The organism is Mycobacterium colombiense, assembly GCF_001665835.1.
Classification (GTDB): domain Bacteria; phylum Actinomycetota; class Actinomycetes; order Mycobacteriales; family Mycobacteriaceae; genus Mycobacterium; species Mycobacterium colombiense_A.
On sequence record NZ_LZSX01000032.1, the window covers coordinates 172705 to 230375 of the forward strand.

Sequence of the window (57671 nt, forward strand, 5' to 3'; positions counted from 1 at the left end):
GACGGTTCGCCGGCGCCGCAGTCGGACAGCTCCACCGACGCCCTGGTGCGCCGCTATCGCAGCGAACGCGGGCGAACCAGCTGACTCAGGCGAACATCTTGGTCAGCTGCGGCGGCAGCACCCGCATCAACTGCACCAGCGGGGCCCACGGCCACCACGGCACCACGGCGCGGCCGGGCTCTCGTTCCATCGCGGCGACGAGCGCGTTGACGCCAGTTTCGTTGTCCACCATCAACATTGTGCTGTTGGACTTAGCCGTCATCTCCGACTCGATGTAGCCGGGCTCGATGACCGAAACCTTGACGGGTCCCTTGGCGTATTCGGCGCGCAGCGATTCACCCAGTGAGCTCACCCCGGCCTTGCTCGCCGCATAGGCCGCCTTGACGCCCGGCACGCCCTTGTTGCCGAGCACCGACGAGATCAGCACCAGGTGGCCCGAACCGTTCTCGTTGAACATCTCCAACGCGGTCTCGGTCTGCACCAGCGCCGAGACCAGGTTGGTCTCGATGGTGGCCTTGTTGGCCCACAGCTTGCCGGAGCCCAGTTTCGCGCCCTTGCCGATGCCGGCGTTGACGACGATGCGGTCGATGCCGCCCAGTTCGTCGCTGAGTTCGGCGAACACCTTCGGGACGGCCTCGTGGTCGTTGACATCCAGCGCGGCGACCGCGATCTGAATGTCCGGATACTTCTGCGAGAGCTCGGCTTTCAGCTCATCGAGCCGGTCGGTGCGACGCGCGCACAGCGCAAGGTCGCGGCCCTTGGCGGCGAAGGCGCGCGCCATGCCGGCGCCCAGGCCGGAGCTGGCACCGGTGATGAGGATCTTCTGGCGAGTCATCGGGGCAGCATATCGACAGGTGTCAAGTCTCGGTCCGGCGACTACTTCAGCAAACGCGACATGCGCCGGTCGGCCAGGATCTTGCCGCCGGTCTGACACGTCGGGCAGTACTGGAAAGACTTGTCCGCGAACGACACTTCGCGCACGGTGTCTCCGCATACCGGGCAGGGCAGCCCGGTGCGGGCGTGCACCCGCAATCCGGAGCGCTTCTCGCCCTTGAGCGTGGCCGCCCCCTGCCCGACGGACCGGCTCACCGCGTCGTTGAGCACCGAGATCATCGCGTCGTGCAGCGCGGCGAGCTGCGCGTCGGACAGCTTGCCGGCGGTGGCGAACGGCGAAATGCGTGCGACGTGCAGGATCTCGTCGCTGTAGGCGTTGCCGATCCCGGCGATCACCTTCTGGTCGGTGATGACCGTCTTGATCCGGCCGGTGTTGCCGGCCAACAGATTGCCCAGCGCGTCGAGGTCCAGGTCCAGCGCGTCCGGGCCGAGCGCGGCGATCCCGGGGACCTGGACCGGGTCGTCGACCAGCCACACCGCCAGCCGCTTCTGGGTGCCGGCCTCGGTGAGGTCGAAGCCCGGCGCCTCACCGGGTGTGCCCAGGTGCACCCGCAGGGCGATCGGGCCCTTGCCGGGCCGCAGCGGCGCCGCGGCCAGCCTGTCGGACCAGCGCAACCAGCCCGCACGCGACAGATGGGCGATCAGGAAGAGATTGTCGGTGCGCAGCCCCAGGTACTTGCCCCACCGCTCGGCCCCGACGACGGCCTGGCCGTGCAGCGCGCTGATCGGCGGGTCGAAGGTCTTCAGCACGGACAGGGCGGCGATGTCGACCCGCCCGATCGTCAGGCCGACGGCGTGGCGCCGTAGATGGTCGACCAGAGCTTCGATCTCGGGTAGTTCGGGCACGGTTTCAGTGTGCCGGTCGCAGCAAATAGGTGTCCATGATCCAGCCGTGCCGGGCGCGGGCTTCGGCTCGCAGCGAAACGATGCGGGGACCCACCTCGCCGACCGTGCCCGCGATGAGCAGTTCGTCGTCGGTCCCCAGGTAGGCGCCCCACCAGATTCGCGTGTCGGGCGGGCAGACCTGGAACGAGCAGTCGGCGTCGAGCATCACGACGGCGGATCCCGCGTTCGGTCCGTGGGTGCGCAGCTGCCGCCCGGTGGTGATCAGAACGGGTTCGCCGACCTCGTTGAGGGGGATGCGGTGCCGGGCGGTCAGCGCCTGCACGGCGGTGATGCCCGGGATGACGTCGAACGTGAAGGCGACCCGTTCGGCCACCGCGTCGAGGATGCGCAGGGTGCTGTCGTAGAGCGACGGGTCGCCCCAGGCCAAGAACCCGCCGACGCCGTGCGGACCCAGCTCGGCGGAGATGGCGTCGGCCCAGATCTGCGCGCGGGCGGCGTGCCAATCGGCAACCGCGTCCCGATAACCGGCGTCGTCGGCCCGCTTGGGGTCGGGCAGCTCGACGAAGCGGTAGCCCGGCTCACGGATGAAACGGCCGCAGATCTCGCGTCGCAGCGCCACCAGGTCGCTCTTCTGCTCGCCCTTGTCCATCGCGAAGAACACCTGGGTGTCGTTGAGCGCCTCGATCGCCTGCACGGTCACGTAGGCGGGGTCGCCGGCCCCGATGCCGATGACGTGAATGTGCCGGCCCACTACGCCCGCCTCCTGATGCTCGTTGCCCGTCAGATTGCCGAATCGCAACCTCCAGTATCTAGCCGGGACCGCAAGTACCCAGTACCATGGGTACCGTCTGAACACCGAACGGAGGGACGCCAGCGATGACTACTCCGGTGAAGCCAGGCGGACCGAGTCGTGAAGACTTCTCGGACCGATTGCTGAAGGGCTCGGTCAAAAAGTCCTACGAACCCGTCGTCGACATCGACTGGGACGCCCCGCTGGACCCGGACAAGTTCTATCTGCCGCCGCGGCTGGTGTCGCTCTACGGCACGCCGATGTGGGACGAGATGACCCGCGAGCAACAGATCGAGCTGTCCCGGCAGGAATTGGTCAACACGCTGTCGGCCGGAATCTGGTTCGAGAACATGCTCAACCAGGCGCTGCTGCGCACGATCCTGCACGAGGACCCGACCAGCCGGTCGACCCATTACAAGCTGACCGAACTGGGCGACGAGACCCGCCACATGGTGATGTTCGGCAAGGCGATCGAACGCATCGGCGCCAAACCGGTGCGCCCCAAACTGTTTCACCGGATGATCATCAACTGCCTGCCGCTGGCGTTTCAGCGCGGCTCGATGCTCTGGGTGGCTGCCCTGATCGGTGAGGAAATCTTCGACTCGCTGCAGCGGCAGATGATGGACGACCCCGAGCTGCAACCAATCATCCAGCGGCTCATGCGGATTCACGTCACGGAAGAGGCGCGCCACATCCAGTTCGCGCGCGACGGTGCCCGCAAGCGCGTCGTCGAGATGCCCCGGTTCAACCGCTGGTTCATGGCCAACATCAACGGGCTGGGCGGCTACTTCTTCAACTACCTGTTCAGCAATCCCGTCCCGTATGCGCGAGCGGGTCTCGACCCCAAGCGGGCCCGCAAGGTCGCGCGCACCAGTCCGCATCGTCGCGACGTACAGGTTGCCGGATTCGCGCCACTGGCGGCGTTTTTGACCGAGGTCGGCCTGATGGGCTCGATCGCGCGCCGCGGCTGGAAGCGCAGCAGGTTTCTGTGACGCAGCCGCGGGACCGCGCCGAGCGCCGCTGCCACATCGCCGTCGTCGGGGCGGGCGCCTGCGGCCGGAGCGCCCAAAGCGCCTTGCTGGCAGCCGGTTTCACCGACCTGGTGATGCTCGAGCGGCCCACCCCGGACGCGCGCTTTGACGACGGCTCCGATACCTGGCTGTTGACCACGGCGGAGGGCGACCAAATCAAGGCCGATGTCGTCGTCGCCACCGACCCTCCGGCGCAGCGGCCCTGGCTGCCCCGCGTCCCCGGACGCGACGAGTTCGGCGGAGCGGCGTTTCACGCCGCGGCGTGGGATCCCGGATTCGATCCGTCCGACAAGCAGATCGCGGTAATAGGCACCGACGCCGCCGCCGCCCACCACCTCGGGCGGCTGGCCCAAGCGGCGGCGTCGGTTACCGTGTTCGCCCACGCACCGCGCCGCGTCGTGCCCGACATCCCGGTGTGGTCCACCCGCGCCACACGCTGGCTGCGCCGCCGCACACCGGCCTCGCGATCCCGGGTCGCCATCGCCGGGTCCGCGATCGAGGCGATCACCGCATCGGGCGTGCGCACAGCCGACGGCGCCGTCCACCGCGTCGACGCCATCATCTACGGCACCGGCTACTTCATCCCCGAGGACGCCGCCGACCAGACCCTGGTCGGCTCGGCCGGGCTGACCATCCGGCAGGCCTGGCACGACGGCATGGAGCCGTTCTGCGGGGTGGCGATTCGCGGGTTCCCCAATTACTTCTTCGTCGCCGGTCCCGATCCGGATGCGCAGGCGCGCTACGTCGCCGAATGCCTGAAAGCCATGGGGCGCACGGCCAGTGGCCGCATCGAAGTACGCGCCAGCAGCCAGCGGGTGTTCAACGAGCGCGCCCAGTTGCGACCGGCTGAGCCGCCCTCGGTGGCGTCCGCCTTCGACCTCTCGGCCAGTGCGCCCGCCGGTGAAGACACGTACGACGGCGCCGCCACGCTGGAGATCGCCGGCGCCCACCACCCGGTACGGGTCCGGCTGACCGGTCACCTGGACCCGATCGACGGCCGCTACCACTGGCAGGGAACGGTGTTCGGTTCTCCGTCGGGGCCCTTGGCCGGCGACATCCTCAAGCAATCACGGACCGGCACGCTGACGGTCGGGGAGCGCAGCGCGCCGGCGCGCATCGTCGAACAGACACCGTGGGGGACGCACTCGGTCGCCGGAGTGGGCGCTCCCCCCTACGCGCTGAGCAACCATTGAGCCGATAAGTGCACCGCCGCGTCGGCTGACGCGCGGCGTGATGATTGATGCCTTTTGCGCTGGTTAACCATCTGTTTTTCCGGGCATACCGAAAAGTTTGGCGGTGGTCACCGCGTGGTAACCCCGGGGGAAGCGCTTGCTGGGCATTTGACTCCATAGCGCGTCGGGGCGGATTGGTCGACTCCCCGACGGGTGTGGGAGGGGGGCGCATGGTGCTTTCGTTGCGGGCTTGCGGCATGGACTTACCGGGATCCCAATCGCAGCCTGGGGTTTCCGGCTGTATCGAGGCCGCTGGTTCGCGAAGTACACTTTTGCCGCGGAGAGCGGATACTCAAGCAGTCGGCCCGGCATGATGCGAGGAGCGGGAAATGGAACCGGACGCCAGGACCGAGCTGGGATGAGCCCGGTGGCCATTGGGATGCGGACCGATGACTCGGTTGCCGTTCTGACCGTCGACGGCGAGCTTGATGCCGCCCAATCCAGCGCACTTCGCGAACGCATCCTCAAAGCCACGCTGGACGATGCTGCCGCCGTGATCGTCAACGTCTCCGGCCTCAAGGTGCACACCGAATCGGCATGGGCGACCTTCATGGGCGCGTACTGGCAGGTCGGCAGCGCCCCCCACATTCCGATCGTGCTGGTCTGCACCAACCGGGCGGCCCGCGATGCGATCACCAATAGCGGTGTCACCCACGTCATGCCGGTCTATGCGAGCGAGAAAGCCGCGCTGAAGGCGATCGGCCAGAACAGCCGCCGCCCGGTGCGGCGCGCCGATGTGCAGCTGCCCGCGGACCTGACCAGCCTCCGCGAGTCACGGCGGCTGGTCCGCGAATGGCTCACCACCTGGTCGCAGTCCAAGCTCATTCCGGTGGCGCTGGTGGTGGTCAACGTGTTCGTGGAGAACGTGCTGGAACACACCGCCAGCGTTCCGGGGGTGCGCATCGAAGCGCAGGGCACCACGGCGACCATCGCGGTGTCGGATGCGAGCAACACACCCGCGGTGCGACTGCCGTCGCCGAAGAAGGGTATCGACGTGTCCGGGCTGGCGATCGTCGACGCGCTGTCCCGAGCGTGGGGCAGCACGCCCACCTCGTCCGGGAAGACGGTGTGGGCGGTCATCGGCCCCGAGAACCAGCTCTAGCCCAAACCCTGTTCTAGTCGGAGGCCGGGGCGCCGCCGCGCCGATCTGCCGGTTGTGCTGAAACTAGAACACGTTCTAGTGTCGACTGACGACCCCTTCAGGAAGGCAGATGACGTGCGGTTTACCTACGCAGAGGCGATGACGGACTTTAGGTACTACATCCCGCTGGCCAAGGCAGCCGAGGCGGCCGGCTACGACGCCATGACGATCGCCGACAGCATCGCCTACCCCTTCGAATCCGACTCGAAGTACCCCTACACCCCGGACGGCAACCGCGAATTCCTGGACGGCAAGGAGTTCATCGAAACCTTCGTGCTCACTTCGGCATTGGGCGCGGTGACCACGAAGCTGCGGTTCAACTTCTTCGTGCTCAAGCTGCCCATCCGGCCACCGGCGTTGGTGGCCAAGCAGATCGGGTCGCTGGCCGCGATGACCGACAACCGGGTGGGCTTCGGCGTCGGCACCAGCCCGTGGCCCGAGGACTACGAGTTGTTGGGTGTCCCGTTCGCAAGGCGCGGCAAGCGGATGGACGAATGTATCGAGATCATCCAGGGCCTCACCACCGGCGACTACTTCGAATTCCACGGCGAGTTCTACGACATCCCGAAGACCAAGATGACCCCGGCCCCCACCAAGCCCGTCCCGATTCTGATCGGCGGCCACGCCGACGCGGCGCTGCGGCGCGCGGCGCGCCTGGACGGCTGGATGCACGGCGGCGGCGACCCCGAGGAACTCGACCACCTGCTGGCCAAGCTCAAGAAGTTCCGCGAAGAAGCCGGCAAGAGCGGGCCGTTCGAGATCCACGTGATCTCGGCCGACGCCTACACCGCGGACGGCATCAAACGGCTCGAGGACAAGGGCGTCACCGACGTCATCGTCGGCTTCCGCATCCCCTACATCAAGGGCAAGGACACCGAGCCGCTGGACAGCAAGATCCGCAACCTGGAGATGTTCGCCGAGAACGTGATCGCGAAGCTTTAGCGGCGGTCGCAAGCGCGGCGGTAAAGCGTTACAGCACATCCCATTTCGGAGCACGCTTTTCCCGGTGCGCCATCGCGGCCTCGACCGGGTTGTTCGTGAAGCCGCTGAGGATCTGGGTACGGTTCTCGATCTCTATGGCATGGCGCAGGCTGGGCGCGTCCAGCGCGGCGTTGAGGCCAATCTTGGTCTGCCACACGCCGTATGCGTTGTTCTCGGCGATCGAGCGGGCCAGCTTGAGCGCGGCCGGCATCAGCTCATCGGGGGCGACGACCTCGTGCACCAGCTTGATGCGATAGGCCTCGGCCGCGTCGATGATGCGACCGGTGAGCATGAGTTCGCGGGCCACCCCGGCGCCGACGATCTTGGGCAGCAGGTAGCTGGTGCCCATGTCCATCGACGAGAACCCCGCCTTGATGAACACCGAACCGAACCGCGCCTGCTCGGAGGCGACCCGGATATCGCAGACCAACGAGAACGCCAGCCCACCCCCGACGGCAACACCGTTCACCGCGCCGATCACCGGAATGTCCATCTCGTAGATCCGGGTGTACAGGGTGGCCAGCCGGACCTGGGCGTCGTAGTTGACCTTGAACGCCGGGGTGGTCGGCTTGTTCTGCGTCCAGGGCCGGCCGGTGCCGCTCAGGTCGGCGCCGGCGCAGAATCCGCGTCCGGCACCGGTCAGGATCGCCACCCGGTACTCACCGTTGTCCAGCACGTCCAGGGCCTCGTGGACGCCGTCGATCAACGACCCATCGATGGCGTTGAGGCGCTCCGGCCGGTTCAGGGTGATGCACGCGATGTTGTCTTCGAGACGTTCCAGTGTCACTGCAGCCATAGGGGAACCGTAAGCGACGTCGCTCTTTACCGAGGAGGCATACCGTGGTTTTGCCACCACATCGAAGGAGCAGCCATGGCACGAACCGAAGGTGACACCTGGGACCTGGCCAACAGTGTGGGCGCCACCGCCACCATGGTGGCCGCGGCCCGGGCGGCCGCGACCAAACGCCCGCAACCGGTCATCACGGACGAGTTCGCCGAGCCACTGGTGCGCGCCGTCGGGCTGGACGTATTCACCAGGCTGGCGGCCGGCGAACTCGATTCAATGGACCTGGAGAAGGGTGTCGGATTCTCGCGGATGGTGGACACATTCGCCGCCCGGGCCCGGTTTTACGACGACTATTTCGCCGCGGCAGGGCAGGCCGGGCTGCGCCAGGTGGTGATCGTGGCATCGGGCCTGGACTCGCGGGCCTACCGGCTGCGGTGGCCGTCCGGGACGACGGTGTACGAGATCGACCAGCCGGAGGTGATCGCGTTCAAGACGGCGACCCTGGCCGAGATCGGCGCGGCCCCGACCGCCGAACTCCGCACCGTGGGTATCGATTTGCGTGAAGACTGGCCGGCGGCATTGCAGGCTGCGGGCTTTGACCCGGATCAAGCGACGGTGTGGCTCGCCGAGGGCGTGCTGATCGGGTTCCTTCCGCCTGAGGCCGAAGTTCGGTTGCTGGACGCCATCATTCCGTTGTCCAGCGAGGGGAGCCGGTTCGCCGCGGACTTCGGGACCGTCGCCCCGACGACGCCGGAGGGGCAGGAACAGGCCCGGCTGATGACCGAGGGGTGGCGACGGCAAGGGCTCGATCTGGACATCGCCGGCTTGGCCTACCCCGGTGAGCACACCGACGTCGCCGCGCATCTGGCCGCAAACGGCTGGGATACCACCACATTTCGGCTCACCGACCTGTTCTCCGCCGCGGGCCTACCGGAACTGGAGCCCGCCGAGCATCAGGTTCCCGCCAGCACGATCAGCTTCGTCAGGGCGGTGCGGCTCTAGCCGACGCGCAGGCGCACACTCGCTCGCGCGGGTGGCCGCCCGTCACGCGGACCGCTTGGCCAGCCACTCGGCCTGCATCACCAGCAGCGCCATGACCTCCAATTGCGGGGTCTGCGAATCGAGTTCGCGGTATCGCTGATAGACGTTGACGACGACGCGCTCGGCGTCCAGCCAGGTGGCGTACTCGCCGAGGTCGATGGTGTCGGCGGCCTCGGCCCACGACAAGCCCCGGCGATAGGCGGCCTCGGCCTGTTCGGCGACGTGCACGAGATAGCCACGCACCGCGCGGATTCCGTCCGGATCGGTGACGGGGCCGTGTCCGGGCACCACCGTGGGCGCGTCCAGCGCGATCATCGTGTCGCACGCCGCGACCCAGTTGGCGATCGGGCCGGCCCAAACGATAGGTGTGCAACCGATGAACAGCAGGTCGCCGCCGAACAGCACCCCCGCGTCGGGCACGTGCACCACCGAGTCGGCCGCGGTGTGCGCGGGACCCAGATTCAGGATGTCGATCCGCCGCCCGCCCACCTCAACGGACAGGTTGCGCTCGAAGGTCTGGTCGGCGTTGCGCAGCGTGATGTTGCTGAAGTCGAAGTGCCCGAAGCGTTCTCGCGTGTACGGGGTCGCCACCGGCCCGAGGTTGGCGGTTTGCGCCATCGCCAGCATATCGGGCGCCGTCCCGTGCTGGATCTCCTCGGCGGTGCCGCGCGCGGCGATGATTCGCACCGACGCGTCGAGCAGTTGGTTGCCGTGGGTGTGGTCGCCGTTGGAGTGGGTGATCAACGCGTCGGTGATGGGTGCCGGCCCGGTGATGGGCCGCATGGCGGTGAGCATCTCGCGGGTCAGCGCCAGGTCGAACAGGGTGTCCACCAACAGGGACGCGCCCTCGCCGGCGATCAGCCCGGCGTTGCTCCACCCGTAGCCCCCGTCCGGCAGCGTCCATGCCCACACCCGGTCGGCGACCTGATGCAGCCCGCGGGTGTAGGGCACCCGGGCCGGTGCCCGATTGACCCGCGGCACGGCGGGCGCGGCGTCCGGGTTGGGCCTCGCCGCCAACACGTGTGGCGCGCTGCTCGCGCGGACGGTCTGCCGGGTCTCTCCCAAGCCCTGGACTTGGAGCGTGACGACGTCGCCGTCGTGCAGCCAGCCGGGAAACGATTCCAGCGCACCGGGATTGAGGTGCTCGACCAGTGTGCAGGTAGGCACCGTCCCAGAGCCGATGACGTCGCCGGGGTTGAGGGTGACGCCGCGCGACGCGTAGGAGATAACTTCGCCGAAGGTCCAGTCCATCTGGGCGGTCGACCCCGTACCGATGACGGCGTCGTTGAGCAAGGCCGTGACCTGCAGGTCCAGCTTGCCTGGATGGGAGGGGTGGCGGTACGGCTCGAGTTCGTCGGGGGTCACCAGGTAGGGACCCAGCGTGACACCGCTGTCCTTGCCCTTGCCCTGTCCGATACCCAATTGGCTTTCCATCTGCTGCAAGTCGCGCGCGGACCAGTCGTTGAAGATGGTGTAGCCGATGATCGACTGCTCGGCCTGTTCGACGGTGAGATCCTTGCCGCCCTTCCCGATTACCGCGGCGATCTCCAACTCGAAGTCCTGCCAAGCACTTCCGGGCGCCGTCGGCGCGTCGTCGTAGGGCCCTAAAACGGTTGCCGGACAGGCGAAGTAAAACGCCGGGATGCGGTACCAGCTGTCGGCGAGCAGCCGCCCGGCGCCCAGCGCGGCTTGGCAGTTGCGCATGTGGTCGAGGAAGCACAGGGAATCCCGGATGGACGGCGGGCGCGGGATGGGCGCCAGCAGGCGCACGTCGGCGAGCGGTACCGTCGCCGCCGGGGAGCGCTGCGCCTCCTCTCCCGCTTGCCGCAGTCCGTCAGGGCCTCGCGCGATCAGGTCGAGAAGCGTGACGCCCGCCGGCAGCGCGTGGACTGTGTCGCCGGAGAGGACCCCGACGCGCTGGCCGTCATCACCTTGGTAGGTAACCCATTTCACTCGCGTACCACCTCACCTGCTTCCTTGTCCGGCCGTAGCCCCCGCCAACTCGATTGGCGTAGCCGGTCATCCGGGGTCCACTCGCTGTAGCGCACCTCCCCTACCAGAACCGGCTCGACGTACGTCACGCCCCGCGCTTCGCTGCGGGGCAGCGGTGGGTGGAACGGGGATTCGTCGGTGTGCAGCGGTGCCAGCGTCTTCTTCAGATTGGTCAGGTCGCGTTCGGTGAACCCGGTGCCGACGCGGCCCGCGAAGTGCAGGCCGTCCGCGGTCGGGATGCCCATCAGCAGTGAGCCGATGCCACTGCTGCGTCCGCCTTCCCCGGCCTTCCAGCCGCCGATCACGACTTCCTGGGTGTTCCAATGCTTGTCCTTGATCCAGGACGACGAGCGCCGGCCGGGCTGGTAGGTGGAGTCGCGCCGCTTGGCGATCACGCCCTCCCAGCCGCGCTTGCCGGAGTGCTCCAGCGCCTCCGCACCGTCCCCGGGCAGCAACTCGGGAACGATGAGATCGCTGCCGGCGCCGAGCATTTCCAGCACCTTGCGCCGGTCTGAGTATCTGGCCCGCAGCAGCGAGCGGCCGTCGAGGTACAGCACGTCGAACGCCCAGAATTCGACGCGCGAGCCGCGGCCGCGGTTCTGCATCTCGTGGAAGTTGGGCACGCCCGACGAGTCCAGGACGACGGCCTCACCGTCGAGGATCACGTGGTGCTCCGCGAGATCTTCGGCGAGCGAACGCAGTTCGGGATATTCGCCAGTGACTTCGCGGCCGCGCCGAGACCGTACCCGGATGGTGCCGTGGTCGGCCTCGATCAACAGCCGGTAGCCATCCCATTTGCCTTCGAACGCCCACTGGCCCGCCTTCAGCGCCGTCACCGAACCATGGGTGGCCAGCATGGGGGCGATGGTGTCGAAGTCGAAGACCTTCTGATCTTTCATCCGGTGCGCCAGCCACTGGTCGCCGTTGGTTTGAATCAGCGCATAGCGTCCGGAGATCTTGCTGCCGTGCAGATTGACGATGACCTCCCCTTTTTCGGCGGAGTCATTGAACTTTTCGGCCTCGTAAGTTCCGGCGTCCCAGATGATCACCTTCCCGGCGCCGTACTCCCCCTTGGGGATGCTGCCCTCGAACCCGCCGTATTCCAGCGGATGGTCCTCGGTGTGGACCGCCAGGTGGTTTACCGAGGTCGTTTCGGGCAGGTTCTTCGGCACCGCCCAGGACACCAGCACGCCGTCCCGTTCCAGCCGGAAGTCGTAGTGCAGCCGGCGGGCGTGATGTTCTTGGATGACGAAGCTATTCCCTTGTCCGATAGCCGGTTTCGCAACAGGGACCGGCTCGGGAGTTTTCGACGCGTCGCGCATGCTGCGGTATTTACTCAGGCGATCGGGGACCGGCGCATCCGCGTCCAGCGGTTTCAGCAGATCGCCGTCGCGTGCGACCCGGTCCAGCACTTCGTCATAACGCAGCTGGCGCAGCGACGGGTCGTCGAGTTCCTCCCAGCTGCGCGGTGCAGCAACGGTGGGTTGTTCACGTCCGCGCAGCGAGTAGGGCGCGATGGTGGTCTTGGCGCCGTTGTTCTGACTCCAGTCCAGAAAGATCTTTCCGGCCCGCAGGCTCTTGGTCATGGTCGACGTCACCAGTGTGGGCATCGTCTTTTCAAGTTGCTGTGCAACGCGTTTGGCCAACACGGTCGCGCCCTTACTGCTCACCGGCTCCTGCAGCGGCGTGTAAAGGTGCAGGCCCTTGCTACCGCTGGTGAGCGGATAGGTGGTCAGCCCGATTGCGGTGATCAGTTCGCGGACGGCGCGCGCCACCTCGGCCAGTTGGGCCATCGTGACGCCTTCACCCGGGTCGAGGTCGAACACCAGGCGGGTGGCAGGGCCGGGTTTCAGTTCCTCGGCCCGGCTACGGGTCCACTCGGCAACGAAGCGCCACTGCGGAACGTGGACCTCCAGCGCGGCCTGTTGGGCGATCCAGGCCAGCCCGTCGACACTGTCGATGATCGGATACGTCGTCGTTCCGGATCGATGCGTCACGCTGGCGCGCGGCAGCCAGTCGGGCGCCGACGAGGCCAGTTGTTTCTCGAAAAACGATTCCTGTTCGACGCCGTTGGGCCAGCGCTTGCGCGTGGCCGCGCGCCCGGCGATGTGCGGGATCATCACCTCGGCGATGCGCGTGTAGTAGTCGAAGATGTCGCTCTTGGTGGTTCCGGTGGAGGGGTAAAGCACCTTCTCGGCATTGGTCAGTTTCAGCCGCGGTGCCATGTTGTCAAACTACGCGTTTCGCGCGTGTTAACCGCTTTGACCACGGTTAATCGTCCAATCCCCAATTTGTTTTGTGACATGACCCACGAAAGCGTTGATTGGCGGCCGACTCGGGGCACAGACACTGAATGTTTGACGTGATCCCCTCCCCGTGGCGTCGAAACAGCGGCGTCCCACTAAGCAATGCGACCCTACGACTGCATTCCCGGAGAATCGACGTTCCAACCTACGACCGGTCATCTCTTGGCCGCGGAGTCGTCCACATCGGTGCGGGCAACTTCCACCGGGCGCACCAGGCCGTCTACTTCGACGACCTCGCCCGCTCGGGCATCTCCGACCGTTGGGGGGTTACCGGCGTCAGCCTCCACTCCCCGGACGTCAAAGACTTGCTGTCGGTACAAGACGGGCTGTACACCGTGGTACAGCAAGGACACGATCGCCAAACCGCCCGCGTCGTCGGCTCGATCGGTTCCGTGCACTACGCCCCGAACGACGGGGCGGCCGTCCGCGCCGCCCTCGCAGATCCTGAAACCCGCATTGTCAGCCTGACCATCACCGGCAACGGTTACTTCCTGAATCCCGTCACCGACGAGTTCGACGCCGACGACCCCGACGTGCGCGCCGACCTCGTCGCGTCCGGCAACTACGCCACCGCGTGGGGGTACCTGGCCGAAGCCCTCGACCGGCGTCGCCACGCCGGCATCGCGCCGTTCACCGTGCTCTGCTGCGACAACATCCCCGGCGACACCCAGCCGGCGAGAACCGCGCTGGTGTCGTTCGCCGCTCTGAAGGACCCCGGGCTGGCCCGCTGGATCCACACGCATGTCGCATTCCCGTCGACCATGGTCGATCGCATCACCCCGCAAACGTCGAAGTCGGAGCGCAAATTCGTCGAGGAGACGTTCGGCGTCGCCGACAAATGGCCGGTCGTGACCGAGCCGTATTGCCAATGGGTGATCGAGGATTCCTTCAGCAACGGGCGGCCGCCGCTCGACGAGGTCGGTGCCGAGTTCGTTGCCGACGTCAGCGACCACAAGCTGATCAAGACCCGGCTCCTCAACGGAACCCATATCGCGCTCGCGTGCTTGGCCATCCTGGCCGGTTACCAGCGCACGGACGAAGCGATGCGGGACGGCATCATCTTCGATTTCGTCGAGAAACTGCTGCGCGACGAGATTCAGCCGCTGCTGCCCCCGGTCCCCGGGATGAACACACCCGAATACCGGCGCACCTTGCTCGAGCGGCTCGGCAATCCCCGAATGAGTGACCAGCTGCCTCGGCTGGCTCGCCGGGGAACCAGCAAGATCGCGACGTTCGTGCTGCCCTCCCTGCAGGAGGCGATCGCGCAGGGCAGGCCACACACCCTGTTGATGTTGGCGGTCGCCGGATGGGCCCGCTACATGCGCGGCCACGACCTCCAGGGGCGAAAGCTCCGCCTGGAAGACTCGCAGGCGATACCGGTGGCTAGGTTGGCCAACATGGCAAGCAGCAATCCCGATCCGCTGCTGGGGCACGAAATGTTCGCCGAGGTGCGCGCGGTCCCCGGTTTTGCGGAGCGTCTCGGCGACATGATCGCCGATATCGACGCGCGCGGTGTGTTGCCCACGCTGCGCGACGCGTTGCGCCACGACCAGCGGGAGTTGGTGGCACGATGACCGCGGGCTTGACCTTCGTGCGCGAATTCGACCCGGCGCCGATCACCACCCTGCTCTGCGACGCCGACGACAACCTGTTCGGGTCGGAGAGGCCGGCGTTCGACGCATCGACCGAGGTGACGAATCGTTTCCTGGCCAGGTTCGGCGTGGCCGCCCCGCTCAGCTCCGAGGAGTTGCGTAAGCGCGCCGTCGGGAAGAACTTCCGTACCACGGCGCTCGACCTGGCGGTGCAGTGCGAGGTGCCGCTCGATCAGACGTTGGCCCAGGGCCGCCCCGGCGCGGTGGTCGCGTCAGCCGGCGACGTGGCGAGCGGCAACGCGTTGTGCGCCGACGAACTCGAGCAGTGGGTGCGCGACGAGCGTGAACGGGTCACCGCTCACCTGGCTGTCACCCTGACCCCCGATCCGGAAGTGCTCGAACCGTTGCGCGACCTCGCGGCGCGCTACGCACTCGCGGCTGTGAGCTCCAGCGCCACCAAGCGTCTGCTTGGCTGCTTCACCGCCACCGGCCTCGCTTCGCTCCTACCGGAGGCGGTGACCTTCAGCGCGGAGGATTCTCTTCCGGTGCCGACAAGCAAGCCCGATCCGGCGGTGTATCTGCATTGCGGCCAGGTGCTGGGCGTCGCGGCCGAACAGGGGCTGGCCATTGAAGACTCCGTGGCCGGCGTGAAGTCCGCGGTCGCGGCCGGCTACGCCACCGTCGGCAACCTGATGTTCGTGCTGCCCGACGAACGCGATTGCCGGCGTGCAGAATTGATCGATGCCGGCGCAGTCGCGATAACCGATTCGTGGCGTGCTCTTGCCGATGTCCTGTTGTCGTCGGCCGTGCCGGCCGGACGGTCCCCGCTCCCGTAGGAGATCGACCTCGCAGTAGCGATCCGGGCTGCGACCCGGGGAGGAGGTGGCCAGCGATGGCCAGCGCGATCAATCTGAACAACGCGATCGATCTGAATAATGCGTCGCTCTCCGAGCTGCCGATCGACGCGCCGAAGTATGACCGCGGCAGCGTCAGCGTCGGGATCGCGCACATCGGCGCCGGTCACTTCCACCGGGCGCATCAGGCCGTGTACATCAATCTGCTGCTGCAGCAAGGTTTGGCGCACGAGTGGGGCATTTGCGGGGTCGGTGTGATGCCCGCCGACTGGACCATGCGCGATGTCCTCAATGACCAGGACGGGCTGTACACGCTGATCCTGGAGAACCCCAACGGCATCCGGGATGCCCAGGTGATCGGCTCGATCATCGACTACCGCTACGCCCCGGACGATCCGGATTCGGCGTTGGAGGTGCTGGTCGCCCCGTCCACCCGGATCATTTCGCTGACCATCACCGAAGGTGGGTACCGCGACCCCGATGGGCCCGCCTTCGCCTTGATCACCGAGGCGCTCGCCCGACGGCGCCAACGCGGGATCGCCGCGCCGACGATCGTCTCCTGCGACAACATCGAGAACAACGGCGAGGTCGCCAGGCGTACCGTGCTGGCGAGCGCCGAGCACATGGATCCCGAGTTGGCCGAGTGGGTGGCGGAGCACGCCCGGTTCCCGAGTTCGATGGTCGATCGCATCACCCCGGCAACGACTTTGGAGATGGCCGCCGAAGTGCGACGCGACTTCGGCGTCAACGACCGGTGGCCGGTGGTCGCCGAGCCGTTCACCGCCTGGGTGATCGAGGACGCCTTCGCCGACGGTCGGCCACCGCTGGAGCAAGCGGGCGTGCTGTTGGTCGACGATGTGCGCCCGTACGAGCTGATGAAGCTGCGCCTGCTCAACGCGGGGCATCAGTGCGTGGCGTACTTCGCCCATCTGTGCGGCTTCAAGTTCGTCCACGAGGCCGCGAGCGATCCGTTGTTCGCCGAATTCCTGCTTGCCTACTTCGAATCCGAAGCCATTCCGACGCTCCCGCCGGTGCCGGGAATCGACCTGCATGAGTACGGCCGCACGCTGGTCGAGCGGTTTGCCAACCCGGCCGTGCGGGATACCGTCGCGCGGCTGTGCGCCTACTCGTCGGATCGCATCCCGAAATTCCTGTATCCCGTCATCTGCGACAACCTGGCCAACGGCGGGCCGGTCCGGCTGGCGGCAGCGGTGGTGGCGAGCTGGGCCCGATACGCCGAGGGTGTCGACGAGTGGGGCAACCCGTACGAGGTGTTGGACCAGCTGGCGGACTCGCTCATTCCGATCGCCAGGTCGCAGCACGAGAATCCCACCGTGTTCATCGAGATCACCGCGGTCTTCTGCGATCTGGCCCATCAGCCACGCTTCGTCGAGGCGTACCTCTGGGCGCTGGATTCGTTGCACAGCAAGGGAGCCCGCGCGACGCTGGATGCCTTGGTGCGATGACCCGCGGGCTGGTGATCGGCGAGTCGCTGATCGATATCGTCGGGAGCGACGAGCATGTCGGCGGCAGTCCGCTCAACGTCGCCGTGGGACTCGGGCGGCTGGGTCGCGAGGTCGACTTCCTGACCTCGATCGCCGACGATCCGTATGGGCGGCGCATCGTCGACTACGTCGAAGCCGCAGGGGTGCAACTGGTTTCGGAAAGCCGGACCGCACAGCGCACGCCGACCGCGCGATCAACCATCGCGGAAGACGGGTCGGCCGAATACGTGTTCGATCTGGACTGGCGACTCTCCGGCACACCGCCGGTCGCCCCGCCGCTTTTCGTCCACACCGGATCGATTGCCGCCGTGCAGGATCCCGGCTGCCTGGCGGTCGCTGCGCTGATCGACACCTATCGAGTCTCGGCCACGGTCACCTTCGATCCCAACGTCCGGCCGTCGCTGATCGCCGACCGGGAACTGGCCGTCGAACGCATCGAGCACCTCATCGAGCGCAGCGACATCGTGAAGGTCAGCGAGGAAGACCTGCTTTGGATCGACCCCGCTCACCCGCCCGAGCAGATCGCGCAGACGTGGCTGCGGTTGGGCCCGGCCATCGTTGCGGTGACGATGGCCGACCGGGGCGCGGTGGCCTTCTGTGCGGCGGGCGTCGCCCGGGTGCCGACGCGCGCGGTACACGTGGTCGACACCGTCGGCGCCGGTGACTCGTTCATGGCCGGCCTGCTCGACGCGCTGTGGGAATCGGGATCGCTGGGCGGCGACCGTCGCGCCGACTTGCACGGGATCAAAGTGGACGCGCTGACGACGGCATTGGAGGCGGCGAGCCTGTCCGCGGCGCTGACCGTCGCTCGCGCCGGAGCGGACCTGCCGGATCGGGCCGCGCTGGACGCGGCTTCGCATGAGTAGGCGCATGACCCGATAGTCGAAAGCCCGGGCGGACAATCCCAGGTCGTAGCCCTGTCGTGCTGTTTTGCCACCGGCCCTACGGGCATACTGACTTGCATGCGCTCCATCTGGAAGGGTTCCATCGCGTTCGGGCTGGTGAACGTCCCGGTCAAGGTGTACAGCGCCACCCAGGACCACGACATCAAGTTTCACCAGGTGCACGCCAAGGACAACGGCCGCATCCGCTACCAACGCGTTTGCGAGGTGGACGGCGAGGCAGTCGAATACCGTGACATCGCCCGGGCCTACGAATCCGACGACGGTCAGATGGTCATCATCACCGACGACGACATCGCGACCCTGCCCGAGGAACGCAGCCGCGAGATCGAAGTGCTGGAGTTCGTGCCGGCCAGCGAGGTGGACCCGATGCTGTTCGACCGCAGCTACTTCCTGGAGCCGGACTCGAAATCGTCTAAATCCTATGTGCTGCTTGCCAAGACGCTTGCCGAGACGGATCGGATGGCGATCGTGCACTTCACGCTGCGCAACAAGACCCGGCTGGCGGCCTTGCGCGTCAAGGACTTCGGCAAGCGCGACGTGATGGTGATCCACACCTTGTTGTGGCCCGACGAGATCCGCGATCCGGACTTCCCCGTCCTGGACAAGAAGGTCGAGATCAAGCCCGCCGAACTCAAGATGGCCGGCCAGGTGGTGGACTCGATGGCCGAGGATTTCAATCCCGACCGCTACCACGACACCTACCAGGAACAGCTGCAAGAGCTGGTCGACGCCAAACTCGAAGGCGGAGAAGCGTTTACCACCGAGGAGCAGCCGAAGGAGCTGGACGAGACCGAGGACGTCTCGGATCTGCTCGCCAAGCTGGAGGCCAGCGTGAAGGCGCGTTCCGGCAACGGCAAGGCACCCGCGAAGAAGGCCGCGGCGAAGAAGGCCCCCGCGAAGAAGACGGCCGCCAAGAAGGCTCCGGCCAAGAAGGCGGCCTCGAAGGCGTCGTCGAAGTCCTGACCCGCCGTCGGGTCAGCGTTTGCGGGTGGCCAGGAAGCGGGTCAGCGCCGCGACGATGTTGATGACGGCGACCATGATGATCAGGGTCAGGGCCGCACCCCAGATCCGCAGGAAGCCGGCGTGTTCGGGGTTGGTGAGCTCGGTGTAGATCAGCAGCGGCAGTGACGCCATGTTGCCGTGGAAGATGTCGACGTTGATCGAGCGGCTGTAGCCGACCAGCACCAGCACCGGCGCGGTTTCGCCGATGACCCGCGCGATGGACAACAGAATCCCGGACACGATGCCGGGCATCGCGATCGGGAAGACGATCCGCACGATGGTCTTCCATTTGGACACGCCGAGCGCGTAGCTGGCCTCGCGCAGGTCGTCGGGCACCAGCCGCAGCATCTCCTCACTGGAGCGCACCACCACCGGCAGCATCAGCAGGACCAGGGCCAGCGAGACCGCGAACGAACTCTGCTGGAAACCCAGGGTGGCGATCCAGAGGCTGAAGATGAACAGCGCCGCCACGATCGAGGGCACGCCCGCGAGCACGTCGACCATGAACGTCGTCAGCCGCACCAGGCGCCCGGACCCGTATTCGACCAGGAAGACCGCGGTCATCAGCCCCAGCGGCACTGCCAGGGCGGCGGCCACCCCGGCCTGCACCAGCGTGCCGTACAGCGCGTGGTAGACCCCGCCGGAGAACTGTTCCGGCAGGATGCCGTGCAGCGAGTGGGTCCACCATTCCGACCGCGTGACGGCGTACCAGCCCCGTTCGACGACGATCCACAACACCCAGATCAGCGGCACCAGCGCGACGCAGAACGAGCCGAGAAAGAAAAACGTCGCCGCGTTGTTGGTGATCCGGCGCCGGAAGCTCAGCGGCCTGAACACCTCGACCTTGACCGGCCGGTCCAGCGCTTCAACCGTCATGCGCGCCGCTCGTTCCCATAGCCGGTCATCCGTTGACCTTTCCGCCGGCGATCGCACGGGCGAGCGCGTTGACGATGAACGTCAAGACGAACAGCGCGAATCCCGCCGAGATGTACGCCCCGGTGGGCAGCGGCGAGCTGAACTCCGCGGCCGCCGACGCGATCTTCGATGCGAACGTGTAGCCGCCGTCGAACAGCGACCAGTTGCCCGGGCGGGCGGCCGAACGCAGGATGATCAGCACCGCCACGGTCTCGCCCAGCGCCCTGCCCAATCCCAGCATCGAGGCCGCGATGACGCCGCTGCGGCCGAAGGGCAGCACAGTCATCCGCACCACCTCCCATTTGGTGGCGCCCAGCGCCTGCGCCGCCTCCATCTGGATATGCGGGGTCTGCCGAAAGACTTCGCGCGAGACGGACGTGACGATGGGCAGGATCATCACCGAGAGCACGACGCCGGCGGTGAAGATGGTGCCGCCACCGGCCAGCGAGACATTGCCCTGCTTGAACAGGAACAGCCAGCCCAGGTGGCGGTTGAGAAAAGCGGCCACCGGCTCGATCTGGGGTGCAAGCACGAAGATTCCCCACAGCCCGAAGATGATCGACGGCACCGCGGCCAGCAGATCCACCACCGCGCCGAAGGGGCGCGACAGCCGCTTCGGCGCGTACTGGGTGAGGAACACGGCGATACCGACCGCGACCGGAACGGCCAGCACCAGCGCGCTGAGCGAGCTCAGCACCGTGACCATGAACAGGTCCCGGATGCCGAACGCGAGCTTCGCCGGGTCGCTGGTGCTGAACTGGGCGCTGGTGAAGAAGTTCGCGTGGTTGACGCGCAACGACGGGACAGCCCGCAGCAGCAGGAAGACCGCGATCAACACGATGGCGACCACGATCGTCGAACCGGCGGCGGCCGCCATCAACTTGAACAGTCGATCAGCCCGCCGCCCCACGTGTTGACTCAGCGCAGTTAGTGCCGGCTTCTCCGTGGTCGACGGGCTGATTGCTGTTCCTCGTGTCACGACCACCTCAGGTTATGCGATGGCGTTGATGGAAGCAGACAATCTCGACTTGAACGCGTCAGGGATGGGGATGTAGCCGTTGTCCGCCAGGCCGTTCTGACCGGCGCCGATGGTGCTTTGCAGGAACGCCTTGACCGCCGTACCGACCTGAGGGTCGGGATATTTCGAGCAGACGATCTCGTAGGTGGCCAGCACGATCGGGTAGGAACCGGCCTGGGTCGGCTTGTAGAAGGACAGCGTGTCCAGCACCAGGTCGTTGCCCTGGCCGGCGATCTTGGCCCCGGCAATCGTCTTGCCCACCGAGTCGGCAGTGATCGACACCGCATCCGGGCCGGCCGAGGTGATGATCTTGGCCATGTTCAGTTTCTGCGCCTGAGCAAACGACCATTCGTTGTAGGTCACTGAGCCCTCGGTCGCCTTGATCGCGGCGGAGGTGCCGTCGTTGCCCTTTGCTCCCTCGCCGACGCCGCCCTTGAACGTCTTACCGGCGCCCTTGCCCCACGCGCCGTTGGAGGCGGCATCGAGGTACTTCTGGAAGTTGTCCGTGGTGCCGGATTCGTCGTTGCGGAACACGACGTGAATCGGCTCGGACGGCAGGGCCGCTCCCGGGTTGAGCGCCTGGATCGCGGGGTCGTTCCACGTCGTGATCGCGCCGTTGAAGATCTTGGCGGCCGTGGCGCCGTCCAGGCTCAGTGAATTCAGGCCCGCGACGTTGTAGGTGATGGCGATCGGACCGAAGACCACCGGCAGGTTCAACGCCGGCGACCCGCACCGCTGTTGCGCGGCGGCGTATTCGTTGGCCGCCAGCGGCGAATCCGAACCACCGAAATCCGTTTGCTTACCGTTGAATTCGCTGATTCCCGCGCCCGACCCGTTGGCGGTGTAGTTCAGCGTCTGGCCGGGGCAGGCCTGCTCGTACGCGTTGACGAACCGAGTCATCGCGTTGGCCTGAGCCGTCGAGCCGCTGGCCTTGAGGGCCTTCTTTCCGCCGCAGCTCACCTTGCCCGACGAGGAGCCGCTTGTTGCGCCCGCGCCGGTCGCGTTGTTGTCGCTTCCGCATGCCGACAACGCCAGCGCCCCGGCGCTCACGACACTCAGCACGGCGCCAAATCGGTTGAGTTTCAATTCGCTTCCTTACGGTAGGGATGAAACAGGATCGCCGCCGGTCGGTAGCCGCTGCGCCCGACCAGCCGTCTCGCAGCCACGAAGCTAACAGTAACAAGGTGAACGTTGAGCAAATTGTCCGGCGCTCCCCGCTGAACGCCATGGCTCCGGGCGGCGACGTGCGCGCGAGACGGACTCGACAACGCTTCGGCACGCGACGACAGCAAAGAAAATCGGTCGGCCTTCACGGCGCCCGCGGGCCCGTCTCACATCATGAGATGGCGTTGATGGACTCCGCCAGCCGTGACTTGAATGACGTGGGCACCGGGATATATCCATTGCCGGCCAAGCCGTTTTGTCCATCGCCAATGGTGCTCTGCAGGAACGCCTTTACCGCCGCACCGACCTGGGGGTCGGGATATTTCGAGCACACGATCTCGTAGGTGGCCAACACGATGGGATACGAGCCGGGCCGGGTCGGCTTGTAGAACGAGAAGGTGTCGACGACCAGGTCGTTGCCCCGCCCGGTCAGGGTGGCGCCGGAGATCGTCTTGCCGACCGACTCCGCACCGATCGACACCGGGTCCGGGCCGGCCGAGGTGACGATCCTGGCGATGGTCAGGTTCTGCGCCGACGCGAACGACCATTCGTTGTAGCTGATCGCTCCTTCGGTCGCCTTCACGGCCGCCGACGTGCCGCCATTGCCTTCGGCACCCTCGCCGACCCCGCCATTGAAGGCCTTGCCGATGCCCCTGTCCCACACGCCGTCGGCCGCGGAGTCCAGGTATTTCTGGAAATTGTCCGTGGTGCCGGACTGGTCGCTGCGGAACGTGACGTGGATGGGCTCGGCGGGCAATGCGGTGCCCGGGTTCAGCGCCCGGATGGCGGGATCGTTCCAGGCGGCGATCGCGCCCTTGAAGATTTTGGCGATGGTGAGGCCGTCCAGGATCAGCGAGTTGACGCCCGTGACGTTGTAGGTGATGGCGATCGGGCCGAAAACCACCGGCAGGTTCCACGCCGGCGAACCGCATCGCGCCTGGGCCGCGAAGTATTCGATCGGGGCCAACGGCGAGTCCGAACCCGCGAAATCGGTTTGATTACCCGTGAATTCACCGATGCCCGCACCCGAACCGTTGGGGGTGTAATTCAGCGTCTGGCCGGGGCAGGCCCGCTCGAACGAGCTGACGAAGCGGGTCATCGCGTTGGCCTGCGCGGTCGATCCGCTGGCCTTCAGCGTCTTCTTTCCACCGCAATCGACCCGGCCGGGCGGAGTTGCCCCGCTCCCCCATGCGCGGGTGTCGTTGCCACCGCACCCCGACAACGCCAGCGCACCGGCCGTCAGGACACTCAATGCGGCACCAAATCGGTTGCGCCTCATGCGACTTCCTCACGGTGAAGACCAGACATGATCGTCGCCGTTCAGCTAACAGCACCAAGGTTAACGGCGGGCGAATGGTCGCCCGGCGCCGGTGGGCGCGGGTGCCGCGCGCGTGCCTCCGCTGCGGGGCCGCATCGTCACACCCGTGTGCAAAAGTAGAACCTGTTCCAGAAATGCCCGATCCGAGACGGCGCGGCTTGCTACCGTGTCGGCTGACACCGAAACGAAGAGAGGCCGCCATGATCCTTGACAGGTTCCGTCTCGACGACAAAGTCGCCGTCATCACTGGTGCAGGCCGCGGTCTCGGGGCGGCCATCGCGCTGGCCTTCGCCGAGGCGGGCGCCGATGTCCTCATCGCCTCGCGCACGGAGTCTCAACTAGAAGCCGTCGCAGAACAGGTCCGGGCCGTCGGACGGCGGGCCCACATCGTCACCGCCGACCTGGCCCACCCCGATTCCACCGCGGAGCTGGCCGGGCAGGCCGTCGAGGCATTCGGGAAACTAGACATCGTCGTCAACAACGTCGGCGGCACCATGCCCAACACGCTGCTGACCACCTCGACCAAGGACCTCAAGGACGCCTTCACCTTCAATGTCGCGACAGCTCACGCGCTCACGCTGGCGGCGGTGCCGTTGATGCTCGAGCACTCCGGCGGCGGCAGCATCATCAACATCACCTCGACCATGGGCCGGCTGGCCGGCCGCGGTTTCGCGGCCTACGCCACCGCCAAAGCAGCGCTGTCCCACTACACCCGGTCGGCCGCGCTGGACCTGTGCCCACGCATCCGGGTCAACGCGATCGCTCCGGGATCCATCCTGACCTCCGCCCTGGACGTGGTCGCCTCCAACGACGACCTGCGCGCGCCGATGGAGAAGGCCACACCCATGCGCCGCCTCGGCGATCCCGTCGACATCGCCGCCGCCGCAGTCTATTTGGCCTCTCCCGCCGGTGACTTCCTGACCGGTAAGACCCTCGAGGTCGACGGCGGCCTCACCTTCCCCAACCTCGACATCCCCGTCCCGGACCTGTGACCCCCGACCGCTGAGGAGCACGTCATGCCCATCCCCGTCGTCCAATTGGGCACCGGCAACGTCGGTATCCACGCCCTGCGCGCGCTCATCACCAATCCGGAGTTCGACCTGAAGGGCGTCTGGGTGTCCTCGGACGCCAAGGCCGGCAAGGACGCGGCGGAGCTTGCGGGACTTAGCGAGTCGACCGGTGTGCTCGCCAGTACTGACCTGGATGCCGTGCTGGCCACCGGCCCGCAATGCGCCGTGTACAACGCACTGGCTGACAACCGGTTGCCCGAGGCGCTCGAGGACTACCGGCGCGTCCTGGCGGCGGGAATCAACATCGTCGGCAGCGGCCCGGTCTTCTTGCAGTACCCCTGGCAGGTCATCCCCGAGGAGCTCATCAAGCCGCTGGAAGACGCTGCGCAAGAAGGGAATTCGAGCCTCTACGTCAACGGTATCGATCCCGGCTTCGCCAACGATCTGCTGCCGCTGGCTCTGGCGGGTACCTGCCAGAGCATCCAGCAGATCCGGTGCATGGAGATCGTCGACTACGCCACGTATGACAGCGCCGCGGTCATGTTCGACGTGATGGGCTTCGGCAAGCCGCTAGACGAGCTTCCCATGCTGCTGCAGCCCGGCGTGCTCAGCCTGGCGTGGGGCTCGGTGATCCGCCAAATGGCTGCGGGTCTGGGCATTTCACTCGACGAGGTCACCCAGGACTACGTGCGCATCCCCGCCCCGGAAGATTTCGACATCGCCTCGGGCCATATCGCCAAGGGCACCGCCGCGGCGTTGCGCTTCGAGGTGTCCGGCATGGTCAACGGCGATCCCGTCGTCGTCCTCGAACACGTCACCCGGCTGCGCGAGGATCTGTGTCCGGAGTGGCCGCAGCCCGCGCAGGAGGGTGGCTCCTACCGCATCGAGATCACCGGCGAACCGTCTTATGCCATCGACGTCTGCCTGAGCAGCCGCAGGGGTGATCACAACCACGCCGGCCTGGTGGCCACCGCGATGCGCGTCGTCAACGCGATCCCCGCGGTGGTGGCCGCCCGGCCCGGCATCGTGACGACCTTGGACCTGCCGCTGGTCACCGGCAAGGGGCTCTACCTCCCGCAGTGAGGACTCGAGGGCGGGAAACGCCGTAGCCGCTGCGGGTTGCGCCGAGATGTTCGACTACCCTCACTTTCTTATTCGGTGAAGTGAATCGAGGTCGGCACGTTGGGGCAGCGCACCCAGGGCTCGCTCAAGGGCAACTGGTATTTGCTCGGGCCCGCGTTCGTCGCCGCGATCGCCTACGTCGACCCGGGAAACGTCGCCGCCAACGTCAGCGCCGGCTCGCAGTACGGCTACCTGCTGCTGTGGGTCATCGTCGTGGCCAACGTGCTGGCGGGCCTGGTGCAGTACCTGTCGGCGAAGCTGGGACTGGTCACCGGACGCTCCCTGCCCGCCACGATCGGCAAGCGGATGGGCCGCCCGGCGCGGCTGGTCTACTGGGCTCAGGCCGAACTCGTGGCCATCGCGACCGACGCGGCCGAGGTCGTCGGCGGGGCCATCGCCTTGCACATTCTGTTCAACCTGCCGCTGCTGGTCGGCGGGCTGATCACCGGTCTGGTGGCCCTGCTGCTGCTGGGGATTCAGGACCGGCGCGGGCAGATCATCTTCGAGCGGGTCATCACCGGCTTGCTGCTGGTCATCGCGATCGGGTTCGCGGCGAGCTTCTTCGTCAAGACGGCCCCGCCCGAGGAGATGCTCGGCGGGCTGATCCCCCGGTTCCGCGGCACCGAAAGCGTGCTGCTGGCGGCCGCCATCCTGGGCGCCACCGTGATGCCGCACGCGGTCTACATGCATTCCGGCTTGGTCCTGGACCGGCACGGGCATCCCGACGAGGGCTCACATCGGCGCCTGCTGCTGCGCGTCACCCGCTGGGACGTCGTGCTGGCGATGACGGTGGCCGGCACGGTGAACGCCGTGATGCTGGTGATCGCCGCCGTCAACCTGCAACACCGCGACGTCAGCGCCTCCATCGAGGGCGCCTACTCGGCGATTCACAACACGCTGGGCGCGACCATCGCGGTGCTGTTTGCGGTCGGGTTGCTCGCGTCGGGTCTGGCGTCGTCGTCGGTGGGCGCCTACGCCGGCGCCATGATCATGCAGGGATTGCTGCACCGGTCGATTCCGATGGTGGTGCGGCGGGTGGTCACCCTGGTGCCCGCGCTGGTGATCTTGGCGGTGGGATTCGACCCCACCCGCGCACTGGTGCTGTCGCAGGTGGTGTTGTCGTTCGGAATACCTTTTGCCGTGCTGCCTTTGATCAAGCTGACCAGCGATCGCGGGCTGATGGGCAGCGACACCAATCACCGCATCACGACGATCCTTGGCTGGGCCGTCGGCGTATTGATTAGTCTGCTTAACGTGGTGCTCATCTGGCTGACGGTGACCGGCTGAATGCCGGCCCTCCGGCACCTTTACTTCGCATACGGGTCGAACCTATGCGTCAGGCAGATGGCGCAACGCTGTCCCGACGCCGCGCATCCGCGGCCCGCCGTGCTGGCCGATCACGACTGGCTGATCAATCAGCGCGGCGTGGCCACCGTCGAACCACTCGCCGGTAACCAGGTGTATGGGGTGGTGTGGCGGATCTCCGACGGTGACCTGGCGACGCTGGACAGCGCCGAGGGGGTGCCGGTGCGCTACCGGCGCGACGAGATGACCGTGCACACCGCCGCCGGGCCGGCGCCGGCCTGGGTCTACATCGACCACCGCGTGACGCCGGGCCCGCCCAGACCGGGCTACCTGCCCAAGATCATCGACGGCGCCACGCAGCACGGGCTGCCGCAACGCTGGGTGGACTTCTTGCGCCGCTGGGACCCCGCCGGCTGGCCCCGCCCGAAGTCGTCGGCGTCCGGGCTTGGGCCACAGTCACTTTCGGTGTTGCTGAGCGAGCCCGGGGTTACCGAGATCAGCCAATTGCGTTCGCGTTTCGGCTTTTTGGCGATCCACGGTGGCGGGCTGGAAGAGATGACCGACGTGATCGCCGAGCGTGCCGCCGAGGCAGCCGGCGCCTCGGTGTACGTGATGCGCCATCCCAACGCCTATCCGCATCACCTGCCGTCGGCCCTGTTCGACCCGGCCGAGTCGCCGCGGCTCGCCGAGTTCCTCGACCATGTCGACGTCGCGGTGTCGCTGCACGGCTACGGCCGCGACGGTCGCAGCACCCAGCTGTTGGCGGGCGGGCGTAACCGGGCGCTGGCCGCTCACCTGGCCCGGCACATTCAGCTGGGCGGCTACCAAGTGATCACCGACCTCGATGAGATCCCGCCGGAATTGCGGGGCCTGCATCCGCGCAACCCGGTGAACCGGGTGCGGGACGGCGGAACCCAGCTGGAGCTCTCGGCCCGGGTCAGGGGGATCAGCCCGCGCAGCCCACTGCCGGATGATGACGGTTTGTCGTCGGTCACCAGCGCCCTGATTCACGGGTTGGCGGAGGCCGCCCGTAGTTGGTCAATGTCGGATCGTTGAACGGAGATTGTTGGTGGCCAAGGATTTTCGCTTTGGAATGAGCATGCGGTTCTTCAAGTCGCGCGAGGCACTGCTCGACAAGGCCAAGCGGGCTGAGGACGCAGGCTTCGACATTCTCTGTGTGCCCGACCATTTGGGTGCCGCGGCTCCGTTCCCGACGCTGACCGCGGTCGCGATGGTCACCACGACGCTGCGGCTGAGCATGTACGTGCTCAACTCGGCGTTCTACAAGCCGGCCCTGCTCAGCCGGGACATGCAGGGCCTGGATCTGCTCAGCGACGGCCGCCTCGAGATCGGGCTTGGCACCGGTTACGTCCGGGAAGAGTTCGAGGCCGCGGAGATCCCGTATCCCAGCGCCGGCGCCCGGGTCGACTACCTCGAGCACATGACGAAGTACCTGAAAGAGCACCACCCGTCGACGCCGCTCATCATCGCCGGCAATGGCGACCGGGTGCTGACCATCGCCGCCCGCAATGCCGACATCATCGGGCTGACCGGCTCCAAGGTGCGCGACGTCGAAGACCCGTTCGCCGAACGCGTCGAGTTCGTCCGCAAGGCGGCGGGAGACCGGTTCGACTCACTCGAGCTGAACCTGGCCATCACGGCGATGCCGCGGGACGGCGAGACCGAGCCCGACCTCAAGCTGACCCGCGCTTACTCGCCGGACCTGTCCGACGAACAGATCCTGTCCCAGCCCTCGGTACTGAGCGGTTCGCCCCGCGAGATCGCCGACACGCTGCTCGGATACCGCGAAAAGTACGGCGTGTCGTCCTTCACCGTGCAGGACAACAACATCGACAACTTCTCGAAGGTGATCGCCGAACTGCGCTGACCGCCGCGGCGATTTATCGGCGGGCGTACCGGTAAGCTCAGGCCGGTCCGCCCCCGTAGCTCAGGGGATAGAGCACGGCTCTCCTAAAGCCGGTGTCGCAGGTTCGAATCCTGCCGGGGGCACTTTGCCGTAAGCGCGTCATCGCAGTAAAACTGACTACTTCATAGTAGCTGATGATCCCGGCGTGTGATCCATGTGCTATCAACTTCCGGCAGGCGTAAGCCGAATCTGTTTGCTGCGCAAGCCTACTCGCGGGCCGAAACGCTCTGTTGCCATTTGGTGCCAACACGCATTAAGCTGCACCTATTCGGTTTACCAGAGCGCCGCATAGGGTGCTAATTCAAACCGCTAGAGCGTTGCCGCCAGATAGAACGCAGCTGATGCGTTAGGCACCAGAACGCTAGCCCTGATTCAACTGCGTTCAAAGGTGCCAGCCATGACCAAACAGCCCCGTCTGCTCTCGACTGTCCAAGCTGCCGACTATCTCGGCGTATCGACCAACACCATCCGCAACTACATCGCTCGCGGTTGGCTCACAGCTCAGCGAATCGGCCCAAAACTGCTCAAGTTTGATCCCGCTGACCTAGACCGCGTGGCGCAGCGAGTCAACTGAACCAACCGCCTACGCTGCTGGCGTGGACAAAAACCAGCTCTACTATGGCGACAACCTCGACGTACTGCGCAAGTACATCAAGGATGAATCCGTAGACCTGGTGTACCTTGACCCGCCGTTTAACAGCAACCGCAACTACTCGGTCATCTTCAACCGGAACGCTCAGTACGACAGTGAAGACAGCGCACAGATTGAAGCGTTCGAAGATACTTGGCATTGGACGCCGACCACTGACACTCACTTTGGTCAGTTCATCGAAGACGCACCGAATGAGGCCGCGGACGCTCTGACCGCGATGCATACCCTGCTGGGCGAAAACGACGCAATGGCGTATCTAACGAACATGGCACCGCGATTGCTTGAGCTTCACCGTGTCTTAAAGGCAACGGGATCCCTTTACCTACATTGTGATCCAACTATGAGCCATTATCTGAAGATTTTGTTAGATGCCATCTTTGACCCAAAGAATTTCAAAAGCGAAGTAATTTGGAAACGCACGAACTCGCATAATTCTGCGAAGCGCTGGGGCCCGCAGCACGACGTACTTTTATTTTATACAAAGGGCAGCACTTACACATGGAATCGCGTCTTCCAAGAATACGATCGGCAATACGTTGCGGAGAAGTTTGTTTGGAACGACGCAAGAGGCTTGTATCAAGATGTCGCGCTTACGGGACCTGGTGTCCGGCAGGGTGATTCAGGAAAACCTTGGCGTGGCGTAAACCCGACGAAGGGCGGTCGTCATTGGCAGCCGCCATCTCTCATGTATGACCTCTACGAGAAATTAACAGGCCAATCGCTCGCATCGCTGCCAATGCAGGAGCGGCTCGACAAGGCAGACGAACTCGGCCTGATACATTGGCCCAAGAAGGCAGACGGACAGCCTCGATTTAAGCAATTCCTTGATATTTCTCCTGGCACGCCAGCGCAAGATATCATCATCGATATTGATCCAATTAATTCTCAAGCGGCAGAACGACTCGGTTATCCCACTCAGAAGCCTCTCGCGTTAATGGAGCGAGTCATCAATGCGAGTAGCAACGAAGGGGACATAATTCTTGACCCCTTTTGCGGTTGCGGCACGACGGTCGACGCGGCGCAACGATTGAATCGCAAGTGGATCGGCATCGACATTACGTACTTCGCGATTGATTTGATCACGAAGCGGCTAAATGAGGTCTACAAGGACCACGTGCCACCGATTGAATCAACCTACGAAGTCAATGGCATTCCAAGGGATTTGGACGGCGCGCAGAAGTTGTTTGAGCGCAGCCACTTTGAATTTGAACGTTGGGCAGTCTCGCTAGTCGGCGCAAGGCCGAAGGCAAAACCGGGCGGCGACAAGGGAGTTGACGGCATCGGGCGATTCTTGCTGCCGGGAAAGAACGAACGTGGAAAGATCATCGTAAGTGTCAAGGGTGGAAATTACGGCCCGACTGACGTTCGTGATCTTAACGGCACGCTGATAACTCAAAATGCCGAGATGGGTGTGCTTGTCACACTTAAGCCGTCGACCAAAGGCGTGCGGGACGAAATCGCCCACGGCAAGACCTACAAGCATCCGTCAGTGCATGAACCGTTTGACCGTTTACAGCACATCACGATTGCCGAACTGCTAGAAGGCAAGCGGCCGCGATTGCCGCTGACCGATACCGAGACCCACATTCAAGCCGAAGCAATCAAGACGCCGAACAAGGATCAAGAGATGTTGTTCTGATGAGAAGGACCGAATCGTGCGTACAGATGCTTGGGCAGCTTTGGGATCATGCGTTACCGCTGTCGTTGCCATCGCGGCGGCGGGTTTTGCGGCGTGGCAAGTGTGGGAACTGCGCCAAACACGCGAAAGACAAACGCAGCCAAACGTTGTCGCATTCGTTAGGCCTAACGCCAAGGTCTACCAGTTCTTAGACTTGGTGGTTGCTAACTACGGTCTGACACCTGCGTATCACGTGAAGCTTAAATTTCCGCCGCTGACTGTTACGCCATATATGGGCATGACAGGCGATCAAGTCACCCAGTTGCACATACCCGACGAAATCGCCGTGTTGGCACCCGGTCAAGAGTGGCGGAATTTTTGGGATTCATCTATCAACCGCTACGACAAGCGTGACGAATTAGGTTCGCGCTTCGAAGGTTCCGTGAGCTTTGAAGACAGTCGAGGCAACAAGTTCGAAAACCCGTCAATCCTGGATTGGGACACACACTTTGACACAACGTTTGTCGGTGATAGCCCCGATGAATCCGCCAAAGAAATAGCGGGCAAGCTCTCTGATATCTCATCCGTTCTCAAGAGTTACAAGAGCGAACACGATGGAATCTGGATTTATCCGGTCCCTGTCGATGAAGAACGCGCATACCGCCAGGCCGAGGCACAGCGACGGAAAGCGCTGTCTGACCGTATGCACCAAATGATTCACGGTGCCCAACAACGCCATGCCCAAAAACAAGGCGACGACCAACCGCAGCCAGAACCGCCAGTACAGAACGCATCACCATCCGATCCGCCACCCGAAAACCCACCAGACCCACCCACTCAAAGCGGCCCCGAAGCCGACCAACAGGCCAAGTGAGCCTGGCAGGAACCAATACGGCGGCTTCTGCGTCCAAGCCGGTATGGATGAGATTGAACGCGCTGCGATCCGCGATGAGGGCTATAACCCTGATGACCCAAAGGTGGTCGCCGCGCTAGAGGCGGTCCGCGCAGAGCTGGCCGCGCTTAAGACAACACCCGCCCTGGTGGATAGCGTTCTACGTCCATCCGTACCGTTTGGCGATCTTCGCTAGCTCTGCCTCAAAGATGAGTCGGTTTCGCTCTGAGAGCCTGCCGTCAAGCTGGCACTCAAAGTCATGCCGCGCGGCCAGCACAGATTCGAAGCTGACGTTTGGATACTCGTCGGCTATGCGGTCTATCGCGTCTTGTGTCTCTCTCCACAAGCACGTAGGGCACTGATGCCACGTTTTGCCGAAAAAGATGGCCTGGCGCAGCTTGTGCTCAAACTCGGCGTGCGTCCGTTCAACAGTGAAGAACTCTTGGCTTGCCGACATACCTCCATTTTACCCGCTCTGACCAGGAAAAACCCATTGTGAACGGTCCCTGACCTGCGACAACGTAAGAACCATTCACCAGAGAACGATTTTGCCGCGTCACCTAGCCTCTGACGCCGGCCAGCTGTCAACGTCCCCGAGCGGGTGGCTCAGCCCCGGCAGCCAGCACCAGAGGGTAAGTCCGCACCAGTGCAGACCGCGCTTGACCTCCCCACCAGTGCGCAGGTGGCCCATTTGGCACAGACAAGTTCTAATCTGAGGTAATGAACCTCAAAGACAAAATCATCGCCGAACTACAAAAGTATCCGGAAAGCGCCGCAATCTCAGGCAGCCAACTAGCACAACAACTTTCGTGCAGCTATGGCGAAGTTCTCAGCGCGGCAAGAGAACTAGAAGCAGCGAGTCGCGAGCGCGGCAGTGAGTACATCGTCATTACAACTAACCAACGTGATGACAGAAGTATTGAACCACCAGACGAAATCTATCTTCACCTTTCCCCATCAGGATAACTCTTGCCATCAGCTCCGGTTACTCGCTCAGGTGGGGAATTTTCCCCAGCTTGCTTGGCAGCAGAAAACACACTAACGGCAGCCACTAGGCTTGTTTCTCAACCCAATGACTGCCGTTCGTGCTGGCGTGGGAAAGGGCGAAACCACACCATTTGGCAATCGGCTCTCGGTCCGCTGGTATCAGGCCGAACGCCAATGCGAGCCGAACACTAGCTCTTGCGAACCTTTTTCGGCTGTTTCTTGCGCGACGCGGCTGCTGCGCCAACCTTGCCGGCTTTCTTGCGAGCAGCCTTGGCGAACTTGCGCCGTGCTGCAAGCTGTTTCGCAGTAGCCATGTCTAACCTATGATCTTTCTGGCTCGTGGAGCCTTGCCGCGATATGGCCCACCTTCGCTAAACGGCAGTCTTCGAACGTAGGCCGGAACAAAGCCGAGTTCTGATGGCCCTCTTCCCTCTTCGTAAGCATCACAGTATCGCGGTTCTTCGGCGTACTGCGTTCGTCCGTAACTCATTGCGCCACCTGTTCATTCGTTGTGTTCTGTGGCTGTGCCGACTCAAGTGCTGCCCCAGCTTGTGCCAGGGCAACAACTACTTGAGTCAGGTTGTCAGCCAACCATTTTGAAGAATTCATCAGTCATCACATCGGGATGGACGGAACGTCATAGCTGCCGGTTGCCTTGATTTGGGTCACGGCTGCCGCTCCGCGGTGCCTCGTGCCCACACCGATGCAACGTGTCCAGAAACTTTCGAGCAGAGGGTAGGTGGGGTTATTTCCCGGTATCGTCCTTAAACCCTGATACGACGAGTTGGTGTGCTGGCGCACTGAAACCGCGTTGTTGGGGCTGTTCGGACCCTCAGTTGCGATAGTGGCGACGTAGCCCGCCGGAATGTACTGCGTCCTAACAATCCACAGCGGCCCATATGAACCATCGATTTTCAGACCGTTGTATTGAGCTGGCGCTTGCCTGCCGATGATCTGATCGGGCGTTAGCCAAGCAGGCGATCCAAGGCTAGGAATGAAGTCGTGTCGAGCAATGATGGAATTATTGTTTTCCTCACCAGCTTTGAAGCTTGAAACCTGCTCGGCCTCGACTTCGTTCATGAACGCAATCAACTGCGAGTTTGCAGCTACACCGTAGCCGTGCTCGGTAATCGTCTTGATTGAATCGTCCAGGTCGCCAGAGTCGATTATCTCACCTTGACTTACCAGGTAGTGAGAATGGTTGGCAGGGAACGTCTTTCCGAGGTACGGCGGCGGGATCATCCCATCTGTGCCGTTCCAGAGCCCGTAAACTGTGTGATTGAATTCGTTGTAGTCAGGCTCAGGATCAAACAAACGATTCATGATCAATCCATTGCAGAGTTTTGAATCCGCTGCAAGTGCGTAGTTGGTCACCGCGCGAATCTGCTCAGCAGTGCTGTCGCGCAAAAACTTCCACGAAAACCGTCCCGCCTTGTCGAAGTCAAGCAACGTGTTGCCTAGCAAGATTGCGTTGCCGGGAGCGCGGATGCTGACGGGCGAGCCGACTTCGGTTGCCTCTTCGAAGCTTTCATCTTCGATGGCTTGAGGCACCGCATCAGCGGCATTGATAGTTTGATGCGTCAAAAGCTGCGTAACAGACTCACGCTCGGAATTCCAGGCTTGGAGTACACCCTGTACCTCTGCCCACAGTTGGTTAACGTCAACGCCATCGGCGGTCGTATTGACAAGCGAGTCTGATTCCAGGTTTATACCCGAAGTGGAGCCAAAAGGTTGTTTTAGCCAGAGGGATTCACGTTGAGGCAACATTAGATTTCCTGTTCATTATGCGGTTAAACGGCAACCGTCCAGCGCTGCGAATTGCCAGGTAGGAGAGGCAATTACGCAGGCGACGGCGGCTTTTCCGCTGAGCAGGCCACCGCGCGGAGAACGCCTATGGGGAAGTCTTACAGGACTGGCACCATGCCCATATCCGCATTGTCCCTCTTGCGCGCGGCGAGTGCAAGCATATGCGGCGGCGAGTGCCATTGCGCCCCAACATTTCCCGCGTTATCCTGAATTGTCAGGCCGAGTTAGGCCGAAATCGCCTATCTGAGCGGTTATTTTAAATCCGAAAGGGATTCAATATGTCGCATTCTCCTGCGCCAGCAATCGAGAGCGAGTTTTTCGATAGGGCAGGCATCGTCGCCTATCTTCACTCAAAGGGTCTAAGACACATCACCGAACGCAGCGTAATTAGAGCTACCTACGAAGGCCGAAAGTTATTGAAATGCACTCGTATTGGTGCGCGCGTCTACTGGCACCGTTCTGATGTGGATGCCTGGATCGAAGCTCTTAGGCACTCCGCATGAGCTTTGATCCACTGACCTATGATCCGTTTGCCGGTTATGACGACAATCGAGAGATACATCACCGAATAAATCAGACGCGGGCCAGGCTAGGGCAATCCGTTGTCATGCCGGACAATTGGGCGCACATAGATAGGATGGCTCAAGACATCGCACAGGCCGATTCTGTGCAGATCAGCAAGCTTGACCGTGATCCTGACGCGCAACAGCTCGCGAAGGAAACAATTGATAACTATCGGTATCGTGTTGGATTTTCATTGAACAGCGTAGGTATGCGGGGCCACGAAGGTTCGACCGAGATCGATGAACACAGTGGGCTACAGTATGATTCGAAGTTTCCGCAGACAATGAACCGTCTGTACGCGATACTCGCAGGCGCGCCAGAGGCCCTGATTCCGCTGTCAGGCTTTTATACATGGGAAGATGTTGCCCGCGAGCGTCTTTCACGCTATAACCGCTGCGACGTTCGGTTACATAACGGCTGCAACGTCGAACACGCTGAGCAACGGTTTGCGATCAAATCAGGAGAATTTGTCTGCATCTACGCAAGCTGTGCTGCGTGCCGGGAGTGGTTCGAACTAGACAACTTTGAGCGGCGGATGACTCAGAAGCGCCAGATCATCGCTTTTGGAACAGATCAGGAATCATTCATAAATCCGAATCTGTCCACGGACGATGATGACGGCGATGATCCCTGGTCTTGAATCATGTTGTGCGCAAACAAGAGATACCGACAAGACTCATTCGTTAAGACTTGCCGGTATCTCAGTGGTCCGCGCCAATCCGTCCCGCAACAGAAGAGAACATGACCGATGCCGACTATACGCCAATGGCCTGGTGTCGCAAGCCTTTCGGTAAGCCATGCAGCGGTCCGGTACGCGCGAGCGGGTTTCTCGGTTGTACCGATTGACCCCAAGACGAAGAATGCCGGCAGTATCCTAGGCGTTGGTTGGCCGGCGAAATCGTCATGTGACGAATCAACCGTGGCTAGCTGGTGGGCCAGATACCCCAATGCGGGCATTGGTTTGCACACTGGCGCTAGCGAGATAGTTGCCTTCGACATTGATCTAGACGAGCTTCCCGATGAACTTCAGTGCCTACGGCAAGGCTTGATTCACTACACGCGCGCTAACACAGAATCAGAGCGCGGCCACTACATCTTTGCTTCTGATGTGCTCTATACATCTGGCGCTATCCAGCTAGTCGATGGCAAGGCCGGTGAGGTTCGCTCAGGCAACACCATCATCGTCGCCGAACCAACACCGCACACCAAAGGCGGTCGTTACCTGTGCCCCCGCCCTGGCGAGGTCCCAGAGCTGCCAGCTCAAGCTAGAGCGTTTGTTGTGCCAGCTCCCCCACGTGGCGATTCCGATGTCAAAGCGTTCTTTGCTGCCTATACAGGCAACGAAGGCGATAACCTCGCCTACTGCCTAGACCTAGCTACTAGCCGGTTTGAACGCCTGGTGGACGAAGGCGACAAAAACCGCCATGACGCGATGTTTGACGTCCTGTGTCTGGTGTTCAAAGAGGCACACGCTCAGGCGTACCCCGCCAAGGCCGGTGCCAAGGCACTGCTTCAAAAGTGGCACGAGGCTACCGCAGGCGATCCAAGCCACGATAGGCGCGAGTTCGACAGAATGATGCGCGATGCCGTAAGCCGCGCCAACGCTGATGACCCAATCAAACGCCGGGAAATCATGGCGCGAAGCTTCGGCACCGATACCCGCAAGGAACAAATAGATATGGACGAAGAGGTTGTATGGGTAGACGGCAAGGCTTACCCGTATCCCGGCGATGATGACGAAGGTTCAACCGATGGCGGCTTGCCGTGGGAAAAATTCGCCCTAACCTCAGCGAAGGAACTTGCGTCCAAGATAGACCCGGTGCGCTGGCTGGTCGGCGGTGTCTGGCCGGAAAAGTCCGCTGGCGGCGTCGCGGGCAAAAAGAAAACCTTCAAGACATGGAGTATGCATTCGCTAGGTATCTCGGTGGCTACGCAGTTGAATTACCTAGACGAGTTTCCGGTCTTTACGCCAGGTCCGGTGTTGTATCTAACTGGCGAAGGTGGACAAGACGAGTTTAAGAGCCGCCATCGTGCCATCGCAAAACGCTACGCTATCTCCGCAGATGATCTGAATGACCTACCCTTTTACGCGATGTTTCCAATTGCGCCGCTTGATGATTCAGAGTTCCTCGGCGCGCTCAAGCATCACTTGGATACGGTGCAGCCGGTTTTGGTCTGTATCGATCCGCTGTACGCATACCACCCGAAAGATGTTGAGGTAAGCAACGTGTACTCGCGGGGGCCGATGCTCGCGAAGGTACGTGAAATCATCGAGCCGTATGCAGCTCTGATCATTGGCGATCATATCAACAAGTCGGCAGATGACAGCCGTCTAGACCTAGATGACATCGGTTTTAGCGGCATGAGTCAGTGGGTCGACTCTTGGAGCTTGCAGCGCCACCGCGAAAAATTTCAGACGTTTGGTGCGGACAGCTTCGCGAAGCTGGAAGTCGAATACGGCACGCGCCGTGCGGGTTCCATGCGCTATGACGTCGATTGGCACCTAACGCGAGATATGAGCGACCCTCACGTCATCGTGTGGGATACCTGCGATTGGGTGGTCAAGAAGCCGAATCCGGTTGCCAGCGCCAAACTTAATGTGCTTATCAACGAAGGCGAAGCCATCCGCGCGTTGCAAGACTATGTAGACCGCAACCCAACGACCAACAAAACCAACGCTACAAACAAGCTTCCGGAAGCATTCAGCGGTCTTTCGCGCGACGACTGGCGCGACCTGTGGGACAAGGCAATTCGCGAAGAATACTTGGTAAGCGTGAAAATTCGGGAAGAACGACCGTATCGGGATTCGACACGGCTGTATGAAATAGTGCGATTCAAACGTGGCCGCGAAGTCGGCACAGGCGGTCAAAGGTGAACTCAGCAAACGGATTTGGCCCGATTTACGCTGGTCAGCCGCATAGTGTGCCGCAGAGTGTACCGGTAGTTTGCTGTCACACTACGCGGCACGAAACGCGGCCCGCATCACATCTCGTGAAAATAGGTGATTACCTGCAAAAAGATGCAACGCGGCCCCCGCATAGTGTGATTCTGGCGAGCATTGCCCCGCACGGCTGCAAAGGCACTACTGCCATGCAGTGCGGGAGCTTAGGGCGGAGTGTGACCGCAGAGTGTGGAGCTAGCAAACGAACCGGGCCAGAAGTGGGCCCACTAAACATATTGTGAATCAACACGATTGATTGAAAGAGGTTGAATGAAACGTAGTGATACACAACAGATTCTGCGAGCGGTAATAGTAGAAGTAGACGTAGACCGCACACGGGTAAGGATTCAATGCCCATACCACAAAGGCCAACGCGGACATACACATTGGGTGAACTTGTCGAGTTTGACTAACGCCGACAAGATTTTGCTTCGCGCAGCCTGCAAAGCTACTAACGAAGATTGTTTCTACGAAATAGATTTGAAGGTGAAATGATGGATGCTAAGCGCAGGCGCGCTGAATACAAGCGCCAACGAACAGTTGCTATCAAGATGATGCGTGACGCTGGAATGAGCGAAGAAGAGATACAGGCGGAATTGTTGAAACTTCGCGAAGCGCTTGGAATTTCGGCTAGTGAACCTAACGATAATCTTCCGGCTGTCATTGATAAGCCAGTGGGTAACCTATCGGGTGAAAAAGCTATGAAATCGCCTGCGTCGCACGAACCGGCGTCCGATTCTCAAAAGGCAAGTGATTCAAGACCTTCGAACGGCCGAGATTGGACGAATTCTGCTGTGCCGCAACGTCGTTGCAAGGCTCACAAAAAAGACGGCTCGCAGTGCAGCAACCCAGCGATTCGGGGCGGAACCGTTTGCAGGTTTCACGGTGGAGCGGCCAAACACGTCAAGATGGCTGCTCGTGCTCGTTTAGAGAACGCAGCCGACCGCATGGCAAAAGAGTTGCTAGGCATGGCAATTGATCCCGATATCTCAGCGGCGGTCAAGCTAGCTGCGATTCGTGACGCTTTGGACCGCGCTGGCCTCAAAGCACCGAATGAGGTTGTGCTGAGCCAAGGTACAGCACCTTACGAAGAGATATTCGATTCCATCTCTAGCGAGCGGCCTGATTCTGGCACCAATCATGCTGATAGCAAACGTGCTTCGGCAGATTGGCCGTTGTTCGATGAGCAGGCGGAATCAATTGCAGGACAACCCAATTCGTATGATTACGAAGCCCCGCCGGCCTCGGCGGAGTCCGACTCTGGCAATCCCCGCGACCCCGCGCCCCGAGGTTATGAATCCGACCGCCTGAGCGCCACGGAGCAAGCCGAACAACAGCGCGGCGATAGGCAATACCGGCGACCCCGACCCGCTGGCCCAGAGGGGCGCTCAGAGGCTTTCCACATCACCGGCGATGATGCCTACCGGGTAGCCAACCAGGTCAACCGCGACATTGGCGCTCTAAAAGCCCTGCCACCAGGGCGAACGGCAAGCTGGTAGCACGCTGATAGCACGAACGGCACAGATATGGCCTTGACCAGCAAGCCCCGGCAGGTTAAATACCTGCGACACCGATAGCGGATGATTCAAAGCTGGTGATTAGCTTGCCTTTTGGACGGTTTCAGCCATCTTAGACAGCCTATCGGCCAAGTGCGTCATTCGGCTAGCTGTCGCCGCTGTGTAGCGCATAGACATGGTTGGCGTTGAATGACCCAGAAACAAAGCTATCTCGGTTGGGCTTGCGCCAGCGTGGGCCATCATCGTTGCGCCGAAGTGCCGCAGGTCATGGATTCGAACCTTTTCCCTGCCAGCATCTTTCAAGGCCGGTTTGTACCAAGTCTTTGCAAATACCTGGTCGTTGACGTGGCAACCGCCCATAAACGGTTTGAACAGCAAGGCGTCTCTTTGGCTTTCGACGTGCTGCGCTAGGTGATCTTCAACCGATCGGCGCAAGCTGGCCGGAATCGAGACATAACGGACGTTGCCTGATTTGGTCGTATCGATTCGGCACTTGCCTACGTGGGTCACAGCGCGCGAAATGGTGATCTGGTCGCGATTGGCGTTGATATCGCTTCGGCGCAGCTCGGTTGCTTCACCCCACCGCAGGCCGCACCAGGCCGAGAGCAGAACCAAGAGCTTGAATCGTTCCGGCATGGCATCGGCAACCGCGTTTAGCTCGTCAACGGCCAAAATCTCCGGTTCGCGCTTGCGCTTGGTTGTCATCGCCCCGTCAATCTGGCAAGGGTTGCGAACCAGCAAGCCGTCTTTGACGGCTACGTTGCACACCATGTTCAAAAGGCTGTAAGCGTGGCGCTTGGTCGTGTCGCCATCTAGCCGCGCGTACCACGCTCTGATCGCTTCGGCGTTCAATTCGCGCAGCGGGATGATGCCTAACCGCTCTTGGACGTGGTTGGTCCACAGAGAGTTATAGAGGCTTCGCGTGGTTTCTTTGGTTTTACGCTCTTCGATCACTTGCTTGCCGTAATCGCCTAGAAGCAACACAGCGGCCTTACCTTCGTCGCGGCGCTGCTCGGGAGATTTCCACGTCTCCCCTGTCATCCGGCAACGATCTAGATAGTTCTTTTCGTTGGCTAGCCAACCTTCGGCGTTGAGCTTGGTGTCAAACGTTCCGGCAGCTTTGTAGCGCGTGCCGTCTTTGAGGTAAGACGCCTGGTACTTGCCGCTTGGCAGCTTTCGAAGCCAGCCCCAATTTCTGTGACCTTTGGTTGCGGGCATCACACCACCCGCCTTGGTGGATCAAGCTTCGTCGGATCGCCCATCTTTGGCCCCTGTAGATTCATTACGCCGAATTGATTACTTGCATACCTGCCGATTAGCTGCGCTGATGGGCTGGAGTGCTATCAACATGTTATCAAGGTTGGCCGGAGCTGGTGTGTGTTGGTATCAACTGAGTTCGCCTTTTGGCACGTAATCCGTTGTAGCACACCATAATTGCTGGTCGCGCCGTTGAGTCAGCCGTCCAGGTTGCGCAGGTTCGAATCCTGCCGGGGGCACGTCAGAGATGTTTTTCTCGGCTTAGCGCGGTCACGCCGGGCACCCCGACGAGGTTCTCAGTTCCGCGTCAATCCCGCCGGCCCTAGGCGACCGCGCTCGCGTCGCCCTCCTCGACTTCCGTGCACACCAGGGGCAGCGCTGCCGTGAGCCGCTCGAATTGGCAGTCGTGGCATAACACCACATCAATCCCGGGCAACCGCCGGATTACAGAATTTGCTTTGGTGGCCACTCGTTGGCAATGACCGCACTTCAGATACGCGGCAGAGTGTTCGATGATGCGGGATGCGACGAGGGCGGTGGGGTCGACCATGAATTGATCCTCCACCATGCCTCTTGTCATCTGCTGAGAGGCAAGCCAGCAATCTCCCAAGAATCTGTTAGGAATCTGCTGAGCGCGGCGGCCCAGCGGGCCCCGGTCCTCAATCGCAGGATAGTAGGCACACGAGTTTGCCATCTCGCCGTGCGGCGGACGTTGATGCGGCTGCGATGGCGAAACCCGTTGCGCGACACCGGCTGACGGTACCCAACGGCAACCTGGGGTAACTACCGACTCCAAAGTCGGCTTCGCGGGTCCAAATCCTGCCAACGCGGCACTTCGACGTCTCCGGCATGCGGCCGATCGCGTAAGGGGTGTGCATCGACGGCTCGCCGGAAGAGGATGGTCCCATGACCACCAGATCGAACAGTGCCCTCATCCCGACATTCGCCGCACTGCGCTTCGCCACCGGCGTGGCCTCATGGGCGGCCCCGATCAGAGCTGCCCGCCTGTTTGGACTGGGTTCTGCCAAACAGCAACCCCTTCTCACCCAGCTCTTCGGGTCTCGCGAATTGACGCTGGCCCTGGCCGTCGCGGATCCCACATCACCGCGGCTGCGCACCCGCGCATTGCAACTTGGGCTGCTCACCGACGCCCTGGACATTGTCGCGACCCTGCGCGGCATCCGACACGAGACGCTGCGACCGGTCGGTGCGATCGTGACCGGTGGCGGCGCGGCGGTGTTCCTCGGCATGGGCCTTACCGCCCTGGCGAACCAGAAACGCGTCGCCGCCTCGACTCCATAAGCGGTAGTGAGTTGGGTCACCTCGGTCCCCGGCACGGGCAGCCTTTCGGCCGCTCAGGTGTTGCAAATTGCGGTCACTAGTTCAGAAGGTGGCCCTCACTCAGCGAGGCTGACATGCGGCAGACCATCATTCGCCAACGCTCCGATGCCCGTTTCCCCATAGCCGAGACGCTGTGGGTCATAGCGGGCACCATCCTGCTGCTCGCCCTAGGAGACGTCGTGATCGTGTTGGCCCTCGCGCTGGCCGCCGTGGCCCTCACGGCAGCGTGGTGGATCCGTCGTACCGCCGGGCGTCGCGCACTGGGCAGCGAGGTGACGCTGGCTTCCGTGTCTCGCCTGCCGACCGGGAGCCGCGCGCCGAAGAAGGCGTCGGCGCAAGCGCTCTGGCATCGCCACAGCGCCGCGTAGGCGCCGCCGTTTCACCCCGGCCGACGCGTCGTCATCCCCAGGTGGCCCGCGGCGGCGTGGCCTTGGATTTGTCGGCCGAGGACAGGTGCACGGCGTGCACGCCCGGCTTCTTGGCCAGCTGATCCAAAAGGCTTTCCAGATGCGCCTTGTCGGTGTGCCAGTGCTGCACCGCCTCGGGCGCCTGCTGCAATTCCGCCAGGACGGTCTTGAGCTTGTCCGGGGTTTTGCCTTCGTTATCCGACGGGCGGCGGCCCGAACCTCGCACCGCGCCTGCGCTGAATCCGCGGGGCACGCCACCGCCGAGCGCGCTGCCGGCCAAGGCCGCCAAGGCCATCTCGCCCGAGAGGCCACTCGCGGCAGCCGCGACCGTCGGCGCGGCGCCAGCGCTGGTGTACTCCAACACGGTGGCGGCGAGCTTGACCCCGGGACCGGCCGCGGCCCAGCCCGGCGGCACGGACAACGCCCCGGCGAGACCCGCGCTGCCGGCACTCGCCGATACGGCAGACGCGCCGGCCGCGCCCGCCGCCTGCGTGCTCGAACCCAGCGAGGCGAACAGCGGTCCCTCCAGTTCGACCGCCGTATCGCTCCACGTCCGCGCCGTCGCCACCATGCCCAGGCTGATGCTCAGCAACGTGTCGTTGACCGGACGGAGGGCCTTGGTGACGAACTCGACGTTCGCGGCGATCCTCGCCAACGGTGTGGAATTCAGGTTGTTCAGCCACGTCGCCAATGAAGACGCCTGCGACGACGGATCGGCCGCGGGAGACGCGGCGGGCGATGCGAGGCCTTGCAGGGTTCGCGGGGTCGTCGACATCAGCTGCGACAAGGCCGACTGCGCGTTGGTGGGCGCCGTGCCGGCGGCTTGGGCGACCGCCCCGGATTGACCAGCCGCTCCAACTGGATTGGTGGTTTGCGGCGCCGGGTTGAACGGCGACATCTGCGCGGCGGTCGCCGAGGAACCGGCGTAGCCGTACATCGCGGCGGCGTCCTGCGCCCACATCTGCCCGTACTCCGCCTCGGTGGCCGCGATCGCGGCGGTGTTCTGGCCGAACACGTTGGTCGCCACCAGCGATGCCGCCTGACGACGGTTTTCGGCGATCGAGACCGGGGGCACGGTCACCAGGAACGCGGTCTCATAGGCCGCCGCCGCCGCTCTGGCTTGGGCGGCGGCCCGCTCGGCCTGCGCGCCGGTGGCGCCCATCCACTCCACGTACGGCGCCGCCGCGGCCGCCATCGCCACCGACGACGCACCCTGCCAGCCGCTGGCCAGGTTCGAGATCACCGACTCGTACGCTGCGGACGCAGAATAAAGCTGGGCGGCCAATCCATCCCATGCCGATGCCGCGGCCAACATCGAGCCCGAGCCGGGCCCGGCGTACATCCGGCCGGAGTTGATTTCCGGCGGTAAGGCTCCAAAATCCATTGCTGCTCCTTGGTATTGGCGATCGCGGCTATTCCTGCGCGTCGTCGGCGTTGATGACGATGATCGTGGCGGTGGTCGCCGCCCGTCCGAATGCGCTGCCCCCGACGCCCATTCCGTGAGCAGAACCACCACCGGCGGCGGCCACGGCGCGCCCGGCCAGGCCGGATGCGGCCATGTTGCCGAACAGCGACCCCTGCGCCTCCGTGGCGACGGCGGCCGGGGCACCGGCAAAAGCGGCCTGCGGCAACACCGCGGCGACCGAGCGGATTTCCGGTGCCGCCGCGGCCCATCCCTGCGGCACGGACAAACGACCGACGACACCGGCACGGCCGATGCCCGTTGATGTTCCGGCGCCGGCGGGCGCCGTCGAGCGCACAACCCGCGTCTCCGAACCCGGGCCGCTGCCGAGCTGGCCCAGCTTCGACCTGTCCCTGTCGAGTCGTTGTCTGGCGCTGTTCACGTTGGCCACGTTCTGGGGAACCAGGTAGCTTTCGACACCCAGCAGGTACGGGCTGCCCCCAATGCCATACAACGAGACGGGCCCCAACGGACCCGTGAAGGCCGAGTCGAACGCAGATAGCAGCGACGGATCAGCGGCGGTGGGCGTGGTCAGGCTCTGCAGCGATTGCGGCACGGCCGACATCAATTGCGGCAGTGCGGTTTGCGTGTTCGTCGCGACAGAGCCACCGGTCGCGTGCACGACGGCAGCGGCTTGTACCGCCGACCCGCCTGGGTTGGTGGTCTGCGGCGGCTGGCCGAATGGGGTTATTTGTGCGGCGGTTGCCGACGAGCCGGCGTAGCCGTACATTGCCGCGGCATCCTGCGCCCACATTTCGGCGTACCGCGCTTCGGTGGCCATGATCGCCGGAGTGTTCTGGCCCAAGAAATTGGTGGCGACCAGCGCCATCAATTGCGCTCGGTTGGCCGCTATGACCGGCGGTGGCACCGTTGCGAGGAATGCGATCTCATAGGCCGCCGCCGCCGCCCTCGCCTGATTGGCGGTTTGCTCAGCTTGGATGGCGGTCGCGCTCATCCATGCCGTATACGGTGCCTCGGCGGCCACCATGATGCCCGATGATGGACCCTGCCACGCGCCGGTCAAGTTTGAGATCACCGACTCATACGATGCCGCCGCGGAGTGCAGCTCGGCGGCCAACGCATCCCATGCCGCCGCGGCAGCCAGCATCGGCCCCGACCCGGCGCCGACGTACATTCGGCCTGAGTTGACTTCTGGCGGCAAGCCTCCGAAATCCATTGCTATACCTCGTGATTAATTGGGCAACGGTCGCGCTCAGGCCGCCCGCCGCATTCTTTTACCTGTCTGCTCAACCACACCGCTGGTTCTCGTGCCCGGGTTCACAGACCTGATGTGTCCCTGTCATCCAGGATTGCCGCCTCATCAGCGCGGCTATTCGTTTGCATGCTGCCGACAGGCGTTGTCACACATGACTGTTCGCTGAATCGCGCGCCACGCTGACGCCCGTGGCTGCGGGTGGCAGGGCGAAAGGCTGTGCAACTTGCTCGTGGGCTCCGGCATTCTTGGCCGTTGAGCGCGCCTATCGGTGTGCGCGTGAACGCGACATCGTCGGCACCCATACGGTCCGGCCGGCTCGGTCCGAGGGACTGCAGCCGCTGCCGTCAATGATTTCGACCTGCGGGTCGGAGGCTAGGATCCCCTGTTGCGCCACGGGCGATGCCGCCGTCGCTGCAGATAGGATTCGACACGGCGACTATGGCGATCAGCGATGACTTCGATTGCACGCCAGCTATCTTGGCGGTCTTGCGCACCCACGGGAGCGGTCATGCCGCGTAGTGCGGCCAGGCACGCCCCCGCTGCAGACGCAGAGGGTGAACCCGCGTCGAGAGACCTCATTGCAATGCTCCTGCACGGCGCCGCCACTGCCGCAACGGACTCCCCACCTACCAGTAGATGATCAAGCGATCCTACTTTTCGTGTTTACGTCCTGTCCACTTCCTGTTCGTTACTTGTGTACACGACCGCCTGATTTCTCAGTACGCGTCCATTGCGGTGGACGACCTGTTCGGATTCCGGATCATCACGGCGCCGGCGAGGGAGTAGGTGCGCCAGGTCTGCTCGCAACTCGGCGGCCACGCCCTGGCGCGGGCGGTCGGTCCGCGTTCCGAAAACGCGTGATTGACCGACGCCGGCGGTAGAAAGTCAGACCCCACAAAGTGCGGAAAAGAGGACTAACATCTACACCGTGCGTGTGAGGGAAGAAACGTAGCGCCCGTCGCTTCGTAGGGCATAAGCCGAGCCTGCGATGCGGAAGCTAGTCGCGACACTGATAGCCGTTGGGGCCGTGACGCTCAGCGGGGCTGTCGCCCGCGCCGAGAACCAGCAGCCACCGCCTCCTCCCGCGCCCTCGTTCTACACACCGAAGTGCCTGAGTTTCGATGCCAATCCGCCGGCACACTGGAACTACCTGCCCTGCGGTTGGACGACGGACGGCAAGCGGTGGATTCCGCCGCCGCCGTAGCCGATACCCCCTGACACAGACCGGCAACGGTGGCCGCGTGAAAAGCCGTCAGCCGCTGGCTAACTGGCTTTGAGGTGGCCGCCTCCCCGGCAGCTAACGCCGCAGACGCCCGCATCCCCCCGGGCGTCTGCGAGCGAAAGCGCCTGGTCGATCGGAACACCACTGCAGTCCAGGCCGTTGACCACGAGGCCCAGGCTGACCAGGCCGTCGGCGCGGCTGCCTTCGATGCACACCTCGATGTCTCGGAGCCCCGGCCTTCCCACTGTCCAGAAGTCCGGCCGGTGGCCGTCGAACACCGTATGGGTGTCCGCACCGTCGACCCCCTCCCGTCGGGAGAGCTCACCCGCCGACGACATGGGCACGTCGTCGGGCAACGCCGCGGCCGCGAGAGGAGTGAGCGGGTCGGCGAGGCCGCAACAATTGTCGTGATACTCCAAGGCGATCATCGTCGCCCTCCTCTCACTCGGCCATCATTGTTCGACGGCAACGGTTTTACGGCAGCACGGTGTGCATCAGCATCACGTCGTATGCCGACCACAGCGACAGGTTGAAGTACAGGTCGCGTCCGGACGACCAGGGATGGATCATCGGCGCATAGATACCGCCGGGCATTTGGAACGAGGACACCAGCGGCTGCTCGGGACTCCAGGGCCCTTGCGGCGTCGGCGCGGTCCGTGCCACGACGTCGTTGCTGCCGCCGTCGGTGTAGAGCACCAGGTATTGCTTGAGATAACTGTTGTACTGGGCCGACATTTCGCCGACCGGCCCCGGGAAAATCGGTGTCGCCGCGCCGGGGTTGTTCGCCACCCAGTGACCGCCGTTGTCGCCGTTCCAGTACTGGTACTTGGTCAGGTCGGGCAGTTGATTCGGTGGGACGCGCGAGAGGAATGCCGCGCCGCCACGTCCCGACGGGGTGCCGAACTGGTAGAGGTAGCCGTCGTTCCCCTTCATGAACGCGCCCATCTGGAAGTTTTCATTTCCCGGCGTAAACCCAGCTCCCGGAATGGCATCCGGCGAGGCCGTGCGAACGGTGGTCGGGAAGATCCCCCAGTTCTGGCCGTTGTCGGTGGACCGGGCGATCGCCGAGTAGTTCGTCGACCATTCGCCGTCACGGCCCCACTGCCGGATGGACATGTAGCTCATGTACTGGGTTCTGCCCATCGACATCGCCGCGGTCGGGATGATGCCCGTCTCGTGCGCCGCCTTGTGGATGGTGTTGACGACCTGCTTCGAAAGCCCGGGCGCCCACACCGGCGAGCCGGAGTATCTGTCGTTCGGCACACCGTCGGCGATGTGAATTCCCTTGGACAGATCGTGGTCGTTGCTGCGGAACAGGGTGTTGTAGCGCCACTGCTGGCCGTGCACCTTGCAGTAGCCGAAGGTGTCACCGAAGGCCATCAGTACCTGACGGTTCGCGGGATCGCCGTTGTCCCAGGCAATTCCGAGGTCGGTGCCGGAGACGCTGAAACGTTGCAGGGTCTTGTTGGGGCCGTTCGGTCCGGTCACCCAGTCGACGAGCGAGGTCGGAGCCCCCGCGATCGAAGGGGGCGGCGGTCCCGGCTGTGGCTGCGGCTGCGGCATCGGTGCGGCGTTCGGGCGCAGCGGGTTGGCATTCGGCGGGACCGGGACCCCGGGCGGGGACGGATTGGGTCCGGGCGGCAACACTGCGGCTTGCGGGTACATCGGTGCGGAGGGGTCAGGTCCGGGCGTCGGCACCTCGGCTCGCGGATGCGCCGGTGCGGAGTACTGCCGGCCCGGAGCGGCCGGCTTGAGCAATGAAGAGATCAGCGGACCCAGCCGCGGTAGCGGCGCCTGGTCATTCGTGTGCGTGGGCCTGCGACCGACCGGCGGCTGGACGACCGGCTGGGGTGCGGGCATTGCCGGCGGCGCCGCGGGAGGATCGACGTTCGCCTCGGGCGCCCCGCACGGTGTGGCGTTTGCGATTGGCGCGGGCCCCACCACGAGGACGAATCCGATAGCGGCCACCGAAGCCATCGATAGCGACACACTTCGCAGAAACGCCGACATGTAGCACCTTTCGAGGGGTAGGACACCGCGTTGACGTCCTCTAGCTGGCCCATGTGACGATAGTGATTTGCGGGACAAATGTGACCAGTGATGAGCTGATAGGTATCCATCCGTGACCGTGTCGCAACGCGGCGATCCCGCCCACCGCACACCTTGCATGCGGTTAGCTCACGATCTATATGGGCAGCTGGGAAGCCTGGCTGACTTTGCCATAGCCGCGCCCACACTGGACTACCCAGCGCTCGGCGCGATGCCAGGATGGACCCCGGAACGGCCCCAGCGGGACCATGGGTGACCGTTCCGCCGAGGCCGGCTTGTCGTTACGGAGTGGGCACCTCCCCACTCGGTCCCGCGGCAGCGGCGCGGCGGTTGCGGCATCCCGCAGGGAGCGACATCGACTTTGCTGGACGGCCGCCGGAGCCGCCGCCGAGGGCCCCGCCAGCCGCCGATCCGTATTCGGTACGGGCGCACCACCTTGACGCAGCTCAGCCTCGCGCGCGCGGAGCCATCAAACACTCTGTTGCACACACGGAAAACAAGATTTGTCATTCGCCCGGCGCAGCGCGAAAGGCGTGTCACACTCAAACAGATTGGGTCAGCATGTTTGTCGACCGTCATCGGTGGCAATGATCCAACAGAGGCGAGTGCGTCGGCCGGCCTTCGCATTCGTCTAGGTCCCGTCGGTTCAGCCCGAGAGCCGACGGGGCCGCCCTTTTTGGGCCCTTTTCGCCGACCTCAAGCGGTCGCCCCGGGTCGCCGATAGGCCTCAACAACCCCGCCGTGCGGGAGTACCGTCGGCCTATGGACGGGTCGCCCGGCGGGTGGATTCTCGGCGGTTATCAAAGCGATTTCGCTCGCAACCTCACCAGAGAAGGTCGCGACTTCGCCGCGCTGACGGACGAGATCGTCGATGCCACCTCGACCACGACCGGGGTCGATGCGGCCGACATCGCGGTGGTGCACGTCGCCAACGCCTTCGGCGAGATGGTCGCGCGGCAGGGCCACCTCGGGGCGATGCGGGCCACGGTGTGCGACGGCCTCTGGGACACCCCGGCCTCGCGGCACGAAGCGGCGTGCGCCTCCGGCAGCGTGGCGGCGCTGTCAGCGATGGCCGATCTGCACTCGGGCGCCTACGACACCGTGCTGGTGGTGGGCGCCGAGCTGGAGAAGCCCGTCCCCGGCGACACCGCCGCCACGGTGAGTTTCGTCGTCAGCGCACCAAAGGCGAGTGACCATGGATGTTGAGATCGTCGGCAAGTTCCTGTCCACCCTGCCCGAAGACGACGACCACCCGTATCGCACCGGGCCGTGGCGTCCCCAGACCACCGAGTGGGACGCCGACGACCTGATCGCAGTCGAGGGTGAGATTCCCCGCGACCTGGACGGCGTCTACCTGCGCAACACCGAGAACCCGCTGCACCCGGCGTTGAAGACCTATCACCCGTTCGACGGCGACGGCATGGTGCACGTGGTCGGCTTCCGCGACGGAAAGGCCTTCTACCGCAACCGATTCATCCGCACCGACGGCTTCCTGGCCGAGAACGACGCGGGCGGGCCGCTGTGGCCGGGTCTGGCCGAGCCCGTGCAGCTGGCTCGGCGCGAGCAGGGCTGGGGCGCGCGCACGAAGATGAAGGACGCGTCGAGCACGGACGTCATCGTCCACCGCGGTATCGCACTGACCAGCTTCTACCAGTGCGGCGACCTGTACCGGATCGACCCGTACTCGGCCGGCACGCTGGGCAAGGAGTCCTGGAACGGCGGATTCCCGGCCGAATGGGGCGTGTCCGCACATCCCAAGGTAGACAACAGAACCGGTGAACTGCTGTTCTTCAACTACAGCAAGCAAGATCCGTACATGCACTACGGCGTGGTCGACGAGCGCAACGAGCTGGCGCACTATGTCGACATCCCGCTGCCCGGGCCGCGTCTCCCCCACGACATGGCGTTCACCGAAAACTACGCCATCCTCAACGATTTCCCGCTGTTCTGGGATCCCCAACTGCTCGAACACGACGTGCACCTGCCACGCTTCTATCCCGACATGCCGTCGCGGTTCGCGGTGATCCCCCGCCGCGGCGGCACCGGGGACATTCGCTGGTTCGAGGCCGCCCCGACGTTCGTGCTGCACTTCACCAACGCCTATGAGGACGGCGACGAGATCGTGCTCGACGGCTTTTTCGAAGGCGACCCGTCCCCGCTCGATACCGGTGGGACCAAGTGGGAGAAGCTGTTTCGCTTCCTCGCACTGGATCGCCTGCAGGCCCGGCTGCACCGGTGGCGCTTCAACATGGTCACCGGCGCGGTGCGAGAAGAGCGGCTCTCGGAGTCCATCACCGAGTTCGGCACCATCAACCCCGAGTGCGCCGGCGGCGCCTACCGCTACACCTACGCCGCCACCGGCAAGCCCGGCTGGTTCTTGTTCGACGGCCTGGTCAAACACGACCTGCGCACCGGGACCGAGGAAGGCTTCTGGTTCGGTGAGGGCGTCGTCGGAAGCGAGGCCGCGATGGCGCCGCGGGCGGGCGCCTCCGGTGAGGACGACGGCTACCTGGTCACCCTCACCACCGACATGAACACCGACGCCTCCTACTGCCTGGTGTTCGACGCCGCCCGGGTCGGCGACGGTCCGGTGTGCAAACTGCAACTGCCCGAACGTATTTCCAGCGGAACCCACTCGACGTGGGCGCCCGGCGCGCAACTGCGGCGCTGGGACACCGCCGACTCGGCCGCCGGCGCGATCGGGCTGTGATGAGCGCCGACAAGCCCCACCACACGACGCACTGGCCGCCGCAGCTGGCGCCGATCGGTGCCATCCGTTTCGCGCGCCGCTCCACCCATTTCGCTGAAACAGTGCAGTTCTACCGCGATCTGGTGGGGCTGCCGCTCTACGAGACGTTCGGGGACAGCTACGGAAGCAACGGCGCCATCTTCGGGTTGCCCAGCTGGAACCTCACCATGGAAATCGTGGAGGCCGTCGGCACCGTCGCGGTGGACCATCACGAACAGCTGTGTCTGTACTTTCCCGACCCACAGGCGCAGCACGCCGCCCTGGCGCGCCTGCGGGAGGCGGGCGTCGAGCCCGTCGAACAGCACCCCTATTGGGAGGCCACGGGCGCGGTCACCTTCCGCGACCCGGATGGACGTGAAATCGTGTTCGCGCCCTTCGTATTCGGGGTGAACGAGCCCGAGAACAGCGCCGCGTCGGGGACGCACGAATTTCCGTCGGCCTGACGCTTCAGCGGCCGGACCGCCCGGAAGCCGCCGCGGCGATGACGGCCACCAGCGAGCACGCCACCGCGCAGACCGCTGCGCTCGCGCCGACGTACAGCCCGTATTCGGCCGACACCGGCGGGTTGACGTTGAGCTTGTAGTACCACACCGTCAGCGCCACGATCAACAGCGAAATCAGCAGCGCAGCAACCGATGCGAGCTTCACCGACAGCCCACGACCCATCATCGCGCCGACCACCAGCAGCGTCGAAGCCAACAGCACGATGAGCTGGCCCGCACCGAAACCCCGGGGCAGTTCCAGGTTGCCGTGAGCGCCGCCGATGGCGTTGGCCCAGCCCCCGCCGTTGACGGTCGTCCGCAGCCACGGCAGCCATGCGCTGGCCGACACCACGACGGCGAAAAACGCCACCAGCCAACCGGGGCGCAGTCGGCGAGTCATGGTAGCGAGATTAACGGACTCTCACACCGGGCCGCGTGAGCGAGCGGGAGGCTCGCCGTACGAGAGGCTACGTCTGCAGCGAGGACAGGTTGAAGACCGCGCCCGTCGGGTCGCCCGCGGCGGCCAGCCGTCCGTACGGGGTGTCCTCGGCGTCGCGCACCACGATGCCGCCGTTGTCGGCGATCACCCGCAACGTCTTGTCCACGTCCTCGGCGCCGAAGAAGATCGCCCAGTTCGACTGGATGTCCTGCGGCAGGAACGCGGCGCCGTCCATCACGCCGAGCAATTGCTCGTCACCGAATCGCGCCGTGCTGTACCGGAATTCGTCGGTGTCGGACACTGTTTCGGTCTGCCATCCCAGGACATCGCGGTAGAAGTCGAGGGCCGCGCCGTAGCCGCGTGTGGTCAGCTGGTGCCACACCGGGGCACCCGCCGCCCCGATGAGCTCGAAGCCGCGGTGTTCCAGCGGCTGCCAAAGCCCGAAGACCGCGCCGGCGGGGTCGGTCGCGACAGCCATGTGGCCCTTGGCGGGCACCTCCATCGCCATGCACACCGCACCACCGGCCCCGGTTGCCGCGGCGGCGGTGGCGTCGATGTCGGCGGTGTGGAAGTAGGTGGCCCAGTGGTCGGGCGACCCGGCTTCGGGCCGGTTGGCCATGATGCCGGCCACCGGGTGGCCGTCCTTGGCGGCATTGACGTAGCCGCCGTACTCGGGTCCGGCGGACGCGAAGGTCCAGCCGAAGACCGCGCCGTAGAACTGCTGGGCGCGGGCGACGTCGGACGTGGTCAGGTCGATCCAGCATGGGGCGCCCAGCGGGGCGGAGTCGCGGATGGGCACGGTGACCTCCTGGTGGTGTCCTGGCCCCGAGGGAAAGGGCTTCACACTATCGACTGCTGCCCAGCCTAAAACTCATCGGCGCCCGCGGTCAGCGATGAGGCCCACCGTCTCCGTTCGTGCTCGGGTCGGCGCCGGTGAACACCGTGACGAAGTTCTCCAGCGATTGGTTGATGTCGCCGCGCAGGGCGGCGGCGACGATCATGCCGATGGGGCCGAACAGGGCCGGGCCGCCCAGGTGCACGTCGAAGCTGACGGTGGCGCCGTCGTCCTTGGGCGCGATCTTGGCCATCAGCTTGACCTTGACCCCGCCGACGCCGTCGCCGTTGAGCGTCATGCCCTCGGGCGGCTTGTAGCGCACGACCGTCCATTTGATCCGGCTGTACATGCCCTTGACCTCGACGATGGACTCGACGATCGTGCCCTTTTCGATCTCGTCGGGCAGGGTGCTGCGCCACACCCGGTGAATCGTCAGCCAGTCCTTGTACCGGGACAGGTCGGAGGCGTGCTGCCAGGCCACCTCTGGTGGCAGCGGCACATCGATGGATCCGGAAAGCTTCGCCATTGCTCAGTTCTGCTGGTCGCCGGTGTCCGCGGCGCCGGTGGCCTTCTTGGCCTGTTCCTGCACCTGGTGGATGGTGTCGGTGTACTTGCCCTGCGTCTTGTCGTCGACGAACTCGCCGGCCTTGTCGATCGCCATTTCGACCTTGTCGGCGTTCTGCGACAACAGGTCTTTTGCCTTGTCCAGGAATCCCATGCGCCCTCCCTTTTCCCGGCATCGTACTTGGCCGGCGACGGCGCATTGCGGGGGAGTTCGGCGCGCTCAGCGCCACAACCGCGGCTGCACGCCCAGCACTTTGGCGCGGATCCACCACGTGGCCTCGATGGCGGCCGCACCCAGCGCCCCGACCCCCAGCGCGGTCGAGGTCACCGCCACATTGGACGGGTCGAGCAGGAACTCCTTGCGCGCCAGCGGCAGGCTGAAAATCACGACATAGGCCAGGCCCGAAGCGATTACCAGCGCCACCCGCCACCACTCGTAGGGGCGGGCCACCACGGCCAGCACCCACAGCGCGGTCATCAGCAACGTGATCAGGGCCGCGGTGGACGCCTGATCCTGTTGGACGAAGGTGGCGTGGCGGCCGTGATAGGCCAGCAGGTAGGAGGCGAACGTCGCGGTGCCGACGATCAGCCCGGAGGGCAGCGCGGACGTGAGGACCCGGCGCACGAAACCAGGATGGGCGCGTTCGTTGTTGGGCGCCAGCGACAGGATGAACGACGGTATGCCGATGGTGAACCAGGCCGCGACGGTGACGTGGATGGGCTGGAACGGGTACAGCAGCGGGTCGGCTTTCAGCGGTTTGGAGAGCAGGCATTCGATGCCCACCAGCAACGCCAGCAGCACCGAGTACACCGTCTTGGTCAGGAACAGGTTGGCGACGCGCTCGATGTTGCCGATCACCCGGCGCCCCTCTCCGACGACATAGGGCAGCGTGGCGAACCTGTTGTCCAGCAGGACGATCTGCGCAACCGCGCGCGCCGCGGGGCTGCCGGCGCCCATCGCGACACCTATGTCGGCGTCCTTGAGGGCCAGCACATCGTTGACGCCGTCGCCGGTCATCGCGACGGTGTGCCCGTGTGATTGCAGGGCGTGCACCATGGCGCGTTTCTGGTCCGGCCGCACCCGCCCGAAGGTGGTGTGGGTGTCCAGCGCGTCGGCCAATTGCGCGGGCTCGGTCGGTAATTGGCGCGCGTCCATCGTCTCCCCGCGCAGCCCGAGCTTGCCCGCGACGGCGCCGACCGAGACGGCGTTGTCCCCGGACAGCACCTTGACCGAAACACCCTGTTCGGCAAAGTATTCCAGCGTCTCGCGCGCGTCCGGACGCACCTTCTGCTCGAGGACCACCAGGGCGGCGGGGGTGACGCGGCCCGGCGCGTCGGGGTGATCGACGGCGACGTCACCGGCGCCGACCAGTAGCACCCGCAACCCCTGCGCCCCGATCCGCTCGGCCTGTTCGGCGGCCGCCGAGGCCGGCTCGAGCAACACATCCGGCGCCCCCATCACCCAATTGCCATGGCCGTCGAATGAGACGCCGCTCCATTTGGTGGCCGACTTGAAAGGCGCTGTCGCGGTGACGGTCCAGCCGGGCGCGTCGTGGTAGGTCTCGGCGATGGCCCGCATGCTCGCGTTGGGTCGCGGGTCGGCGGCGGCCAACGAGGCCAGCACGTCGGCGATCCGCTTCCCCGGCGCGCCGAGTTCGTCCACGGTCGCCACCCGCATGCCGCTTTCGGTCAGGGTGCCCGTCTTGTCCGCGCAGACCACGTCGACGCGCGCGAGCCCCTCGATGGCGGGCAGCTCCTGCACCAGGCACCGGCGCTGACCGAGCCGGACCACCCCGACCGCGAACGCGACCGACGTCAGCAACACCAGCCCTTCGGGGACCATCGGCACCAGTGCGCCGACCGTGCGCAGCACGGCCTCTCGCCAGTCGGCGCGCGTGGTGAACAGCTGGGTGTAGATGGTGAGCAGACCCGCTGGCACCAAAAGGTAGGTGATGAACTGCAAGATGCGGTTAATGCCGTTGCGCAGTTCGGATTTCACCAGGGTGAACTTGCTGGCCTCCTCGGCGAACTTGCTGGCGTAGGCGTCCGGCCCCACCTTGGTGGCGCGGTAGGCGCCGCTGCCCGCGACCACGAAACTGCCCGACATCACCGCGTCGCCGACGGCCTTGGCGATCGGGTCAGCCTCACCGGTCAGCAGCGACTCGTCCACTTCCAGGTTCGCCTCCTCGACGATCTCGCCGTCGACGACGACCTGATCGCCGGGGCCCAGCTCGATGATGTCGTCGAGCACCACCTCGGCGGGCGGCACCGCCCGGGTTCCGGATTGCCTGCGCACCAAGGGTTTCGCCTGCCCCACGATGGCGAGCTTGTCGAGTGTCCGCTTGGCCCGGATCTCCTGGACCATGCCGACGACACTGTTGGCGATGATCAACAGCCCGAACATCCCGTTGATCACCGAGCCCGTCGCGAGCACGATCAGCAGCAGCACCCCCAGGATCGCGTTGATCCGGGTGAAGACGTTGGCCCGGACGATGGCGGTGATGCTGCGCGTGGCGCGTTCCCGTACCGCGTTGCTCTTGCCGTCGGCCACGCGCTGCGCGGCGTCGGCGTCGGTCAGACCGGCGGCGGGAGCGAGCGTCATCGTGTGAAGGTCCCCAGCTTGTTCGAGTCGTAATACTCCAGGTTCAGGGTGTTGCCCGCGAAAACAGCCTTGGAAATCGTTCCGGGTGGGGCGTTTTCGTCGGCCAGCGGGAAGGTGAAGGTGTCACCGTCCCAGTGCGTGAGGGTGGCCGTCCGGTTTTTCGGCCCCATCGCGAGTTGCAGCGCGCCGTCGTGTTCGGTCACCACGGCGGGTCCCCAGTAATCGCTGGCGTAGCTGCCGGCGTAGTCGCCGAGCGGTCGGGCCGGGACTGGGCTGGCCGGCGGCTGCTTGCCGACCAGCGAGCCAACCGGATTGTTCAGCCAGCCGATCGCCTTCTTGTACAAGGAGCCCCAGTCCTCGCGGATCTGACCGTACTGGACGAGGTCCATGAATTCGGCGGTCAGCGTTTCCGGGATGCCGTAGGGCGCGGCGTTGGTCAGCGCGATGATGCCCAAATCCTCAGACGGCAGCACCACGAAATTGGTCGCCGCACCCAAATCGAAAGCGCCGGAATGGCTGTACTCGGTGCGCCCCGAGGAATCCACCGAGGAGTTGAAGCCGTATCCGTAGAAACCGGTGCGCGCTTGCGGTGTTTTGGCGGGCGATGACACCATCTGCGGGCTGGTGGCGGGCAGCAAGGCTTCCGGCGACGTGATCCGCCGGCCGTTGTAAGTTCCGTTGCCCAGCAACATCAACAGCCAGCGCGCCATGTCGTTCACCGATGAACTCACGCCGCCCGCCGGCGACTGGGGATCGGGGTCGCGCTGGAAACGGGCCTGCCACTTGTCGTCGATCTTGATGTGGTTGACCGCGTGGTTGGGCCGGGCGCTGAAGTCGGCGAACCGCGAACTGGTCGATGTCATTCCCAGCGGGCGGTAAAGCACCTCGTCGGACAGGTCCTCCCACGGCTTGCCCGCCGCGGCCGCCACCGCCTCGGCACCGGCGGTGATCCCATAGTTGGTGTAGGCGTAGCTGATTCGGAACGGATCCAGCGGCAGGTACTTGAGCCGCTCCAGCGATTGTCGACGGTCGTAGCCCAGGTCTTCCAGCTTGTCACCGGCGTGGTCCGGCAGTCCGGAGCGGTGCGAGTACAGGTCGGCGACGGTCACATGGCTGGTGACGTAGGGATCGATGAGCGTGAACCACGAGAGCTTGGACGCGACGGGCGTGTCCCAGGCGACGACGTTGTCGCTGACCTCGTGTGCGATTACCGTCGCGCCGACGGATTTGGATACCGACGCCAACTGGAAGACGGTGTCGGCGTCAACCCTGTTGTCCTGACCGTGCCCCTTGTTCACGTCCTTGATGCCGAAGCCTTTGGCGTACAACACCTTCCCGCCGTGCACAATGGCCACCGCCATTCCCGGGATGCCGGTGCTTTTCATCAGGTC

The 57671-nt window shown here is 64.3% G+C and carries 52 protein-coding genes, 1 tRNA gene and 2 pseudogenes (2 of these 55 only partly in view); 30 read left to right on the top strand and 25 right to left on the bottom strand.

Going from position 1 to position 57671, the window contains the following annotated elements; genetic code table 11:
• A protein-coding gene (gene pgi, locus A5760_RS07380) for a glucose-6-phosphate isomerase (RefSeq protein ID WP_064879195.1) crosses the window boundary here: on the top strand, positions 1-84 show its 3' end. Its footprint begins 1581 nt before the window's first position; the window shows 84 of its 1665 coding nt (coding positions 1582-1665); its start codon lies beyond the left edge, outside the window; the stop codon is at positions 82-84.
• A gap of 1 nt (position 85) precedes the next feature.
• Here the strand turns inward: pgi and A5760_RS07385 are convergent, their stop codons facing one another.
• The 4 genes and pseudogenes from A5760_RS07385 to cobF form a co-directional block, all read right to left on the bottom strand.
• Positions 86-835 carry an SDR family oxidoreductase gene (locus A5760_RS07385; protein ID WP_064879197.1) on the bottom strand — a complete coding sequence of 250 codons (750 nt, stop codon included), beginning with the start codon at positions 833-835 and terminating at the stop codon, positions 86-88.
• Between the two features lie 41 nt (positions 836-876).
• Positions 877-1365 (bottom strand): zinc finger domain-containing protein, encoded by a 489-nt coding sequence (locus tag A5760_RS27230; RefSeq protein WP_419538228.1) that lies wholly within the window; start codon positions 1363-1365, stop codon positions 877-879.
• A gap of 132 nt (positions 1366-1497) precedes the next feature.
• Positions 1498-1740: pseudogene (locus A5760_RS27235) on the bottom strand (DNA-formamidopyrimidine glycosylase family protein); the annotation flags it as partial.
• A 4-nt stretch (positions 1741-1744) separates the two neighbouring features.
• Positions 1745-2491, bottom strand: a complete 747-nt coding sequence (gene cobF, locus A5760_RS07395; RefSeq protein ID WP_064879318.1) for a precorrin-6A synthase (deacetylating) — start codon at positions 2489-2491, stop codon at positions 1745-1747.
• Between the two features lie 125 nt (positions 2492-2616).
• Between cobF and A5760_RS07400 the strand changes: the two genes are divergently transcribed.
• From A5760_RS07400 to A5760_RS07415, 4 genes are all read left to right on the top strand, one after another.
• Positions 2617-3522, top strand: a complete 906-nt coding sequence (locus tag A5760_RS07400) for an AurF N-oxygenase family protein (protein WP_064879200.1) — start codon at positions 2617-2619, stop codon at positions 3520-3522.
• Positions 3519-4754, top strand: coding sequence for a DUF4873 domain-containing protein (locus A5760_RS07405; protein ID WP_064879202.1), 1236 nt, complete (start codon positions 3519-3521; stop codon positions 4752-4754). The genes A5760_RS07400 and A5760_RS07405 overlap by 4 nt, the downstream gene beginning before the upstream one ends.
• A gap of 397 nt (positions 4755-5151) precedes the next feature.
• Entirely contained in the window at positions 5152-5895 is a 744-nt protein-coding gene (locus A5760_RS07410; RefSeq protein WP_064879204.1) for an STAS domain-containing protein, read from the top strand.
• A gap of 114 nt (positions 5896-6009) precedes the next feature.
• Complete coding sequence (locus tag A5760_RS07415; RefSeq protein ID WP_064879207.1) at positions 6010-6876, top strand: LLM class flavin-dependent oxidoreductase; 867 nt, start codon at positions 6010-6012, stop codon at positions 6874-6876.
• A 28-nt stretch (positions 6877-6904) separates the two neighbouring features.
• On the opposite strand, the gene A5760_RS07420 is transcribed toward A5760_RS07415, so the two are convergent.
• Positions 6905-7711 carry an enoyl-CoA hydratase/isomerase family protein gene (locus A5760_RS07420; protein ID WP_064879209.1) on the bottom strand — a complete coding sequence of 269 codons (807 nt, stop codon included), beginning with the start codon at positions 7709-7711 and terminating at the stop codon, positions 6905-6907.
• 75 nt (positions 7712-7786) lie between these two features.
• On the opposite strand from A5760_RS07420, the gene A5760_RS07425 reads away from it, so the two are divergent.
• Positions 7787-8704 (top strand): class I SAM-dependent methyltransferase, encoded by a 918-nt coding sequence (locus A5760_RS07425; protein WP_064879211.1) that lies wholly within the window; start codon positions 7787-7789, stop codon positions 8702-8704.
• A gap of 42 nt (positions 8705-8746) precedes the next feature.
• Here A5760_RS07425 and A5760_RS07430 read toward each other — a convergent pair whose 3' ends face one another.
• Both A5760_RS07430 and A5760_RS07435 read right to left on the bottom strand, forming a co-directional pair.
• The gene (locus A5760_RS07430) at positions 8747-10696 is read right to left on the bottom strand and encodes a fumarylacetoacetate hydrolase family protein (RefSeq protein WP_064879212.1); all 1950 of its coding nucleotides are present in this window, start codon (positions 10694-10696) and stop codon (positions 8747-8749) included.
• Entirely contained in the window at positions 10693-12960 is a 2268-nt protein-coding gene (locus tag A5760_RS07435; protein WP_064879214.1) for an ATP-dependent DNA ligase, read from the bottom strand. The genes A5760_RS07430 and A5760_RS07435 overlap by 4 nt, the downstream gene beginning before the upstream one ends.
• A gap of 128 nt (positions 12961-13088) precedes the next feature.
• On the opposite strand from A5760_RS07435, the gene A5760_RS07440 reads away from it, so the two are divergent.
• The 5 genes from A5760_RS07440 to A5760_RS07460 all read left to right on the top strand — a co-directional run bounded on the left by A5760_RS07440 (position 13089) and on the right by A5760_RS07460 (position 18860).
• The gene (locus tag A5760_RS07440; protein ID WP_064879216.1) at positions 13089-14615 is read left to right on the top strand and encodes a mannitol dehydrogenase family protein; all 1527 of its coding nucleotides are present in this window, start codon (positions 13089-13091) and stop codon (positions 14613-14615) included.
• Entirely contained in the window at positions 14612-15469 is an 858-nt protein-coding gene (locus A5760_RS07445) for an HAD family hydrolase (RefSeq protein ID WP_064879218.1), read from the top strand. The genes A5760_RS07440 and A5760_RS07445 overlap by 4 nt, the downstream gene beginning before the upstream one ends.
• Before the next feature lie 56 nt (positions 15470-15525).
• Positions 15526-16953, top strand: coding sequence for a mannitol dehydrogenase family protein (locus A5760_RS07450; protein WP_064879220.1), 1428 nt, complete (start codon positions 15526-15528; stop codon positions 16951-16953).
• Entirely contained in the window at positions 16950-17858 is a 909-nt protein-coding gene (locus A5760_RS07455) for a carbohydrate kinase family protein (RefSeq protein ID WP_064879222.1), read from the top strand. Before A5760_RS07450 ends, A5760_RS07455 begins: the two co-directional genes overlap by 4 nt.
• Before the next feature lie 96 nt (positions 17859-17954).
• Complete coding sequence (locus tag A5760_RS07460; protein ID WP_064879224.1) at positions 17955-18860, top strand: Ku protein; 906 nt, start codon at positions 17955-17957, stop codon at positions 18858-18860.
• Positions 18861-18872: 12 nt separating this feature from the next.
• Here the strand turns inward: A5760_RS07460 and pstA are convergent, their stop codons facing one another.
• From pstA to pstS (A5760_RS07480), 4 genes are all read right to left on the bottom strand, one after another.
• On the bottom strand, positions 18873-19775 hold the full coding sequence (gene pstA / locus A5760_RS07465) for a phosphate ABC transporter permease PstA (protein ID WP_064879226.1): 903 nt from the start codon (positions 19773-19775) through the stop codon (positions 18873-18875).
• A gap of 25 nt (positions 19776-19800) precedes the next feature.
• Positions 19801-20775: a phosphate ABC transporter permease subunit PstC gene (gene pstC, locus A5760_RS07470; protein ID WP_155764247.1), complete on the bottom strand. Its 975-nt coding sequence runs from the start codon at positions 20773-20775 to the stop codon at positions 19801-19803.
• Positions 20776-20805: 30 nt separating this feature from the next.
• Positions 20806-21918: a phosphate ABC transporter substrate-binding protein PstS gene (pstS, locus tag A5760_RS07475; RefSeq protein ID WP_064879230.1), complete on the bottom strand. Its 1113-nt coding sequence runs from the start codon at positions 21916-21918 to the stop codon at positions 20806-20808.
• A 250-nt stretch (positions 21919-22168) separates the two neighbouring features.
• Complete coding sequence (pstS, locus tag A5760_RS07480) at positions 22169-23275, bottom strand: phosphate ABC transporter substrate-binding protein PstS (protein WP_064879232.1); 1107 nt, start codon at positions 23273-23275, stop codon at positions 22169-22171.
• A 239-nt stretch (positions 23276-23514) separates the two neighbouring features.
• On the opposite strand from pstS (A5760_RS07480), the gene A5760_RS07485 reads away from it, so the two are divergent.
• The 10 genes from A5760_RS07485 to A5760_RS26615 all read left to right on the top strand — a co-directional run bounded on the left by A5760_RS07485 (position 23515) and on the right by A5760_RS26615 (position 32806).
• Positions 23515-24306, top strand: a complete 792-nt coding sequence (locus tag A5760_RS07485) for an SDR family oxidoreductase (protein WP_064879234.1) — start codon at positions 23515-23517, stop codon at positions 24304-24306.
• A 24-nt stretch (positions 24307-24330) separates the two neighbouring features.
• Positions 24331-25407 carry a hypothetical protein gene (locus tag A5760_RS07490; RefSeq protein ID WP_064879236.1) on the top strand — a complete coding sequence of 359 codons (1077 nt, stop codon included), beginning with the start codon at positions 24331-24333 and terminating at the stop codon, positions 25405-25407.
• A gap of 84 nt (positions 25408-25491) precedes the next feature.
• Complete coding sequence (locus A5760_RS07495; RefSeq protein ID WP_196772021.1) at positions 25492-26733, top strand: Nramp family divalent metal transporter; 1242 nt, start codon at positions 25492-25494, stop codon at positions 26731-26733.
• Positions 26734-27807 carry a poly-gamma-glutamate hydrolase family protein gene (locus tag A5760_RS07500; RefSeq protein WP_064879240.1) on the top strand — a complete coding sequence of 358 codons (1074 nt, stop codon included), beginning with the start codon at positions 26734-26736 and terminating at the stop codon, positions 27805-27807.
• A gap of 7 nt (positions 27808-27814) precedes the next feature.
• Positions 27815-28639 carry an LLM class F420-dependent oxidoreductase gene (locus A5760_RS07505; protein ID WP_082279378.1) on the top strand — a complete coding sequence of 275 codons (825 nt, stop codon included), beginning with the start codon at positions 27815-27817 and terminating at the stop codon, positions 28637-28639.
• Between the two features lie 49 nt (positions 28640-28688).
• Positions 28689-28761: transfer RNA gene (locus A5760_RS07510), tRNA-Arg, on the top strand.
• A gap of 314 nt (positions 28762-29075) precedes the next feature.
• Positions 29076-29252 (top strand): helix-turn-helix domain-containing protein, encoded by a 177-nt coding sequence (locus A5760_RS26030; protein ID WP_082279379.1) that lies wholly within the window; start codon positions 29076-29078, stop codon positions 29250-29252.
• Between the two features lie 22 nt (positions 29253-29274).
• Entirely contained in the window at positions 29275-30969 is a 1695-nt protein-coding gene (locus tag A5760_RS27550; RefSeq protein ID WP_064879244.1) for a DNA methyltransferase, read from the top strand.
• A gap of 16 nt (positions 30970-30985) precedes the next feature.
• Positions 30986-31822, top strand: a complete 837-nt coding sequence (locus A5760_RS26605) for a hypothetical protein (protein ID WP_155764235.1) — start codon at positions 30986-30988, stop codon at positions 31820-31822.
• A 738-nt stretch (positions 31823-32560) separates the two neighbouring features.
• The gene (locus A5760_RS26615; protein WP_155764237.1) at positions 32561-32806 is read left to right on the top strand and encodes a hypothetical protein; all 246 of its coding nucleotides are present in this window, start codon (positions 32561-32563) and stop codon (positions 32804-32806) included.
• Between the two features lie 209 nt (positions 32807-33015).
• Here A5760_RS26615 and A5760_RS27555 read toward each other — a convergent pair whose 3' ends face one another.
• Both A5760_RS27555 and A5760_RS07525 read right to left on the bottom strand, forming a co-directional pair.
• Positions 33016-33141 carry a hypothetical protein gene (locus tag A5760_RS27555; RefSeq protein ID WP_269198846.1) on the bottom strand — a complete coding sequence of 42 codons (126 nt, stop codon included), beginning with the start codon at positions 33139-33141 and terminating at the stop codon, positions 33016-33018.
• A 301-nt stretch (positions 33142-33442) separates the two neighbouring features.
• Positions 33443-34594, bottom strand: a complete 1152-nt coding sequence (locus A5760_RS07525) for a hypothetical protein (RefSeq protein ID WP_064879248.1) — start codon at positions 34592-34594, stop codon at positions 33443-33445.
• A gap of 538 nt (positions 34595-35132) precedes the next feature.
• Between A5760_RS07525 and A5760_RS26620 the strand changes: the two genes are divergently transcribed.
• From A5760_RS26620 to A5760_RS26625, 3 genes are all read left to right on the top strand, one after another.
• On the top strand, positions 35133-35837 hold the full coding sequence (locus tag A5760_RS26620; RefSeq protein WP_155764238.1) for a hypothetical protein: 705 nt from the start codon (positions 35133-35135) through the stop codon (positions 35835-35837).
• Between the two features lie 108 nt (positions 35838-35945).
• Positions 35946-38072 carry an AAA family ATPase gene (locus tag A5760_RS07530; RefSeq protein WP_082279380.1) on the top strand — a complete coding sequence of 709 codons (2127 nt, stop codon included), beginning with the start codon at positions 35946-35948 and terminating at the stop codon, positions 38070-38072.
• A gap of 560 nt (positions 38073-38632) precedes the next feature.
• On the top strand, positions 38633-39637 hold the full coding sequence (locus A5760_RS26625) for a hypothetical protein (protein WP_155764239.1): 1005 nt from the start codon (positions 38633-38635) through the stop codon (positions 39635-39637).
• A 99-nt stretch (positions 39638-39736) separates the two neighbouring features.
• Here A5760_RS26625 and A5760_RS07535 read toward each other — a convergent pair whose 3' ends face one another.
• Positions 39737-40873 (bottom strand): tyrosine-type recombinase/integrase, encoded by a 1137-nt coding sequence (locus tag A5760_RS07535; protein ID WP_064879251.1) that lies wholly within the window; start codon positions 40871-40873, stop codon positions 39737-39739.
• Between the two features lie 361 nt (positions 40874-41234).
• Positions 41235-41462 carry a hypothetical protein gene (locus tag A5760_RS07540; protein ID WP_155764241.1) on the bottom strand — a complete coding sequence of 76 codons (228 nt, stop codon included), beginning with the start codon at positions 41460-41462 and terminating at the stop codon, positions 41235-41237.
• Between the two features lie 356 nt (positions 41463-41818).
• On the opposite strand from A5760_RS07540, the gene A5760_RS07545 reads away from it, so the two are divergent.
• Both A5760_RS07545 and A5760_RS07550 read left to right on the top strand, forming a co-directional pair.
• Positions 41819-42214, top strand: coding sequence for a hypothetical protein (locus A5760_RS07545; RefSeq protein ID WP_064879320.1), 396 nt, complete (start codon positions 41819-41821; stop codon positions 42212-42214).
• A gap of 113 nt (positions 42215-42327) precedes the next feature.
• The gene (locus tag A5760_RS07550) at positions 42328-42621 is read left to right on the top strand and encodes a hypothetical protein (RefSeq protein ID WP_064879255.1); all 294 of its coding nucleotides are present in this window, start codon (positions 42328-42330) and stop codon (positions 42619-42621) included.
• Positions 42622-42652: 31 nt separating this feature from the next.
• Here the strand turns inward: A5760_RS07550 and A5760_RS07555 are convergent, their stop codons facing one another.
• Entirely contained in the window at positions 42653-44044 is a 1392-nt protein-coding gene (locus A5760_RS07555) for a PPE family protein (RefSeq protein ID WP_064879257.1), read from the bottom strand.
• Between the two features lie 28 nt (positions 44045-44072).
• Positions 44073-45299 (bottom strand): PPE family protein, encoded by a 1227-nt coding sequence (locus A5760_RS07560; protein WP_064879259.1) that lies wholly within the window; start codon positions 45297-45299, stop codon positions 44073-44075.
• Between the two features lie 1027 nt (positions 45300-46326).
• On the opposite strand from A5760_RS07560, the gene A5760_RS26035 reads away from it, so the two are divergent.
• Positions 46327-46542, top strand: coding sequence for a hypothetical protein (locus tag A5760_RS26035; protein WP_082279381.1), 216 nt, complete (start codon positions 46327-46329; stop codon positions 46540-46542).
• 59 nt (positions 46543-46601) lie between these two features.
• Here the strand turns inward: A5760_RS26035 and A5760_RS07565 are convergent, their stop codons facing one another.
• The gene (locus A5760_RS07565; RefSeq protein WP_064879261.1) at positions 46602-46988 is read right to left on the bottom strand and encodes a hypothetical protein; all 387 of its coding nucleotides are present in this window, start codon (positions 46986-46988) and stop codon (positions 46602-46604) included.
• A gap of 46 nt (positions 46989-47034) precedes the next feature.
• Positions 47035-48570: a DUF4185 domain-containing protein gene (locus tag A5760_RS07570; RefSeq protein ID WP_064879262.1), complete on the bottom strand. Its 1536-nt coding sequence runs from the start codon at positions 48568-48570 to the stop codon at positions 47035-47037.
• An 801-nt stretch (positions 48571-49371) separates the two neighbouring features.
• On the opposite strand from A5760_RS07570, the pseudogene A5760_RS07575 reads away from it, so the two are divergent.
• The 3 genes and pseudogenes from A5760_RS07575 to A5760_RS07585 form a co-directional block, all read left to right on the top strand.
• Positions 49372-49764 (top strand): annotated as a pseudogene (locus A5760_RS07575) (thiolase domain-containing protein); the annotation flags it as partial.
• 40 nt (positions 49765-49804) lie between these two features.
• Positions 49805-51319, top strand: a complete 1515-nt coding sequence (locus A5760_RS07580; protein ID WP_064879266.1) for a carotenoid oxygenase family protein — start codon at positions 49805-49807, stop codon at positions 51317-51319.
• Entirely contained in the window at positions 51319-51801 is a 483-nt protein-coding gene (locus tag A5760_RS07585) for a VOC family protein (RefSeq protein WP_064879268.1), read from the top strand. Before A5760_RS07580 ends, A5760_RS07585 begins: the two co-directional genes overlap by 1 nt.
• Before the next feature lie 4 nt (positions 51802-51805).
• Here A5760_RS07585 and A5760_RS07590 read toward each other — a convergent pair whose 3' ends face one another.
• The 6 genes from A5760_RS07590 to A5760_RS07615 form a co-directional block, all read right to left on the bottom strand.
• The gene (locus A5760_RS07590) at positions 51806-52240 is read right to left on the bottom strand and encodes a hypothetical protein (protein ID WP_064879271.1); all 435 of its coding nucleotides are present in this window, start codon (positions 52238-52240) and stop codon (positions 51806-51808) included.
• 67 nt (positions 52241-52307) lie between these two features.
• Complete coding sequence (locus A5760_RS07595) at positions 52308-53078, bottom strand: VOC family protein (protein ID WP_064879322.1); 771 nt, start codon at positions 53076-53078, stop codon at positions 52308-52310.
• 88 nt (positions 53079-53166) lie between these two features.
• Complete coding sequence (locus tag A5760_RS07600) at positions 53167-53640, bottom strand: SRPBCC family protein (protein WP_064879273.1); 474 nt, start codon at positions 53638-53640, stop codon at positions 53167-53169.
• A 3-nt stretch (positions 53641-53643) separates the two neighbouring features.
• Positions 53644-53832: an antitoxin gene (locus tag A5760_RS07605; protein ID WP_007777099.1), complete on the bottom strand. Its 189-nt coding sequence runs from the start codon at positions 53830-53832 to the stop codon at positions 53644-53646.
• A gap of 66 nt (positions 53833-53898) precedes the next feature.
• Positions 53899-56280, bottom strand: a complete 2382-nt coding sequence (locus A5760_RS07610; RefSeq protein ID WP_064879276.1) for a cation-translocating P-type ATPase — start codon at positions 56278-56280, stop codon at positions 53899-53901.
• Positions 56277-57671, bottom strand: partial view of a serine hydrolase gene (locus tag A5760_RS07615; protein ID WP_064879278.1) — the 3' portion only. It continues 189 nt past the right edge of the window; only the last 1395 of its 1584 coding nucleotides appear in the window; its start codon lies off the right edge, out of view; the stop codon is at positions 56277-56279. Before A5760_RS07615 ends, A5760_RS07610 begins: the two co-directional genes overlap by 4 nt.

Bases quoted from the DNA above. Each gene is read 5' to 3' on its own strand.
- A5760_RS07500 (WP_064879240.1), top strand. From the start codon at position 26,734: ATGCCGGCCCTCCGGCACCTTTACTTCGCATACGGGTCGAACCTATGC.
- A5760_RS26615 (WP_155764237.1), top strand. From the start codon at position 32,561: ATGAACCTCAAAGACAAAATCATCGCCGAACTACAAAAGTATCCGGAA.
- A5760_RS07605 (WP_007777099.1), bottom strand. From the start codon at position 53,832: ATGGGATTCCTGGACAAGGCAAAAGACCTGTTGTCGCAGAACGCCGAC.
- A5760_RS07590 (WP_064879271.1), bottom strand. From the start codon at position 52,240: ATGACTCGCCGACTGCGCCCCGGTTGGCTGGTGGCGTTTTTCGCCGTC.
- pstS (WP_064879232.1), bottom strand. From the start codon at position 23,275: ATGAGGCGCAACCGATTTGGTGCCGCATTGAGTGTCCTGACGGCCGGT.
- A5760_RS07560 (WP_064879259.1), bottom strand. From the start codon at position 45,299: ATGGATTTCGGAGGCTTGCCGCCAGAAGTCAACTCAGGCCGAATGTAC.
- A5760_RS07580 (WP_064879266.1), top strand. From the start codon at position 49,805: ATGGATGTTGAGATCGTCGGCAAGTTCCTGTCCACCCTGCCCGAAGAC.
- A5760_RS07445 (WP_064879218.1), top strand. From the start codon at position 14,612: ATGACCGCGGGCTTGACCTTCGTGCGCGAATTCGACCCGGCGCCGATC.
- pstA (WP_064879226.1), bottom strand. From the start codon at position 19,775: ATGACGGTTGAAGCGCTGGACCGGCCGGTCAAGGTCGAGGTGTTCAGG.
- A5760_RS26625 (WP_155764239.1), top strand. From the start codon at position 38,633: ATGGATGCTAAGCGCAGGCGCGCTGAATACAAGCGCCAACGAACAGTT.
- A5760_RS26035 (WP_082279381.1), top strand. From the start codon at position 46,327: ATGCGGAAGCTAGTCGCGACACTGATAGCCGTTGGGGCCGTGACGCTC.
- A5760_RS07540 (WP_155764241.1), bottom strand. From the start codon at position 41,462: ATGGTCGACCCCACCGCCCTCGTCGCATCCCGCATCATCGAACACTCT.
- A5760_RS07585 (WP_064879268.1), top strand. From the start codon at position 51,319: ATGAGCGCCGACAAGCCCCACCACACGACGCACTGGCCGCCGCAGCTG.
- A5760_RS07570 (WP_064879262.1), bottom strand. From the start codon at position 48,570: ATGTCGGCGTTTCTGCGAAGTGTGTCGCTATCGATGGCTTCGGTGGCC.
- A5760_RS07610 (WP_064879276.1), bottom strand. From the start codon at position 56,280: ATGACGCTCGCTCCCGCCGCCGGTCTGACCGACGCCGACGCCGCGCAG.
- A5760_RS07600 (WP_064879273.1), bottom strand. From the start codon at position 53,640: ATGGCGAAGCTTTCCGGATCCATCGATGTGCCGCTGCCACCAGAGGTG.
- A5760_RS07385 (WP_064879197.1), bottom strand. From the start codon at position 835: ATGACTCGCCAGAAGATCCTCATCACCGGTGCCAGCTCCGGCCTGGGC.
- A5760_RS07455 (WP_064879222.1), top strand. From the start codon at position 16,950: ATGACCCGCGGGCTGGTGATCGGCGAGTCGCTGATCGATATCGTCGGG.
- A5760_RS07555 (WP_064879257.1), bottom strand. From the start codon at position 44,044: ATGGATTTTGGAGCCTTACCGCCGGAAATCAACTCCGGCCGGATGTAC.
- A5760_RS07530 (WP_082279380.1), top strand. From the start codon at position 35,946: ATGCCGACTATACGCCAATGGCCTGGTGTCGCAAGCCTTTCGGTAAGC.
- A5760_RS07400 (WP_064879200.1), top strand. From the start codon at position 2,617: ATGACTACTCCGGTGAAGCCAGGCGGACCGAGTCGTGAAGACTTCTCG.
- A5760_RS07420 (WP_064879209.1), bottom strand. From the start codon at position 7,711: ATGGCTGCAGTGACACTGGAACGTCTCGAAGACAACATCGCGTGCATC.
- A5760_RS07410 (WP_064879204.1), top strand. From the start codon at position 5,152: ATGAGCCCGGTGGCCATTGGGATGCGGACCGATGACTCGGTTGCCGTT.
- A5760_RS07550 (WP_064879255.1), top strand. From the start codon at position 42,328: ATGCGGCAGACCATCATTCGCCAACGCTCCGATGCCCGTTTCCCCATA.
- A5760_RS07485 (WP_064879234.1), top strand. From the start codon at position 23,515: ATGATCCTTGACAGGTTCCGTCTCGACGACAAAGTCGCCGTCATCACT.
- A5760_RS26030 (WP_082279379.1), top strand. From the start codon at position 29,076: ATGACCAAACAGCCCCGTCTGCTCTCGACTGTCCAAGCTGCCGACTAT.
- A5760_RS07545 (WP_064879320.1), top strand. From the start codon at position 41,819: ATGACCACCAGATCGAACAGTGCCCTCATCCCGACATTCGCCGCACTG.
- A5760_RS07535 (WP_064879251.1), bottom strand. From the start codon at position 40,873: ATGCCCGCAACCAAAGGTCACAGAAATTGGGGCTGGCTTCGAAAGCTG.
- A5760_RS07435 (WP_064879214.1), bottom strand. From the start codon at position 12,960: ATGGCACCGCGGCTGAAACTGACCAATGCCGAGAAGGTGCTTTACCCC.
- A5760_RS26620 (WP_155764238.1), top strand. From the start codon at position 35,133: ATGAGCTTTGATCCACTGACCTATGATCCGTTTGCCGGTTATGACGAC.
- A5760_RS07425 (WP_064879211.1), top strand. From the start codon at position 7,787: ATGGCACGAACCGAAGGTGACACCTGGGACCTGGCCAACAGTGTGGGC.
- A5760_RS07450 (WP_064879220.1), top strand. From the start codon at position 15,526: ATGGCCAGCGCGATCAATCTGAACAACGCGATCGATCTGAATAATGCG.
- A5760_RS07490 (WP_064879236.1), top strand. From the start codon at position 24,331: ATGCCCATCCCCGTCGTCCAATTGGGCACCGGCAACGTCGGTATCCAC.
- A5760_RS07460 (WP_064879224.1), top strand. From the start codon at position 17,955: ATGCGCTCCATCTGGAAGGGTTCCATCGCGTTCGGGCTGGTGAACGTC.
- A5760_RS07440 (WP_064879216.1), top strand. From the start codon at position 13,089: ATGTTTGACGTGATCCCCTCCCCGTGGCGTCGAAACAGCGGCGTCCCA.
- A5760_RS07565 (WP_064879261.1), bottom strand. From the start codon at position 46,988: ATGATCGCCTTGGAGTATCACGACAATTGTTGCGGCCTCGCCGACCCG.
- A5760_RS07525 (WP_064879248.1), bottom strand. From the start codon at position 34,594: ATGTTGCCTCAACGTGAATCCCTCTGGCTAAAACAACCTTTTGGCTCC.
- A5760_RS27555 (WP_269198846.1), bottom strand. From the start codon at position 33,141: ATGGCTACTGCGAAACAGCTTGCAGCACGGCGCAAGTTCGCCAAGGCT.